Raw genomic sequence first — 57,671 nt, forward strand, 5'->3', positions numbered from 1 at the left:
GTCGCTGGTGGTGCTCAAGGCGCTGCCGGTGCTGGTGCTCGGCGGCTTCGATTCCATCCTCGGCGCCATCGTCGGCGGCCTCTTGATCGGGGCCAGCGAGAAGCTCGCCGAGGTCTATATCGGCGACTATTTCGGCGGCGGCATCGAGAGTGGTTCGCCTATGTCGTCGCGCTGGTCTTCTGCTGATCCCCCCCGCCTGTGGCCAGAGCTCGTCGGAGGATCTGGCGATGACCGCGATCCGCCCCCCCGCGACTCGAGCTTCTGGCGCTCGTGCCGGCGTGGGCTGACATCGCCGGCTATGCGCAGGTGTCGCTGGCAGTGCCGCTTCATGCGCCGGCGCTTCGCGCCTATAATTTCACCTGAGGATCGAAGGCCTGCCGCTGATCGGCAGCATCTTCCTGGCCGGCATCGTCGCCGCCGCGATCGGCATGTCTTCGGCCTGCGAGCCTGCGGCTAAGGTTCTACCTCGCGGTCTCGAGCTTGCCGCGCAGTTCTTCGTGCAATGGCGCTGACAATCGCTGTTCTCCCCTCGGCGCCGGCGTCATCGCCGCCGAGGCTGTCGATTTCAGGCTCGCGCTCGACGGCGGGCGCCATCGGCGCGCTGGATCTCTTCGCGCTGATCCGATCGTCGCACAGGTACTGACCTGCTGATCCCTTGCCCCATCGGCCTGGTCGGCCAGGCGTCGTCGCAGCGTCGGCCAGCCTGCTGCCGTTCCTGGCGCTCAGCCTCGCCGGGCTGCCGAAATCCTGCCGGCTATGCCGGCCAGGTGTCGCTTGGCAGTTGCCGCCTTCATGGCGGCCGGCGCCTTCGCCGCCTTAATCAACCTGACCGGCTATCGGCCATGTCGCTGGCAGTGCCGCCTTCATGGCGGCCGGCGCCTCGCCGCCATATTTCAACCTGGATCGAGGCCTGCCGCTGATCGGCAGCTCTTCCTCCGGCTCTCGCGCCGCGTCTGCGAGCTGTCGATTTCAGGCGCGCTCGACGGCGCCATCGCCGCTATCCCGCGCGACCATCGCACAGTACGACCTCCGCCCTCGGCGGTCACGTCGCGACCGGGCGCAACTTCATCGCCATCCGCGACAATGAAACCGCCGCCCGCATCATCGGCATCCCGGTGCTGAAGACCAAGCTGCTGGCCTTCGCCATCTCCTCCTTCATCATCGGCGTTGCCGGCGTCATCTGGGCCTTCGCCTATCTCAGAACCGTCGAGCCGGACGGCTTCGATCTCGATCGCTCGTTCCAGATCCTGTTCATCATCATCATCGGCGGCCTGGCTTCGATCCGCGGTGCCTTCTTCGGCGCCGCCCTCATCGTGGTCTTTCCGCTTGGCTTGTCTCGCCTCGGCGGCTTTCTGCTCGGCGATCTCTTCGACTCGGGCGTGCTCGACATGAGCCAGCGCATCGTGCTGGGCGCGCTCATCATCCTCTTTCTGATCCTCGAACCCGACGGGCTGGTGGCCCTGTGGGACAGGGTCCGAAGACGGCTCCTGTTCGCCTGGCAGTCGACCTGAGCCCGATGCATCCACTCCGACCTGACATTTGAAAATGAACCAGAGGCCGAACCCAAGACGGCCCATACCGGGAGTACCCTAACCATGACTTTCCTGAGCACAATCAAGGCGGCGGCGCTATCCGCGGCGATGATCGTGTCGGTGGCCTTGCCCGCCGCGCATGCCGACGAACAATATTTCCCGCTGCAGAGCTATCGCGTCGGACCGTACGCGGCCGGCGGCACCGGCTTCTTCGGCGGTTTCATCGACTATCTCAACCTCATCAACATCCGCGACGGCGGCGTCAACGGCGTCAAGCTGACCTGGGACGAATGCGAGACCCAGTACGAGGTCGAGCGCGGCGTCGAATGCTACGAGCGGCAGAAGAGCCATGCCGGCGCCGCCGCCTGGAACCCGCTCTCGGTCGGCATCGCCTATGCCATGATCGACCGCATCACCGCCGACAAGGTGCCGCTGATCACGGTCAACCACGGCCGCACCGATTCCACCGACGGGCGCGTTTTCCCTTATGTCTTCCCGCTGCTGCTCAATCCCTACAGCGAGACGTCGGGCATCGTGAACTACATCGCCTCCAAGGAAGGCGGCATCGACAAGCTGAAGGGCAAGAAGATCGTCGTGCTCTATCACGGTTCGCCCTACGGCAAGGAGACCATCCCGATCTATGAGCTGCTGGCGCAGAAATACGGCTTCACCGTGCAGCAGATCGAGGTGCCGCATCCCGGCAACGAGCAGCAGTCGCAATGGCTGACCATCCGCCGCGCCAAGCCGGACTTCGTCGTTCTGCGCGGCTGGGGCGTGATGAACCCGGTAGCGCTGAAGACGGCGGTGAAAGTCGGCTTCCCCGTCGACCATATCGTCGGCAATGTCTGGTCGAATTCCGAAGAGGACGTGATCCCCGCCGGCGACGCCGCCAAGGGCTACACCGCCATCACCACGCAGGCTTCCGGCAACTCCTACCCGGTGGTGCAGGAGATCGTGAAGACGGTCTACGGCGCCGGCAAGGGCAATCTGGAAGACAAGGCTCGCATCGGCTCGGTCTACCACAACCTCGGCATCGTCAACGGCATCCTCAATGTCGAGGCGATCCGCGTCGCGCAGGAGAAGTTCGGCCATCGTACGCTGACCGGCGACGAGGTCCGCTGGGGCTTCGAGCATCTCAAGCTTGATCCGGCCAAGGTCGAGGCGCTCGGCGCCAAGGACCTGTTCCACTCGATCAATGTCAGCTGGGACAACCATGAAGGCGAAGGCTACGTGACCTTCCAGCAGTGGGACGGCAAGAAGTGGAACGTCGTCTCCGACTGGATCGCGCCGGACTGGGCGCTGCTGCGGCCGATCATCGAGAAGTCCGCCGAAGCCTATGCGGCCGAAAAAGGCATCAAGCTGCGCACCGCTGACGACGCCGACGCCGTGACCACCAACTGATCAGCCAAGGCCTGGCGCTGCGGATCGGTTTCCGCGGCGCCCGGCCCGTTTCGGTTCATCGAACCACGGAAATGAGAGCCCATGCCGGACAATGACGTCATTCTTGCCGTGGATACGGTCCATGCCACCTACAACCACGCCATCACGGCGCTGCACGGCGTCAGCTTCGAGCTTCGGCGCGGCCAGATCCTGGCGCTGCTCGGCGCCAATGGCGCCGGCAAGACCACGACGCTGAAGGCTGTCTCCAACCTGCTGCCGGCCGAACGCGGCCAGGTCAATTCCGGCACCATCCGCTATGAAGGCTCGGATGTCTCGCGCCGCAAGCCGGGCGATCTCGTGCGTGCCGGGCTGGTGCAGGTGCTCGAAGGCCGTCACTGCTTCAAGAGCCTCACCGTCGAGGAAAATCTGGTCGCCGGCGGTATCGGCCGCAGCGGCAGCCGCGCCGAGATCAATCAAGACCTCGAGCGGATCTACGGCTATTTCCCGCGCCTCCGGGAAAAGCGCCGGACATTGTCCGGCCTGACTTCGGGCGGCGAACAGCAGATGACGGCGATTGGTCGGGCGCTGATGTCGCGGCCGCGTCTGCTGGTCCTCGACGAGCCGTCGATGGGGCTCGCGCCGCTCATCGTCCAGGACATCTTCCAGAGCTTGAGAAAACTCAACCGCGAGACCGGCCTGTCGATCCTGGTCGCCGAGCAGAACTCGGCGGTCGCGCTCAGATATGCCGACCACGCCACGGTGCTCGAAAATGGCGTCTCAGTCCTCTCTGGCGCGGCTGCCGAGCTTCGCCAGCGCGAGGACGTCAGGGCCTTTTATCTCGGTCAATCGACCACCGGGCAGCAGGCGCAGCAGGCATCGCCTGCCGCCAAGCCAGCCCATCTCCATGCCGTGGCCTGAACCGAAATCCGAAGGAGCATTGAAATGACCGTTTCGACCGTCAAGACCGACCACGCTTCCGCCGCCGTGCCGCCAGTCGCAAGGCCGACGAAACCAGCGCACATCATCAAGGACGACGCCGAGGCGATTGCCATCGCCCACGCGCTCGCCGCCGAATTCGTCAAGGACTCCTCCAAACGAGACCGCGAGCGGATCTGGCCGGTTGCCGAACTCGATGCGTTCTCGCAAAGCGGCCTGTGGTCGATCAATGTGCCCAAGGCATTCGGCGGGCCGGAGGTCTCCTATGCGACGCTGGCGAAGGTGATCGAAATCATCTCGGCGGCGGATTCCTCGATCGGCCAGGTTGCCCAGAACCATCTCGGCGTCGTCGCTGCCATCCGCACCGTGTCCGATGCGGATCAGCAGAAGCTGCTGTTCGCCGAAGCGCTGAAGGGCACGCGGTTCGGCAACGCCTTCTCCGAGTTCGGTTCCAAGCGCGCCGCCGATTTCGAGACCCGCTTCACCGATGCCGGCGATCACGTCGTCGTCAATGGCCGCAAATTCTATTCGTCTGGCGCGCTGCTTGCCCATCTGGTGCCGATCGTCGCGCTCGATGACGAGGGCCGCGCCTGGTATGCGATCGCCGACCGTGCCGCACCCGGCCTGACGGTCATCGACGATTGGTCGAGCTTCGGCCAGCGCACGACACTGTCCGGCACCGTCATCATCGACAATGTCAAAGTGCCGAAGACGCATCTGGTGCCAGGCTACAAGGGCTACGACAAGCCGACCGCCGACGGCGCCATCTTCCAGATCATCCAGGTGGCCGTCGACACCGGCATCGCCCAGGCGGCGATCGACGAGACAGTTCATTTCGTCAGGACCAGGAGCCGTGCGTGGATCGACAGCGGCGTCGACAATGCCTGGGACGATCCTTACACCATCCAGGCCATCGGCGACCTGACATTGCGCCTGCACGCGGCCCAGGCGTTGCTCGAAAAGGCCGGCCTGGCAATCGACCGCGCGGTGGCCGAGCCGACCGCCGAGACGGTGGCGCATGCACAGATCGTCACCGCCGAGGCAAAAATCCTGTCTACCGAGATCGCCATTGCCGCAACCAACAAGCTTTTCGAACTGGCCGGCACGCGCTCGACGCTGGCCGAACACAATCTCGACCGGCATTGGCGCAACGCCCGCACGCACACGCTGCACGACCCGGTACGCTGGAAATATTCGATCCTCGGCAAATATTTCCTCAACGGCGAAAATCCGCCGCTGCACGCCTGGAGCTGATTTCCCACCGGCGGGCGGACGGCCCGCCACGTCAAACCTTCGACCATCCAAGAGGCCCACTGCCATGTCAAACCCAACAGTCGTCGGCTTTTCCGGCAACATCACCCGGCCGTCAAAGACGCGCGCCTTCGTCGATCTGGTCACCAGGGACATCGCCGCCAGCCACGGCCTGTCTGCGAGCACCTATGATATCGAGGATCTCGGTCCGTCGCTGGGAACGGCGAGATGGGCCCGCGATCTCGACGGCCAGGCGCGCGCGATCCTGGAACAAATCCTCGCCGCCGACGTGCTCGTCGTGGGGTCGCCGACCTACAAGGGCAGCTATACCGGCCTGTTCAAGCACTTCTTCGACCTGATCGATCCGGCGGCATTGCGGGGAAAGCCCGTCGTGCTGACGGCGACCGGCGGTGGCGAGCGTCATGCCCTGATCGTCGAACATCAGCTGCGGCCGCTGTTCGGCTTCTTCGAGGCTTTTGCGTTGCCGACCGCCGTCTACGCCACCGACAAGGATTTCACCGACGGCGTGCTGCGCTCCGAGGCGATCCTGAAGCGTGCGGCGCAGGCGGTCGACGAGGTCGGCTTCGTGCTGGCCAATCGCTCGGCAGGCAGGATCGCCGCCGAATAGCTTGCCGTCGCCAGATCGTGCCGTGTTCGAAATAGGCGAGGGCAGCGCCCTCGCTTACGCGCAATTTACGACCGCCCGCTAAAAACGTTCCTGTCTGATTCGTCTGGGACAGGAACGTCATGAGCAAAGCCCTCACCTCCTTCGCACTGGTCGCCGTGCTGACCGCCTTGCTCATGGCGTTGAGCCTGGCTGTGGCCAGGCACGGCTATCCCTATGGCGCGATCGGCGTCAGGCGCCTTGACGGCATTGCCGACGCCGGCGTGTTCATCCCGATTGCCGCCGTCTATTTCTTCAGCGCGATGCTGATGATGATCCTGCCGATCAGGGCGGCAGGCATCGTCCTGACCCATGCCGCCGACGCGATCTTCTGGACGGTGATTGCGCTGTTCGCGGCAATCGTCGGCTGTCTCGCCGCCAGATGGGCTTTTGGCCAGGGCAGCGCCGTGTGGGCATTGCTGAACTGGCGGTTCCTGTTTGCGGCGGCGATCGTCGGTTGCCACTTCGTCATGAACGAACTACGCCGCAACGTGCTGCTGCGCAGCCTGTTCTTCGTGGTGTTCGCCGCCGCGACACTGGCCTGCTTGTTCTGGTCGTTCACGCTCTGACGGGTCGCCAGCTAATCGGCTGATCCGGCGGCGATGTTGCCGGCTGCCGTTTCCATCCATGTCCAGAGATAGGCTGCAAGACCGCGATCGACATGGATGCGCAGCCTGTCTTCATGGCGATAGACGATGGCGCTGATGCCGGCGAAAGACAGAGCTGCACTGGCGCTTGGCTTCGCGGGATCGAGTGTCGTCCCCCGTGCGATGAAGGCGTCGAGTGCTGTGCCCTCGACCTCGAACACTTGCAGCCCGGCACTGATCGCCGTCACCGCGAACCCTTCTGCGTGCCAGCCTGTGGCGATGGCGAGCGGGTTGTTGGAGACGACAAGCAGCCGATCGCGCGCCAGCCGCGCCGCATAGCGGTCGCCCTGTGCCGCACCAAAGGCACCCACGCCAGTCCCGTCGACCCCGGAAGCCCGCGCCCACGCGTCGAGATCGCCGCTGACCAGCAACTGGTCGAGGCCGGAGATTGCCCGCACCGCGAGGCCAGGCGTGCTGATGACCGCACCCTGCCAGTCCGGTGCAACGGACCATTTTTCCGCGAGATCACGCATGCAGCCGGTCTCCTGCCGGGTCGAAGGCGCAAGGGGTGGCAATCGTCGCCTTGCTGATCTTACCGAGATGCTGGATGTCGATCGTCTCGCCATGGCGCGTCGCGCCACGCTCGATCATGCCAAGCGCAACCGGGCGGCCAAGCGTGGGGCTCTGGTAGCTCGAGGTGACAAAGCCCTGGCTGCGCAACCTGCCGTCGCTCCGTTTGATGCCGTGCGCGCCGGTCGGCAGCGGCGCTTCGCCTTGCGGCACCGTAAGCCCGACAAACTGCATGCGGTTTCCGCGCGAGGCCTCTTCGGTGAACAGCGAGCGGCGGCCGACGAACTCGGTCTGGCGTTTGGCGCGCGGGCCGTTGACGCCCAGATCGTGCGGCAGCGTGGTGCCGTCAGTGTCCTTGCCGATGACGATAAAGCCTTTCTCGGCGCGCAGGATCATCAGCGCTTCGAGGCCGATGACGACGGCGTCGAACGCCTGGCCGGCCTGGCGCAGTCGCGCCCACAACGGCTCGGCGCGATCGGCCCGGATCGAAATTTCGTAGCTCCGGTCGCCGGTGAAGCTGACGCGGGCGATGCGGACTTCGTCGCCGGCATAGGTTCCATGACCGACCGCCATATGCGGCAGGTCGGCATCGTCGAGCGAGAGGCTGAGGTCCAGCGCTTCGAGCAGTTTTCGGGCGTTTGGCCCCGAGACGGTCAGCGTCGCCATGTCCGATGTGGCGTTGTGGATGTAGACGGCGCCGCGGCCAAAACGGTCCTGGCGCCATTCCTCCAGCCGCGCATGCACGGCAGCGACATGCGAGGAAGAGCACGACACGATGAAGCGATGCTCGTCCAGCCGCACCAGCACGCCGTCGTCGAAGACCACGCCGTTCTCCGACAGCATGAAGCCGTAGCGGCAGCGGCCCGGTTTCAGCGTCGACATGGTGTTGTAGTAGAGGAAATCGACAAACGCCGCCGCCTGCGGTCCGATCACCTCGATCTTGCCGAGCGTCGAACCATCGAACAGCGCCACGGATTGACGGGCGCGCCGCGCCTCGTCCGCGATCGAACGCTCCGCGTCCGCGCTGCCGCCATAGTGGGCCGGGCGCAGCCAGCCGCCATATTCCTGGAAGACGGCGCCGCTGGCGCGGTGGACGTTTTCGAGCGGCAACCGCCGCACAGGCGCCATCAATTCGCCGACGCGCGCGCCGGCAAAGCTTGCCAGCGGCACCGGCGTGAACGGCGGCCGATACGTGGTGGTGCCGACCTCCGGCACCGTGCGGCCGGTGATCCCGGCCATCAGCGCCAGGCCGGGCAGGTTGGAGGTCTTGCCCTGGTCGGTCGCCATGCCGAGCGTGGTGTAGCGCTTCAGATGTTCGACCGAGACGAAGTTTTCGCGCGCCGCAAGCTCGACGTCCTTCACCGTCACGTCGTTCTGGTAGTCGATCCAGATGCGTCCTTTCGAGCCCGGCATCGGCCATGCCGCCAGAATGCCGCCCGTCGCCTCCGGCCCGGTGCTGCGTGGTGTTGCCGCGTTCCCCTGGCCGGCGAATGCCTTTCCCACGCCAGCAAACACATCCGACAAGGAGACCGCACCGGCTGCCGCACCTGCCACGGCGATGCCGTCGACCGGATCGCCCGGCAGGAAGGCCGCGCGCGCCTCGCTCCAGGCGAGCTTGCCTTTGGCCTGGCCAAAGAGATGAATGGTCGGCGTCCAGCCGCCCGAGATCAGCACGCAATCGGCATCGAACCTGGTGCCGTCGTCGAGCGTCACACCGTCGACGCGCTGTCTGCCGCTGGCGGAGGCGAGGGCCCGGCTTTTGACCAGCCGCACATTGGCCGGTGCGGCGGGCGTGCCGTCGTGCCTGATGTCGACAAGCGTGACTTCGGCGCCAGCCTCGGCAAGCGCCTCCGCCACCTCATAGGCACTGTCATTGTTGGTGGCGACGACGATGCGGCGACCGACAAGCACAGCGTGGCGCCGGAGATAGGCGAGCGCCGCATCCGCCGATAGGATGCCCGGCAGGTCGTTGTTGGCGAAGGGCAACGGCCGCTCGATGGCGCCGGTCGCCAGCACGATCCGGCGCGGCCTGACCCGCCACAGCGTATCCGGCCGGCCGTCGAAATGGCGCTGGTTCAGACCGACCAGATTGTGGTCGTAGATGCCGAAGGCGGTGGTCGAAGGCAGGATCATCTGGCCGGCCGAGCCAAGTGCTGCAACCGTCTCCGCAATCCAGGCGGCCGCCGGTTTGTCGTCGATCTCACCGGCACGATGGCCAAGCGATCCGCCGGGGCTCTGCTGGTCGTCGACCAGTGTGACGGTCAGACCAGCACCAGACGCCAGTCTTGCCGCCGCCAGCCCTGCCGGCCCCGCGCCCACCACCAGCACGTCGCAATGATGGTTGATCTGGTCGGCCGTGCCCGGCGAGGTCCAGTCCGCATCGACCTTGCCCAGCCCCGCCATGGCGCGGATGCGCGGTTCGAACCTGTGCCAGTCCGGCCACATGAAGGTCTTGTAGTAGAAGGCCGCCGGGATGAAGCGCGAAAAGCGGTCGAGAAAGGCGTTGCGGTCGGTCAGCGCATTGGGCGTGGCGTTGACGCTTTTCGCCACCAGCCCGTCGCGCGCCGGCTCGGTCGTGGCGCGCGTGTTGGGCGTCGCCCGCGGGCCGCCAATATCGACCAGCGCGTTCGGTTCTTCCACGCCTGCGCCCCAGATGCCGCGCGGCCGATGGTACTTGAAGCTGCGGCCGACGACCGCGACGTCACCCGCCAGCAGTGCCGAGGCGATGGTGTCACCGGCAAAGCCGTGCACGGTGGCGCCGTCGAAGCTGAAACGGATCGGGCGCGACCGGTCGATGGCGCTGCCGCCGGTGGCAAGACGCGAGGCGGTCACGCCGCGTGCTCCCCGTCGAGAGCGGCCGAGGACAGCACCTTGTGGCTGACAGTGTCACGCTCCATGACGAAGAACTCGCCGCAGTTCATGTGGACCCAGATTTCGCGCGCCGTGCCTTTCGGGTTGCCGCGCAGATAGAGATAGTTTGCCCAGCGCTCGATCGGCACGTCGGCACCGTCCGGCCGCGCATTACCGGCATCGCCGCCATAGTGGAATTCGGTTTCGTCGCGCGGGCCGCAGAATGGGCAAGGAAAGAGCTGCATGGCAAACCTCAATCTTCGTCTTTATGCATGTCGTTCTCCCAAAACCGCTGCGCACTTTTGGGCGACATGCATCAGTGCGCGATGCCGGAGCCGGCCGCTTCGTCGATCAGCCGCCCGCTGGCGAAGCGATCGAGATCGAAGGGGCGGCTGATGTCGTTGTGCTTGCCTGACGCCAGCAATTGCGCCAGCAGCGTGCCGCCGGCGGGAATGGCCTTGAAGCCGCCCGTGCCCCAGCCGCAATTGAGGAACAGGCCGGGCAGCGGCGATTCGCCGATGATCGGCGAGGAATCCGGCACGACATCGACAATGCCGGCCCACTGCCGCATCAGCTTCAACTGGCCAAAGATCGGGAACATCTCCAGCAGGCCGGCAATCACCGCCTCCAGTGTCGGCAGGTTGCCGCGCTGCGCATAGGAGGGAATGCGGTCGAGGCCGCCGCCGATGACGATCTCGCCCTTGTCCGACTGGCTGACATAGACGCCGCAGCCGGGCGACAGCACCACCGTGTCGAGGATCGGCTTGACCGGCTCGGAAACGCAGGCTTGCAGCGCGTAGGAATTGATAGGCAGCCGAAAACCGGCCTTGGCCGCCAGCACCGAGGAATGCCCGGCCACCGCCATGCCGATGCGGTCGGCACGGATCGCGCCACGCGTCGTCTGGACGCCGCGGCAGCGGCCGCCCTCGATGATGAAATCGGTGATCTCGCAGTTCTGGATGATGTCGACGCCGAGCCGGCTTGCGGCCCGCGCATAGCCCCAGGCGACCGCGTCATGGCGCGCCGTTCCGGCCCTGCCTTGCCAGATACCGCCGAACACCGGGAAGCGTGCGTCCGGCGAAAAATTGTAGATCGGCGCCACCCGGCGCACATCGTCAGGTGAAAACAGCTCGGCATCGATGCCGTTGATCTGCATGGCGTTGACGGTGCGCGCGCCTATCTCCATCTCGGCGGTCGAGTGGCACAGATTGACCATGCCGCGCTGCGACAGCATGACATTGTAGTTCAAATCCTTGCCCAGCCCCTCATAGAGCCGGTGTGCCAGCCCGTAGAGTTCGACGCTTTCGGGATAATAATAGTTGGAGCGCACCACGGTGGTGTTGCGGCCGGTGTTGCCGCCGCCGATCCAGCCCTTTTCCAGCACGGCTACCCTGGCGATGTTGTGATTCTTGGCCAGGTAATAGGCGGTCGCCAGTCCATGGCCGCCGCCGCCAATGACGATCGCGTCATAGGACGGCTTCGGTTCTGGCGAGCGCCAGGCCGGCTGCCAGCCGGTCTGGCCGGCCAGGCCCTCCTTGAACAGCGACAGAGCGGAATAGCGTCTGGTCATGGCGTGCCGGACAGGCCTGATTTCGAGGGAGAAGCGTGGATCATCGCATGGTCTTTTACAGGGATGGCGCCGGTTCGATCGGTCATGCCCGCATCGCCTTGCCCAATGGATCGTATGGCGACGAAGCGATGACGCGCGCACCTCTTTCGACGCCGACGATGTGGGTTGTCAACTCAGTATCGATACCGGCCGCATCGCGATCGACCAGCGCCATGGCGAGGCTCTTGCCGACCGTGTGGCCGTAGCCGCCCGAGGTGACGAAGCCGGCAAGTCTGCCCTTGTTCCAGATAGGCTCGTAGCCGCTAGCATCGGCATCAGCCGCGTCGATTTCGAGTGTCACCAGCGTGCGCCTCGATGAAGCCGTCTGCTCGTTCAGGGCCGCCTCGCGTCCGATGAAATCGCCCTTGTCGAAGGCGACCCAGCGGTCCATGCCGGTCTCATCAGGCGTATAGTCCTGCGTGAACTCGCGCGACCAGATGCCAAAACTCTTTTCGAGCCGCAACGAATTGACGGCGCCGAAGCCATATTCGGTGACGCCCAGATCCTTGCCTGCCGCCAGCAGCGCGCGGCGCAGGCCCGCATGCTCATTGGCCTGGCAATGGATCTCGTAGCCGAGTTCGCCGATGACCGACAGCCGCCCGACCTTGGCCCGCACCAGCCCGACATCCAGCGTCTTGCAGGCGAGGAAGCCGAAGGCCTCGTGCGAGACATCCTGGTGTGTCAGCCGCTCGAGCAGCCGCCGCGCGTTGGGGCCGGCGAGCGAGAAGCCGACGACCGTGTCCGAGATGTCGCGGACGGTGACGCCGTCGCCCATATGCTGTTCGAACCAGCGCATATGCCACTGGCGCAGATAGTAGGACCCCATGATCCACCAGGAGCCATCGCCCCAGTTGAAGACGGTGAGGTCGCCCTTGAGCTTGCCGTTTTCGCCCAGCATTGGCGCGAGTTTGGCGCGGCCCGGCTTGGGCAGCGAACAGGCGAGCAGCCGGTCGAGCCAGGCTTGCGCCTGCGGCCCGGCGATCTCGTAGCGCGAGAAGGCTGATATATCGAGCAGGCCGACGCCTTCGCGCACCTTGCGGCACTCCTGCGCGACGATGTCGAAGGCGTTGGAGCGCTTCAGCGTCGGTGTCTCGACGAAGCCTTGCGGCGCGAAATAGAGAGGCACTTCCATGCCCCAGGAATTGCCCCAGCGCGCGCCGGCGGCGTCCATGGCGTCATGCGCGCCGGCCGTATTCAAGGGCCGTCCCGCCGGCAATTGCTCATTGGGATAGCTCATGACGAAGCGGCGCGAATAGAATTGCCCGGTGGTCTGCCTGATGTATTCGCGGTTGGAGGCGAAGTCGCCGTAGCGGGCGATGTCCATGCCGTAGACATCGGCTTCCGGCTCGCCATGGATCATCCATTCGGCCAGCGACTTGCCGACGCCGCCGCCTTGCAGGAAGCCGGCCATGACGCCGCACGCCACCCAGTAATTGGGCACGCCGCGCACCGGACCAACCAGCGGATTGCCGTCCGGCGAGAAGGTGAAGGCGCCGTTCACCCAGCGCTTGATGCCGGCATTCTCCAGGCAAGGGTAACGGCTGAAGCCGAGCGCCAGCTCGTCGGCGATGCGGTCGGTGTCTTCCTGGATCAGTTCGATGCCGTAGTCCCACGGCGCGCCATCCATGTTCCAGTGCTTGTGGTTGATCTCGTAGATGCCGAGCAACAGGCCCTTCTGCTCCTGGCGCATATAGGTGAAGCCTTCGAGATCGACGATCAGCGGCAATTCCTTGTCCAGCGCCTGGATTTCGGGCAGCGCCTCGGTGACGAGGTAATGGTGCTCCATCGGCGACACCGGCAGGTCGATGCCGGCCATCCGGCCGACCTGCTTGGCCCACAGCCCGCCGGCATTGACGACGTGCTCGGCAATCACCGTGCCCTTCTCGGTGACCACGTCCCAGCAGCCGTCGGCGCGGCGGTTGAGTGCCAGCACGCGGTTGTGCTCGATGATTTCGGCGCCGCGCAGCCTGGCTGCTTTGGCATACGCATGCACGACGCCCGAGGGATCGATATGGCCTTCGCGCGCGGCATAGAGGCCGCCCAGCATGCCGTCGGTGTTCAGGATCGGACAGCGCTGCTTGATCTCGTCGACGCCGACCAGGTGGACATCGTCGATGCCCATGGTCTGGAAGATGCGGTAGGAGGCCTTGAGCCATTCCCAGCGCTCCGGCGCCGAGGCGACCGAGATGCCGCCGGTCATGTGCATGCCGATGCTCTGGCCCGATTCCTTCTCGACCTCGGAGAGCAGGTCGATCGTATAGGCTTGCAGCGCGGCGATGTTGGGATCGGCATTCAGCGCATGGAAGCCGCCGGCCGCATGCCAGCTGGATCCTGCGGTCAGCACCTCGCGTTCGATGAGCGCGACGTCGTTCCAGCCGAACTTCGCCAGGTGATAGAGCACCGAGGCTCCAACCACGCCGCCGCCGATGACGATCGCCCTATATTGGGATTTCATCCTGTCGCACTCCACCCAGTCAGTGCGGGGCAACCTAGTGGCGTTGTACATCAGTGTCTAGTGCTTTGCGTGACTCCGCACAGCGGTTGCGTTGTCGCTGTGGTCACGGTTGACAACGATGCGAGCGAGGACGCCTCTTGCGCATGCCGGTCGAGAGGCGGACATGCTGCTATCGGGATGGCTAGCGGCTGCGGGGAACGGTTTTCTCGACGTAGCGCGAGAAATCCTCGACGTCCTGGGGTGACGGCTCCTGGCCGGTAAAACTGCGCAGATACGAGGCAACTTGAGCCAGGCGGCTGCTCATCGGCTCGTTGAGTTCGAGCGAGTAATAGCCGATCTGCATGAAATAGAGCACGCGGGCCCGTACGAACGCATCCACCTCGTCATAGCCATGACGCATGAACATGTCGCGAATGGCGTTGACCCGCTCCTCGTCGGCCTCGTCGAGCGCGCGCCGGATGGCAGGCGACCTGCGAGCCCAGGCCCTGATTGCGAAATCCAGCTGCGGATCGAACAGCCTTTCGTCCACCCAGCATTCGAAAATGCTCATCACCCCGCGGATGACGGTAGCGGAAGGCCGCCTGGCGCGTTCGACGATGAATTTGGTGTTGGTCTGCCGCCAGTAGTCGAGCAACTGGTCGAGCAGATCCTGCCGGCTCTTGAAATACCAGTAGAAGCTGGAACGCGACACATCGAGCTTCTGGCCAAGCGTCAGCACGCGGACACGTTCGACGCCATCCGAGATCAACGTTTCAAGCGCAAGCTTCAGCCAGTCTTCGCGAGTGGCCTTGATGTTGCCGGTGGCGCCGGCGCGCTGGATCGTCGTTTCGAGAGCTGCCATCAAAACGACGCATGACACGCTGCCTCAGGCAAATCAAGGCCGTGTACACTAATGTACAGCGCAATTCGATCAACTCCAAATGGCGCGTCACGGATGTTAGCCGGATTGAGTCGACAGGGCGCTACGGCCATCGCGTCATCGGCGTGGCGCAGAGCCAGGGGATTTTTGTCGCGGGCCATTGGCTCAGTGTTTGCTTTCCCGCAAGGCAATTGTCTGGCAAATACCAGTTCAGACAGATGCCCGCGCGGCCAACCAGCAGGAACACACAACATGACGCTGTTTCGACAGAACCTCATCGATGGCGAATGGGTCGGCGAGGCCGGTTCGCGCAACATCAACCCCTCGGATACCGGTGACGTCGTCGGCGACTATGCCTCGGCGGGAGCCGAGCAGGCCAAACAGGCGATCGCGGCGGCCAAGGCGGCGTTCCCGGCATGGTCCCGTTCAGGTCCGCTGGCGCGTCACGCGGTGCTGAAAAAGGCCTCGGACGAGATCATGGCGCGCAAGGACGAGATCGGCCGCAATCTGGCGCGTGAGGAAGGCAAGACGCTGGCCGAGGGCATCGGCGAGACCATTCGCGCCGCCCAGATATTCGATTTCTTTGCCGGCGAAACATTGCGTTTGACCGGAGAGGTCGTACCGAGCGTGCGACCGGGCGTCGGCGTCGAGATGACGCGCGAGGCGGTCGGCGTGGTCGGCATCATCACGCCGTGGAATTTTCCGATCGCCATTCCGGCCTGGAAGATCGCCCCGGCGCTGACCCACGGCAACACCGTCGTCTTCAAGCCGGCCGAACTTGTTCCCGAGAGTGCCTGGACCATCGTCGACATCCTGCATCGCGCCGGCCTGCCGAAGGGCGTGCTCAATCTCGTCATGGGCAAGGGGTCGGTTGTCGGCCAGGCAATGCTCGACAGTCCCGATGTCAACGCCATCAGCTTCACCGGCTCGGTCGGCACCGGCAAGCGCGTCGCCGCGGCCAGCATCGAGCACATGCGCAAGTTCCAGCTTGAAATGGGCGGCAAGAACCCGCTGGTCGTGCTCGACGATGCCGACCTCGCGATCGCCGTCGATTGCGCGCTCAATGGCGCCTTCTTCTCGACCGGCCAGCGCTGCACCGCCTCGTCCAGGCTAATTGTGACGGAGGGCATTCACGACCGTTTCGTCGACGTCCTCAAGGACCGCATGGGCAAGCTGGTGATCGGTGATGCGCTCGACGCGCAGACCCAGATCGGCCCGGTCGTCGACGCGACGCAGCTGAAGCAGGACGAGGACTACATCGCCATCGGCGTCAGGGAAGGCGCTACGCTCGCCTTCGGCGGTGAGCGGCTCGATCGCAAGACGCCGGGCTTTTACTTGCAGCCGGCATTGCTGACTGAGGCCACCAACGCCATGCGCAGTTCGCGCGAGGAGATTTTCGGACCTGTGGCCAGCGTCATTCGCGTCAAGGACTATGACGAGGCGCTTTCCGTCGCCAACGACACGCCCTTCGGCTTGACCTCGGGCATCTGCACTTCGAGCCTCAAGCACGCCACCCACTTCAAGCGCAATTCGGAGGCCGGCATGGTGATGGTCAACCTGCCGACGGCGGGTGTCGATTTCCATGTCCCCTTCGGCGGCCGCAAGGGCTCGAGCTATGGCCCGCGCGAGCAGGGCCGCTACGCTGCGGAATTCTACACCACGGTGAAGACCGCCTATACGTTCGCTGGCTGATCGGCCGATCGGGCCGGCCACCCGCCACACACATCAAGATTGGAGCGGCGAAGGGATGACAGTGCAGAACCTGACCTGGCTCAACCCGCCGCCGCACCACGCCATCAACGGCGACAGCGTTCGTGTGCGCACCGGCAAGGAGACCGATTTCTGGCGCGAGACCTTTTACGGTTTCTGGCGCGACAACGGTCACTTCCTGCACCAGCCGGTCGAGGGCGATTTCACCGCCGAAGTCACCATCAAAGGCAACTACGAGGTGCTCTATGATCAGGCCGGGCTGATGGTCCGGCTCAGCGAAACGCATTGGATCAAGGCCGGTATCGAATACACCGACGGTCTCTCCTATTTCTCCGTCGTCGTCACCAACGACACGTCCGACTGGTCGCTGGTCGCCATCCCTCCCGACCCGAACGGCATCAGCATCCGCCTGACCCGTCATGCCGAGACAATCCGCGTCCAGTACCTCGATGCTTCCGACGGCCACTGGAAGCCTGTACGGCTAGCCTACTTTCCGATCTCCAAGACGGTCGATGTCGGCATGATGTGCTGTTCGCCGCAGCGCGAGGGTTTCGAGGTCACATTCTCCGGCTTCTCGGTGGGGCCGCCGATATCGCGGGAATTGCACGATTGAGGCGTGCGGTCTTGCGCCGAACCGCGAGCACTTCGACCTTTACGACAGTCACTGTTTGAAGACTTGCCACGCGCGCCGTCGGGTTGTCCGACCGCGCCGTGAATGGGGCGTGGCAATTGCCTTGGACCTTGCTCTTTGACATATTGTATGATTGGATCCAATCATACAATATCGACTTGAAGAGGAAGACCGAACGATGACGCATTGGCGAGGGGTGTTCCCGGCGGTTACGACCAAGCTGAACCAGGATGGTTCGATCGACATCGAGGCGACGCAAGCGAGCATTGATCGTCTGATCGCCAATGGCGTGTCGGGCATCATCGTCCTGCCGATGCTTGGCGAGAACGCATCACTGCAGCCGCAGGAGCGGGAAGCGGTCATCCGGGCCGCGAAGGACGTGGTGGCCAGACATGTCCCGCTTCTGTCCGGCCTTGCCGAGATTTCGACGGCCAACGCAACCGCAGCCGCGCGCAAGTATCAGGATTTCGGCGCCGAAGGCCTGATGGTGTTTCCGAGCCTTGGCTACAAGACCGACCCGCGCGAGACGGCTGAGTGGTACAAGGCGATCGCCAACGCCAGCGACCTGCCGATCATGATCTACAACAACCCGATCGCCTATGGCGTTGACGTCACCCCCGCCATCCTGAAGGTGCTGGCGGACTGCCCGACCATCGTTGCCGTGAAGGAAGAGACCGGCGATGTGCGCCGGGTCACCGACATGATCATCGAGCTCGGCGATCGCTTCGATATCTTCTGCGGCGTCGACGACCAGATCGTCGAGAGCATGGCGCTCGGCGCCACCGGCTGGGTGTCCGGCATGACCAATGCATGGCCGAAGCAATGCGTCCGCATCTTCAATTTGTGCGCGGCCGGCGATTTCGCCGGCGCGCGCGATCTCTACCGCATCATGACGCCGTCCTTTCACCTCGACACGCATGTCAAGCTGGTCCAGTACATCAAGATGGCCGAGCATCTCGTCTATGGCGCGCCGGAGTGGACCCGCGCGCCACGTCTGCCCCTGGTCGGCGAAGAGCGCGCGCGCGTCACCGCCGTCATCGAGGCGGCGATCGAAAAGCTCAGGCAGCAGGACTGAACACGGGACGCCCATGGCCACCACCGACAAGCCGCTGCTGCAGCGCCAGACCGTGACGGCAATGGTCGCCGAGTACATCGCCGCCAGGATCATCGGCGGCGATTACCCGGGCGGACATCAGATCCGCCAGGAAGCCATCGCCGCCGAGCTTGGCGTGAGCCGGATCCCGGTGCGCGAGGCGCTTCTGCAACTGGAGGCGGACGGCCTTGTCGTCATCAGGACGCATCGCGGCGCGGTCGTGTCGGAGTTGTCCGCTGACGATGCGATCGACCTTTTCGATGCGCGTCTGCTGCTTGAGCCTTTCCTGGTCGAAAAGGCGATCGGGCACGTGACGGATCAGGACATTGCGACCATCGAAAAATCGATGCGCGCCTATGAGGCTGCCATCGCCCGAGGTGATGATCCCAAGGACCTCAGCCGTCTCAACTGGGCATTCCACACCGCATTGCTCGAACCCTCGATGCGGCCGCGCTCGATGGCCGTCGTCCAGGCGCTCTACAACTCCGCCGACCGCTATTTGCGTCTGCAGATCGAGCCCGCCAAGGCACAAGCCAAGGCCCTGCAGGAGCACCGCGAGCTCTTCGAGGCCTATCGTCGGAAGGATATCGCCGAGACCGCGCGCTTGTTGAGGAAACACATCGCCGACGCGGCCGGCGAGATCGTCAGCCAGTTGCGGCGCAGCGAGACCGCCGCCTGACGATTATCCGCTAATATCGCGGCAACCCTGTTGCGGCAGGGCACATCGATGCGGAACGATACCGCTCTTCCATGTCTGGTGAAGGATCGTTGGAATCATGCGTCAGCCTCGTCCAGTCCCAGCCCACCGCGGACGGCCTTGCGGATGGCTTGCGGGCCGAACCTTGCCCATACCGCTTGATGCGCGTTGATGCGCTGCCGTGCCCTGCGGTCGGTGTCCAGGCAAAGTCCGACAGCCATGTCGGCCAGCCCTTCATCGGTGTCCGTCAGCAGCAGCTCCTCCCGGTCGACCAGATCCAGACCCTCGGCCGCCAGTGGTGTCGCAATCACGGGCACGCCCCAGGCCATCGCTTCCAGGATCTTGATGCGCGTGCCGCCGCCTGCCGCAAGCGGTATGACGCTGAGATGCGCCCTGGACAGGAGCGGCGCGACGCTCTTGGGGTTTTCGACGAGCTCCACACCTGGCAATCCGGCCAGCGCCCGCACGGCAGGTTTTGGGTTGCGTCCGGCGAGAACCAGTTTCGCACCCGGCAAGGCCTGTCGGATGCGCGGCAGTATGGAGCCGGCTAACCTCTCGACGGCATCGAGGTTTGGCGGATAGCCGAGATGGCCGATAAACAGGATCACCGGAAAGCTGTTGCCGGCCCCCGGCTCGGCGGGCAGCGTTTCGGGACTGTGCGCGGCGTGGGGAATTCCGTTTGGAACGACATCGATCGGCACCGTGTGCCGGGAAAGCACCATCAGCCTGTCACGATCCTGACCCGAGCAGACCCAGATCCTGTCGACAAGGGCGAGCGCCTTTCGCTCGAGGCGCCGGATGCCAAGGCCGGCGGTGATCGTCGCCACGGCAGGTCGCTTGGCATCGACGCGCCGCAACTGTCCCGCCAGGTCGGACTCGACATTGTGCATGTCGAGGATGAGCTGTTTCGTCAGCCCTCGCAAAGGTCGCAGCAGCTTGAACAGGCCGATACCCTCGACCAGCACGGTGTCGGGGCGGAAGTCCCGAACCAGTGTCTCCAGCCGCGTCAAGGCGGAGCGCGAAATGCGGTGCTCCGCCCTTATGCGCCACCACCCGATCGAGCCGGAGCGGGCTTCTCCTTCGATCGACAAGGCCTCGGTGCGGATCGACGGATCGGCTGCTTCCACGGCTTGCGGCCGCACCGACACCAGGCAGACCGGACCGAATTCCGCTGCCAATGCTGCGTTGCGATGATTTCTCAGGTCCGCGCCGGAGGTCGGCGGAAAGGCCGGATCGAAGGTCACGACAAGCGTGCGCCTTTCGGCATTCCGTGCCGGCAGGGCCACGTGCGAGCTCATGGTGTTCGAAGCGTGCACTCCGGGCTGTACGCCCGGAGCTGCACCAAAGACTGTATTCCAGACGGCATTCAAAACGGCCCCGCAGCCATAAAACCAGCTTCGACTTGTTTAGCTGAATGGCGCTTTCGTCAAGCGCCGTATCCTCTCTGAATGTCTGGCGCACTGGCCTGGCGACGGGCATGCTGGAATGCCTGCCGGTATGGCGCGGTCACCGCCTGGACCACGCCAGCCAGCGGCCCGCCAGATGCTTCCAAAATGCGGTGAGTCTTGTCTGCCGATAAGCGTCGCCGGCTTTCTTGATGCCTTGCGCCTGCGTCGGGAAGGGATGGATGACGTCGGCCAGCGCGTGCAATCCCATACCGCATTTGATGGCCAGCGACACCGCATTGATCATCTCGCCGGCATGGCTGGCAACGACCGTAGCACCCAGGATACGGTCGGATCCTTCCTTGACGTGGATTTTGACAAAACCCTCTTCCTCGCCGTCCATCACCGCACGGGCGACGTCGTGCATCAGCACCGTATAGGTCTTGACCGGGATGCCGTTCTGGCGCGCCTCCGCTGGATAGAGGCCGACATGGGCGATCTCCGGATCGGTGTAGGTGCACCACGGAATGACCAGTTCGCTCAGTTTGCTGCGTCCGAGAAACAGGGCATTGCGCACGACCATGCGGGCTGTTGCCTCCGCGGTATGGGTGAATTTGTAGTCGAGGCAGACATCGCCCGCCGCATAGATGCGCGGATTTGTGGTGCGGAGATAGTCGTCCACCTTGATGCCGTCGGCGTCATATGCCACCCCGGCGCTCTGCAGGTCGAGACCGTCGACATTGGGCGAACGGCCAATGCCGGTGATGATCTCGTCGACGGAAATCGTCATCATGTCGTCGTCGCGCACCAGGTCGGCGAGCTTCTTGCCGCCTCCTGTGCGCACCGCCACGACCTCGGTGTTGAGGCGAACCTCGACCCCTTCGCGCGCTAGCGCGTCCGAAAGGATCTGGGCGGCGTCGCGTTCCTCGCCGGGCAGGAACATCGGTTCTCGCTGCGCCAGAATGACTTTCGCACCCAGCAGGCAGAAGGCCTGCGCTGCCTCGCAACCGAGCGGTCCGCCGCCGATGACCAGAAGCCGCTTCGGGCACTCTGTGAGATCGAACATGGTTTCGTTGCTGAGATAGCCGGCTTCGGCAAGCCCCGGGATGGTCGGCAGCCTCGGGCGTGCGCCTGTCGCGATCAGCGCCTTCCTGAAATGCAGCGCCTTGCCCGCCACCGCGACCGTGTCCGGTCCGGAAAATCGCGCGTCGCCGAAAAAGACATCGATGCCTTTCGACGCGATGGTCGCGGCGGCATCGGCGCGGCTGATGCGCTGCCGGATCTGCCGCATCCGTCTCATTGCCCGCTGAAAATCGACGTGAAGACGGTCCGGCGTGTCACCGCCGAGATTCTCGGCATCGCGCATATCTGCATAGAGCCTGGCCGTGCGGATGATCGATTTCGACGGGATGCAGCCAACATTGATACAGGTCCCACCGATCAGGTTGCGTTCGATGAGCGCGACCTTTGCGCCGAGGCCGGCCGCTTCGTGGGCGGCAGTCAGCCCGGCCGGCCCGGCACCGATGACGACCAGATTGTAAGGACCGTCGGGCTGCGGGTTCTTCCAGTGCGGCGGATGGGCGCTCTTGATCAGGTTGATGTCGTTGCTGTCGACAGGAAAGGCGGTAGCCCTGGTATGGTCACGCGCCATCGCCGTCGTTCCTCGATAGCCATCCACCCGTGAAACCCGCTTTGCCCAGGCCGCGCCGGATGTGCTGGTTGGACCGCATCAGCTTCCAGATCAGCCCTGACCGATGGTTCTCGATCATCATCACCACGATGCCCTGATCCAGCCCGTAATGGCCTTCCGACACCCAGCCGTGCCGGCCGAACTTTCGCCGGTTCGCCAATGTCGGGTTGAAGCCGCTCGGCAGCCGGAAATTATCGATCACCTCGGGATAGCGATCCCCAAGATGGCGCAAGGCCGCCAGGCAGATGTCCGGCGCGAAAGGCAGCGACGCCGGATAGGACCATGGGGCGATTGTCCCGTCATCGGGCCCGAACGGCGCGCCGCGCGCGGCATAGCCGGAAAACCGGCGGCGCTGTCGCTCCACGCTGGTGCGAAAGCCGCCCGGCCCGTCGCCCGCCGAAAGTCCCCACAGATTCTCGTCGTAGCCGCCGTAGCCGTAAGGGTTGTGGCGCGCATAGTCGCGGTGCAGGTAGGTCGAGCGGCGGCTGTTTTCGAAATAGTCCGAGTTCTTCTCGCGCATGAAAGCGTCGCGGATGCCGGCAAAGTCGATCCACGCATGCGAGAACTGGTGCATGAACAGCGGACCGCCATACAGCACGTCGTAGCCGTAGATGTTTTCCCACTGGTAGGTCGCCGTCCAGCCCTCGTAGCTGTCGTCCGAGGTCGGACTGTCGGGCGAGGCCATCGACAGGACGTAGAGGATCGTCGCTTCGTTGTAGCCCTCCCAGCCATAGCGGAGAAAACCGCTCTTCGGCTTCCAGCCCTGCCGCAAGGTGGGCGTGCTTCCCTGCGCCCATCGCCAGTCGACGCGCCGGTAGAGCGCCTCGGCCAGTTCCCGGATTCTCGCTTCCTCCTCATCCTCGCCGGAGAAATAGGATGCCGCTACCAGCATGCCTGATATTAGCAATGCGGTATCCACCATGGACAGCTCACAACGCCAGACGCGCAGGCCGGTCCGCATGTCGAGGAAATGATAGTAAAAACCCTTGTGGCCGGTGACGTCGTCGCCATTGCCTTGCTGGCTGGTCGAGAAGAAACGCAGAGCTGCAAGCGTCAGCCTCACGGCCGCATCGCGCGTCATCCAGCCGCGCTCGACGCCGATCGGATAGCAGGACAGCGCAAAGCCGATTACAGCGATGCTGGCCGGCGAATTCGGCCGCGACGTATCGGCGACCAGTCCGTTTTCCGGGTTCACGTTCTCGAGGAAATAGTCGAAGGCGGCGCGCTGATAGCGGTCCAGAAGCTCGTCATCGGACAGTGCGGCAGGCTCGGCTCTAAGCAAAAGAAGCAAGCTCCCGCCTGACGGCTGCGTCCCGTGTCATGGTTTCCCGCTACCTTGTTGCGACTTGTCGATTCGAAGCCTGCAACTATACGCCCGTACGCGCCCGTTCGTTGCACCGTCACGCGGAATTGAGATTCGCTCTGCCTCAGTAGGTGGCGCGGCCGCCGGAAACGTCGAACACGGCGGCGGTCGTGAACGAACATTCCTCCGAGGCGATCCAGCAGATCAGCGCCGCCACCTCTTCGACCTCGCCAAAGCGCGCCATCGGTATCTTGGACAGCATGAAGTCGATGTGCTCCTGGCTCATCTGCTTGAAGATCGCGGTGCGCACTGCCGCCGGTGTGACGCAATTGACCGTCACCTTGGTCTTGGCCAGTTCCTTGCCGAGCGACTTGGTCAGGCCGATCACCGCGGCCTTCGAGGTGCTGTAGGCGGAGGCGTTGGGATTGCCCTCCTTGCCGGCGATCGAGGCGATGTTGACGATGCGGCCATAGTTGCGCTCGAGCATGTGCGGCACGAGCGCCTTGTTGCAGTAGAAGACGCCATTGATGTTGATGTCGATGACCTTCTGCCAATCCTCGACCCTATAATTCCAGGTCGTCATGTTGGGGCCGGTGATCGCCGCACTGGTGACCAGGATATCGACACCGCCAAGCGCTTCGATCGCCCGAGCGGCGGCATTTTCAACCCCTGCCGCATCGGCAACGTCCACCGCCACGCCGTGCAGTCCCGGAACGACGACTTTCGCCTGTTCGATCTGGGCGGGATCGCGATCCCAGACCGAAACCCGTCCGCCCTCTTCGACGATTCTCTGCGCCACTGCCAACCCGATGCCCGATGCGCCGCCGGTGATGACCGCCGCCCGATCGCTGAATCGTCCTGCAAAATTCATCGGCATCTAATTTCCCCCCGTCACCTGAACCCGATGGACGCTAACGACGCGCGACCGCTGTACCATCGGCGGCGACTGTGCGGGCACCACCAGGCAAGTTCAAGCCTGCATGCAGGCCGATCGTCTGGGCCAATTCCGTGCCGGGATCACACGGGATTTCCCTCGAGCTGGTCGTCCAGTGCTTTCACCATAGCCACCAGCGCCGGTCCGATCTCGGCATGCGCGCGGTCCTCGGTGATGATCTCGCCGATGCCGCCGCAGGTGATGGCAACCAGCGGCGAGCCGTCACGCGGGCGGAACGGCACGCCGACCGCATGGATGTAGCTGTGCCAGGCGCCGAACGAGGTCACGTAGCCCTGGCGTGCATACTGGGCGATCGCATCGTCGATCGCCGCCGCGATCATAGCTGCCTTGTCCGGCTCCGCCGCCTGCAAAGCCCGCACAAGGCTGGCGCGCTCCTCGGGTGAAAGGGCCGCCGCATAGGCCAGCCCCATCGATGTCTTCCAGATCGGCAGGTAGGAGCCTGGATTGAGCCGCAGCGTGACAAGGCTCTCCGACCGGCAATTGGCGAGATAGACCATGTTGAGGCTGTCGCGCGTGCCGAGCGCCACCGCCGCCCCCGTGAGGTCTGCCAGCGGCTGCATCAGCGGCCGGGCGATGTGAACGACGGCGCTCGAACTGAGCGCCGAATAGCCCAGCGCCACGGTGGCCGGTCCCAGGCTGTAGCGGCCGAGATCCTTGTCGTAGAGGAGGTAGCCGAGCGCGCTCAGCGTATAGGTGATGCGCGAAACCGTGGCCTTGGGCAGGCCGGTGCGGGCAATGATGTCCTGGTTGCCGAGCGAGGCGTCGCCCGGTCGGAAGGCGCGCAATATGCCGAGCCCGCGCACCAGCGACGACGAAAGCTGCGCGCCTTCGCCTTCAAGCTCCGTCTCGTCCCTGGTCGCTCGCTTGCGCACGCTGGGTCTTTCTGGCGTCGTCATCCGCCTGTCGGCCGGTGCCGCCGGCACGGTCTGTTGTATCTGGTCGAAAAATGAAATTAAATTCCATTTATATTGACAGGGGCTTTCGCGGGCTGTCAATATGCTTCCATCGATGGCATGTCCCAGCGCCTTGTGCCATCTTACGAAGCCCCTCCTTGTGAAGGTAGCCACGTGTCTCGCTATATTTTGCGCCGGCTTATCGCAATGCCGTTTCTGGTGCTCGGCATCGTCACCATCGCGTTCCTGATCACCACGGTGACCAAGGGCGATCCGCTGACCGCCATTGTTGCCGAACAGCAGATGAGCAACCCGGAAGTGGTGGCCGCCGCCAAAGCCCGTTGGGGTCTCGATCGCCCTTTGCCGGAACGCTATATGATATATCTTGGAAATTTGCTGAGCGGCGATCTTGGCACCTCATTCATCACCAAGCGCAATGTCGGCACCGACATTCTCTACCGTTTGCCGGCAACGCTCGAACTGGTTTTCGCCGCGATGATCTTCGGCACCACGCTCGGCATCGTGCTTGGCGTGCTGGCCGCATATTTCCGCAACAGCCTGATCGACCACGGCGCCCGGCTGTTCGCTTTGTTCGGCTCGTCGCTGCCGGTATTTTGGTCGGGGCTCGGCCTGTTGTTCATCTTCTCCGTCATGCTGAACTGGCTGCCGGGGCCGGGCAGGGTTGATGCCCGCCTGGCATTGCCGCCCGGCATCACCGGCTTCCTCACCATCGATTCCCTGCTGGCTGGCAATCTCACCGTGTTCAAGGACGCACTCTGGCACCTGCTTCTGCCGGCCTTCGTGCTCGGTTGGACGGTGTCGGGAACCATATCGCGGCTGGTGCGCGCCAACATGCTGGACGTGATGAGCCGCGAGTTCGTGCTCACCGCGCGCGCCAAGGGGGCGAGCGAATTCCGCGTCGTCATCGTGCATGCGCTGCGCAACACCATGGTGCCGACCTTGACCGTTATCGGCTATTCCTTCGCCTATCTGATCACCGGCGCGGTGCTGACCGAAACCATCTTTTCCTGGCCGGGCATGGGCTCTTATGCCGTCGAGGCGGCACGCGCGCTCGACTTTCCGGCAATCATCGGTGTCACCATCGTCGGCGGCCTCGCCTTCCTGGTCACCAACCTCATCACCGACATACTTTATGTCGTGGCCAATCCGCGCGTGAGATTGAGCTGATGTCGGCGGTCGCAACCAAATCCCGTTCCGCCGCTGTTCCCGAATGGCTGACCGCGCCTTTGGTCATCGGCACGGTCGTCATCCTGTTCTGGCTGTTCATGACCGCGTTCGCCAATCTGGTCGTTCAATTCGATCCGCTCGAAATGGTGGCGCGCCGGCTGCAGCCGCCGAGCTGGGCGCACTGGCTGGGCACCGACGCACTCGGCCGCGATGTCTTGAGCCGCACCTTGCACGGGGCGGCGCATTCGCTGCCGATCGCGGTTCTGGTCGTCGTCTCGGCCGTCGTCATCGGCTCGCTGCTCGGCGCCATCTCCGGCTTCGTCGGCGGCTTGACCGGTGCGGCGATCATGCGGCTTGTCGACGTGACCTTGTCGTTCCCGCCGATGCTTCTGGCCATGGCCGTCGCGGCGTCGCTTGGGCCGGGCCTCGGCAATGCGGCCATCGCCATGGTTCTGGTCTGGTGGCCGGTCTATGCCCGGCTGATGCGGGCGCAGGTGCTGGAGGTGAAGGAGCGCGAGCATGTCGAGGCGGCAATCGCCGCCGGCGCCAGGCCGCGGCGCGTGCTGTTCACGCACATATTGCCGCTTTGCTGGACCCCCGTGCTGATCAGCGCGACCATGGATCTCGGCCAGGTCGTGCTGCTTGCCGCGTCGCTCAGCTTCATCGGCCTCGGCGCCACGCCGCCGACGCCCGAATGGGGGTCGATGATCTCCGATGGCGCCGTCCATTTCTATCAATGGTGGATCGCCTTCGGTCCCGGCGTTGCCATCCTCACCATCGTGCTCGGCTTCAACTTCATCGGCGACGGCTTGCGCGACATTCTCGATCCAAGGTCGGACTAGGCGATGAGCGCACAGATATCTTCAGCGCCACCAGGCGCAGTCGACAAGACAGGCGAGCGCGAGCCGCTGCTGTCCATACGCGGCCTGCGGGTCGGCTTTCGGCGGGCGGGCAATCAGTTCGAGGCGGTGCGCGGCATCGACCTCAATGTCGCCAAGGGCGAAGTGGTCGGCATTGTCGGCGAATCCGGCTCGGGAAAGTCCGTCGGCATGCTCGCCGCGCTCGGTCTCACGTCAAAGAACGCGGTGGTCACCGGCTCGGTCCGCTTCAACGGCGACGAACTGGTTGGCAAACCGGCGCGCGAGATGCGCAAGATCAGGGGCGCGCGCATCGCCATGATTTTCCAGGACCCGCTGTCCTCGTTGAACCCGGTGATGACTGTCGGCGCCCAGATCGCCGAGGCGGTCAGGCTGCATCAGCGCGTGACGCGCAAGCAGGCCATGGCGCGTGCGGTGGAGCTGCTCCATCTGGTGGCGATCCCGCAGCCGGAGCGCCGGGTCAACCAGTATCCGCACGAATTCTCCGGCGGCATGCGCCAGCGCGCGGTCATCGCCATGGCCGTCGCCAACGATCCAGACCTGTTGATCGCCGACGAGCCGACCACGGCGCTCGATGTCACGGTGCAGGCGCAGATACTGTCGGTGCTGCGCTCGCTGCAGGAACGGCTCGGCCTCGGCCTGGTGCTGATCACCCATGATCTCGGCGTCGTCGCCGGTCATGCCGACCGCGTCGCGGTCGTCTATTCCGGCCGTGTCGTCGAACAGGCTAGCGTGTCCGAGCTGTTCGCCGACCCGCGCCACCCTTACACGCGGGGCCTCATCGCCTCGATCCCCAATCTCGAGGAAAGCCGCGAGCGGCTGTTCTCGATTGACGGCTCGCCGCCCGCACTTGGGCGCTTGCCGGGCGGCTGCGCCTTCCATCCGCGCTGCATCCATGCCGAGGCACGCTGTAGGATCGAGGATCCGCCGCTGCACGATATCGGCGGCCGGTTCTCGGCCTGCCATTTCGCGACGACCTTGCCGCCCTTCCACAGCGCCACGCTGGCGGCGGCAAGCCTGGACAAAGGAAGCGTGGCCCCATGAGCGCTGCAGAGCAACTCCAGGCAGAAACCAAACCGGCGCCCGCACTGTCGGTTCGCCATCTCGTCAAGGACTTTCCGGTTCGCGGCGGCCTCGTCTTCGACCGTGCCGTTGCCCATGTCCGTGCGGTCGCCGATGTTTCCTTTGACGTAGCACCCGGCGAAACGCTGGGCCTCGTCGGAGAATCCGGTTGCGGCAAGTCGACCCTAGGGCGCTGCCTGATGCGGCTGATCGAGCCGACCAGTGGCGAAAGCTGGTTCCGTGGCCAGAACCTGCTCGCGCTCAACCACGAAGACATGCGCCTGATGCGGCGCTACATCCAGCTGGTCTTCCAGGACCCCTATGGGTCGCTGCATCCGCGCATGCGCATTGCCGACAACATCGCCGAGCCGCTGCGCATGAGCGACATGTCGGCGGTCGACCGCCGCGCGCGCGTCGCCGAGCTGCTCGAACTGGTGCGGCTCAATCCCGATCACGGCAAGCGCTATCCGCACGAACTGTCCGGCGGTCAGCGTCAGCGCGTCGTCATCGCTCGCGCGCTTGCGCTGAACCCGCAAGTGGTGATCCTCGACGAGCCGGTTTCGGCCCTCGACGTTTCGGTACAGGCCGGCGTGCTCAACCTGCTCAAGGATATCCAGCAATCCTTCGGCACCTCCTATCTGTTCATCGCCCATGACCTCTCGGTCGTGCGCCACATCTCTCATCAGGTGGCGGTGATGTATCTCGGCAAGATCGTCGAGATCGCGCCCGCGGCTGAACTCTATTCAAGGGCGCTGCATCCCTATACCCAGGCGCTCTTGTCAGCCGTGCCGCTCGCCAATCCCGAGAAGGAGCGCAAGCGCGAGCGGATCGTGCTGACTGGCGATGTGCCGAGCCCGCTCAACCCGCCATCTGGCTGCCGCTTCCGCACGCGCTGCTTCAAGGCGCAGGCGATCTGCGCCGCCGTCGAACCGCCGCTCGATCCGGCTGGCGGTGCGCATCGCGTCGCCTGTCATTTTCCGGAGCCGGTCAACACTTTCAAGGCTGTCTGATTGGCCTGCCGAATTCACCCGAAGGAATTTTGATCGTGACTGAGGACCATTCCGAGAATGCCGGTACGGCAGGCCGCGCGCGCCTGCCGCTCGAAGGCATCAAGGTTCTCGATCTCTCGCGTGTGCTGGCCGGACCATGGGCGACGATGAGCCTGGCCGATCTCGGCGCCGAAGTCTGGAAGATCGAGAACATCGATGGCGGCGACGACACCAGGGCGTGGTCGGTGCCGAGCTACAAGGGTGTCTCCACCTATTATCTCTGCGCCAATCGCGGCAAGCAGAGCATTGCGCTCGACATGAAGAGCCCGGAAGGGCTGGCCATCGTGCGCGAACTGGCGGCGAAGGCCGACATCGTCGTCGAGAATTTTCGCTCCGGCACCGCCGATCGCCTCGGCGTCGGTTTCAAGGAACTCAGCGCCTCAAATCCGCGCCTGATCTACTGCTCGATCTCCGGCTACGGCCAGACCGGGCCCGATGCCGGACGGCCGGGCTACGATTTCGTCATGCAGGCCGAAAGCGGCCTGATGGCCATCACCGGTGAGAGCAATGGCGAGCCGATGCGCGTCGGCGTCGCCATCATCGATATCGTCTGTGGCATGGTCGCCACGCAGTCGATCCTGGCAGCGCTTTTCGAGCGGTCGACGACCGGCAAGGGCCAGTTCCTCGACCTGTCGCTGATCGACTGCGCGCTCAGCCTGCTGATCAATGTCGGCAGCGGTTACCTCAACACCGGCCGAGAGGTCGCCCGCTACGGCAATGCCCATCCGACGGTTGTTCCCTATCAGATATTCGAGGCCTCCGACGGTGGCTTCGCGCTGGCCGTCGGCAACGATCGGCAGTTCGCGGCGCTGTGCGAGCAGGTCGTGGACTTGCCACATCTGGCCGGGGATTCGCGCTTCATCAAGGCAGGCGCGCGTGCCACCAACCGCGAGGCGCTGATCCCGCAGCTGGCGGCCGCCTTCAGGACCAAAACGCGAGACCACTGGATGGCGGCTTGTGCCGCCGCCAGCGTGCCGGCCGGAACGGTAAAATCGATACCGGAAGTCTTTGACAGTCCCAATGTCCGCGAGCGCGGTCTCGTCCAGACTTTGCCGCATCCGCATCTTGGTTCCGTCGCCATGGTGCGACCGGCGCAGGGACTTGCCGCGCAACTGAACGCCGATTTCACCGCGCCGCCGATGCTGGGCCAGGACACGCAAGCCGTGCTGGCCGAAATCCTCGGCTACAGCGCCGAGACCATTGACCAGCTGATCGGCACCGGGGCCATCGGCGTCTATACGCCCTCGGCCGAGCCCGTTCCCGCCTGATCTTCACGGAGCCTGACATGTATAAGAACGTGCTGCTGCACATCGACGGCGCATGGCGCCCGGCCCGAGATGGCCGCACGATGGCGATCGTCAATCCGTCGACGGAAGCCGAACTCGGCTCGCTCGCTCATGCCGGTATCGACGATCTCGACGAGGCGCTGGCCGCTGCCGCAAAAGGGTTCGAGACCTGGCGGCGCGTCTCGCCCTTCGATCGCTCCAAGCTGATGCGCAAGGCCGCCAACATCTTGCGCGAGCGCAACGAGCACATCGCCACGCTGATGACGCTGGAACAGGGCAAGCCGATCGCCGAATCGCGCATGGAGGCCTTCGCCGCCGCCGACATCATCGACTGGTTCGCCGAGGAGGCGCGCCGTTCCTATGGCCGCATCGTGCCGGCGCGCCTTGAGGGCGTGAGCCAGTCGGTGGTCAAGGAACCCGTCGGCCCGGTCGCCGCCTTCACGCCATGGAATTTTCCACTCAACCAGGCGGTGCGCAAATTGTCTGCTGCACTCGCCGCCGGCTGCTCGATCATCATCAAGGGACCGGAAGAAACGCCGGCCTCGCCCGCTGAACTGGTGCGCACTTTCATCGATGCCGGCCTGCCCGATGGCGTCTTGAACCTCGTCTATGGCACGCCATCGGAAATCTCCGCCTATCTCATTCCGCATCCGGTGATCCGCAAGATTTCGTTTACGGGCTCGACGCCTGTCGGCAAGCAATTGGCGTCGCTTGCCGGCTTGCACATGAAGCGGGCGACGATGGAACTCGGCGGCCATGCGCCGGTCATCGTCCTGCCCGATGCCGATCTCGACCGCGCCGCGCGCTCGATGGTCGCATCCAAATTCCGCAACGCCGGCCAGATCTGCGTCGCGCCGACGCGCTTCCTCGTCGACCATGCGGTTTATGACGATTTCGTCGGCCGCTTCGCGGAGGCGACACGCCGGATCAAGGTCGGTGACGGTCTTGCCGAGGGAACCACGATGGGTCCGCTCGCCAACCCGCGCCGCGTCCAGGCGATGGAAGAGCTGGTCCACGACGCCATGCAGAAAGGCGCCGAACTCGTCACCGGCGGCAAGCGCATCGGCAATTCAGGCTATTTCTTCGAACCGACCATCCTGTCAAATGTCGGCACCGATGCCCGCGCCATGAACGAGGAGCCGTTCGGTCCGTTGGCACTGATGACCCCGGTCAGTGGCCTCGACGAAGCCCTGGCCGAGGCCAACCGGCTGAACTACGGCCTTGCCGCCTATGGCTTCACCCGCTCGGCCGCGAGCGCGGCAAAGATGTCGTCCGGCATCGCCAGCGGCATGGTGTCGATCAACCATTATGGCCTGGCGCTGCCGGAGGTGCCGTTCGGCGGCATCAACGATTCCGGCAACGGCACCGAAGGTGGCGCCGATGCGCTGGAGAGCTATCTCAACAGCAAGTTCGTCTCGCACCTGCAGGTCGACTGAGTAGGCCGCTGTCGGGCGACATGCACTATTTCTGCTGGCCGTAATTCTTGTAGCGCCCGCGAATGGCGGCAAGCTCGCTGCCCTCGATCAGCACCGGCGTACCGGCGCTGCGCGCCAAAAGATACTGCCGCGCCAGAGTCTCCAGCTTGATGGTGCGGATGAGCGCCGTGTCGAGATCGCCGCCGAAGGCGATCATGCCATGATTGGCGAGCAGGCAGGCTGATCTGTCCTTGAGCGCAACGACGGCGACCTTCGCCAGTTCGCTTGATGCGAACAGCGCATAGTCCGAGCACCGAACATCGTCGCCGCCGAAGCCCGCCACCATGTAGTGGAACAGCGGCAGCCCTTCGCGCAGGCAGGACAGCGCCACGCAATGGTCGGGATGGGCGTGCACCACGGCGCCGGCCTCGGGAAACGCCTTGTAAATCTCGGCGTGCATTTCCCATTCACTCGACGGCCGGAATGCGCCGTCCCAGGATCCATCGAGCTGCATCGCCACCATCTGCTCTGGCCGCAAGGCGCTTGTGGCTATGCCCGTCGGCGTGATCAGCATGCCGCCTGCCATGCGCACGCTGATGTTGCCGGTGGTGCCGACATTCATCCCGCTGGCGTCCAGCGTCTGCGTCGCGGTGATCAGGCTCGTGCGCTCGATTTCGAGATTCATCACGATGCTCTCCTTGCCGGGGGCCATGTGTCGATTGCCGGTGCGATGGCGCTCGGCCGTGTCATGTCTTGCAGAACGTCGGTGAAGATATCGGGGCCACCGAGCTTTCCCGATTTCAGCATCAGCGCCAGGGGATCAGCGGGCAGGCCGGGGAGGTGGGCGATGGCGCGCGACAGTCCCGGCCCCTCATAGGCGCCCATGGCGATCCGGTCGATGCCGAGCGCCTTGACCACCGAACCGGCGGTCTCGCCGCCGGCGACGACGAGTCGGCGTACGCCGAGTTGGCGCACCAGAATCTCTGCAATCCTGGCCAGTATCTCTTCCGCCTTTGCCGCCACCGCCTCGCGACCGTGCGCCTGCTGCAGCGTTTCGACCGTCGCTTGCGGCGCGGTCGTGGCAATCGCGATCATCGCGCCGGGCAAATGCCGCTGGGCGAAGGCACGCGCTTCGGCCATGACATCGGCGCCGGCAAAGGCTCTGGCAAGGTCGATCGTCAGCAACGGGTTATTCTCAGCGAGGCGTTCGAGCTGTTCGATGGTGCGATCGGCGACGCTGCCGGCCAGCACCGCCGCTGGCCCTTCGACGGCCGGCAGGCTGGCGACAACGAGGTCGTCTGAGTTCACCAGGTTATGCGCCACCCAGGCGGTCGGCAGATGCGCGGCGACCGAGGAATTACCCGTCATCAGCGGCAGATCGAAGGTCGCTTCCGCGATCGCCGCCAGGTCACGCTCGCGGATCGTGTCGGTGACCAGCAGCGTCTCGCCGCGCGCGCTTTGCTCTTGGATAGCGCTGCGAATGGCCCCGGCGCCGGCATCGACGACGAGATAGGGCACCAGCCCGACCTTGCCCTTGCTCTGCGCCTGCAGCACGCGAACCAGATTGGAATCGGTCATCGGCGTCAGCGGATCGAACCGCTTGGGCGATTCACCCAGCAACTGGGCGCCGCCGAACATGTGCCCCTGATAGACGGTGCGGCCGGTCTCACACAGCGCCGGGGTGAACAGCGTGACGCCGCCGCCAAGCCGCTCGAGCAGCGCCTCGGCGCAAGGGCCGATATTGCCTGTGGGCGTCGAATCGAACGTGGCGCAGTATTTGAAGAAGATCTGCCGCGCGCCCGCTTCCACCAGCCGGTCCGCGGCCTCCCGCACCTGGTGCACCGCGTCGCTGGCCGCGATGACGCGGGTCTTTAGCAGGATCACATGGGCAAGATTGCCTGACGGGATCGGCGCGTCCAGCCCGACCGTGCATCCCGTGGGAATGCCGCGCGCCACCAGCATCGACGCCAGTTCGGTGCCGCCGGTCAGATCGTCGGCGATGGCGCCGAACAGCAGGGAAGGCATCGCGGTCATGCGGCCCGTCCCATGTCTGGCCGTTTCATGTCGGCCGGTCTCATGGCTGCTTGTCTCATGTCGGTGGTCAGGCCATTCGTGGTATCATATACACAGCCGACGCGACGCCTGCGCGACTGCAAGAACGGAGAGCGGATATGACTGCTTCTATCGCGCCGATCGCGCGCGACAATCTGACGACGCGTGTCTACGAGGAGCTTCGCCGCGCCATGATGGAAGGCCGTTTCTGGCCGGGCCATCGCTTCAAGATCCGCGACCTCGCCGCCAGCCTTCAGGTGTCTGAGACGCCGGTGCGCGAGGCGCTGATGCAGCTGGTGCGCGAGAAAGGCCTGGAGATGGAGGCAGGCCGTTCGATCACCGTCGCCCAGCTGTCGCTGGCCCAGTATCTGGAATTGCGCAGCATCAGGCTGCATCTCGAAGGCATGGCCGGTGCGGCGGCGACGACGCGCATCGAGCCGCGCGAGATCGACCGTCTGGCTGCTGTGCATGAAAAGCTGATTGAAGATGAGGACAATGGGCGCTGGTTCGAAGCCGTCCGCGACAATTGGGAATTCCATCACTCGATCTACCAGGCGGCGCAAATGCCGGAGCTGCTGGCGATTATCGAGGGCATCTGGCTGCGCAACGGACCGCTGGTGAACTATCAATACCCGCACGCCAGGCCGACCTATGACGGCCGCCACCGGCATCTCGACATCCTCGACGCGCTGCGGGCGCGCGACGAAAACGGCGTGCGCAAGGGCATCCAGCAGGACATGATCGAAGGCGGACGCCTGCTGGTCAAGGTTCTCGAACGGCTGAACGACGGTGCGGTCACGCCCGAGGAACTGCGCCGCGCCGCGCAGAACGGCCGGTTGGTGTCCGCCGCCGGCTGAACAGCTTGTTCTTTCCCACCGCATCGGCGCCGGTCACGCCACCTGCGCGGCGGCGGCCATGCCGGCATCGGCAGCCTGCAGGGCGAGATCTATGTCTTTTGCGGTGTGCGCGGCGCTCAGGAACATGTTGTGCCGGGGATGGAAATAGGCGCCTTCGCGCAACGCCGCAGAGCAGAAGGCGTTGGCCAGCTTGAATTCGGTATCGCCGTCGAACAGCACCATCGGCATCGACACCGGGCCGGTCTGGCGAAGCAAAAGGCCATGCTTCTTCGCTGCCGCATCGAGGCCTGAGCGCAGCCTGTCGCCGGCTTCGGTCATGCGGGCAATCGCATCGGTCTCGCGCAGCGTGTTGATGGTGGCGATCGCGGCAGCCATGGCGACGGCGCCGTACCAGAACGACCCCGTCACATAGACCTTGGTCGCGGCCTCGCGGAACCGGTCGGTGCCGGTGATCGCGGCAAGCGGATAGCCATTGGCGATCGCCTTCGAGAAGGCGGAGAGATCCGGCCGAACACCGAGCGGCTCCCAGCTGCCGGCGAGATCGATGCGGAAGCCGGCGCGCACATCATCGACGATCAATGCTGCGTCGGCGGCGGTGGTCAGTTCGCGCGCCCGTCTGGCGAAGGCGGCGGTAGGCAATTCCTGGTCGCGGGCGATGTCGTGCCGGAAGGCGGTGACGACGACAGCAGCGAGATCGTCGCCGGCCTGCTCGACGGCGGCCTCGAGGCTGGCAACGTCATTGTAGTCGAAATGGATGAGATGGGCGCGGTCCTCGGCGGTGACGCCGGCCAGCGAAGGCGTGCACCACGGCACAGCGCCGTGATAGGAGCCACGCGCGACCAGCACCTTGCGTCGGCCGGTGCCGGCGCGCGCGATCGTCACGCATGCCGTGGTGGCGTCGGTGCCGTTCTTCTGCAGCATCGCCCAGTCGGCATGGGCGACGGTCTTGACCAGCAATTCCGCCAGCTCGACCAGCACCTCGCCCGGGCCGTTCATCGCATCGCCCAGGCGACGTTGCCGCTCGGCTGCTGCCTCGACGGCCTGATGATGGTGGCCGAGGATGTTGGGACCCCAGCTGCACATCAGGTCGATGTATTCGCGCCCATCGACGTCCCAGACCCGGCAGCCGTCGGCGCGCTCGAAGAACTGCGGATAGGCGGGGCCGAGATAGCGCGTTGCCATGTGTCCCCACATGCCGCCCGGAATGACCGAGGCCGCACGCTCGCGCAGCAACTGGTCCTTGGAGTTGATCAGGGAAGGCATAGCGAGGTCTCCGCACTTTGATATATCATATATTGATTTTGATGCTGGAAGAACAGGATTTGCCGGTCTTCCAGGATGAGTGGCGGGAGGCGGCTGGCCGCCTCCCGCTTCTTTCGCTCAGTGGCTGAGTTCCGCCAGCGGCAGGTTGCAGCAGGCGCTGTAGCGTACGCCCTTGACGTCCGACTTGTAGGCCAGGATCAGGTTAGGGCTGACCAGCGGCAGGATGATCCTGTCCTTGATCATCTCTTCGCCGATCTGGTGCCAGAGCTTGGCCGCCTCGTCGCCGCTCGCTGCCAAGGCCGCCTTGTAGAGGTCCGCTTCCTTCGGGTTGATCACCGACGGGTCGCGCTCCGCGCCGGCGCGCCGCGACCACGGGCTGCCCTTGGTCATGGCGAAATAATCGATGTATTGCGAGGTGCCGTAATAGTCCGGCGCGTAGAACACCGCCGTCATCGGGATGCCGTCGCCATTGACGCGTTCGCGCCAGTTGGCGAAGGGGATAGGCTGCAGGTCGAGCTTGATGTTGATCTTGGCCAGATCCTGCTGGACCTTCTGCATCAACAGCGAGAGATCAACGCCGTAGACATTCATGCCGGGGAACGCCGCTTCCATCTCGAAGCCGTCGGCATGGCCGGCCTTGGCCAGAAGTTCCTTTGCCTTGGCGACGTCATAGGGCTGTGCCTCGAAGCCCGAACCGCCGGGGAAGCCGAGCGGGATCGGCGCGCTGATCAGCTGGCCCTCGGAGCCGATAGTGAAGTCAAGGATGCTCGGACGGTCGAGGCCGAGCGAGATGGCCTCGCGCACCTCGGGCGTCAGCGGAACCTTGTTGGCCTTGGCGCCGGGCGACAGCGCCACATAGATGAAGTTGTAGGACGGCACGGTCTCGATCTTAACGTCGCTGCCCGTCATCGTCTTGGCCGTATCCGGGTCGATCTGCATGGCGATGTCGGCGGTGCCGCTCTGCAGCATCTGCGCCTGCGCCACCGCGTCCTTGGTCTGGCGGATGACGACTTCGCTCAGCGCCGGTGCCGTGCGCCAGTACTTGTCGTTGCGTGCCAGCCGCAGTTCCGAATTAGGCTCATAGGATTTCAGCACGAACGGCGCGCTGCCGGCCGAATGCGCCAGGAACCAGGCCTCGGCATTGTCTGTCGTCGAGGCGTCCGCATCGGCCTTGGCGCCGGCTTCGGAGGCGACCTTGCTGTTGACGACCGCTGCGTAGGGCGCCGCCGCGATGTTGAGGAATTCGGAGCTCGGCGCGACCATCTTGACGACGACCGTATGCTCGTCCGGGGTCTCGATCGACGCCACATTGTCCATCAGGAACGAGGCGCTGCCCTTGAGGTTCTTCAGCCGCTCCCAGGACCATTTGACGTCCTTGGCCTCGACCGGCGAACCGTCCGAGAACTTGGCGGCCGGGTCGAGCGTGAAGGTGAAGCTGCTCTGGTCGGCATTGCCTTCCCACTTCGAGGCGAGCAGCGGGATCAGCTTGTTGTCCTTGTCTAGCGTCAGCAGCGATTCATAGACACTGGAATTGTAGATCTGGCAGGTGTCGCAGAAGGCCCGGTGCGGATCGAGCGAGTTGAGATCGATGTTGCGCGCGATAACCAGCGGCTTGCTGTCTTGCGCGAAGGTGGCCGGTGCCCAGAAGGCGCTGGTGGCCAGCAGCACGGCAGCCAGCATCGTCGCTCTGGTCTTGGCTCTTGGTAGGGTCGTCATGTTCATTTCATTCTCCCATTTTCTTGTCGGATATTCGTGGCAATGCGTTCGCTCTATCCACCCACTTCAGTGAGGGATTGAAGCGCGGCCCTGAGCTTTTCAGCACCGCCCAGTGCGGCGCGGTTAAGCGGGGCCGATACGACGGGAGCCGAGAGGCTTCCCGTCACATGCAGGATCTCGTGATCGAGATAGTCGAACACGCGATCCTGAATCTCTTGGGTCAGTCGTCCGCCAAGCGACAGCCCACGCTGCACCTGTTCGACGACGGCCACCCGGTTGGTCTTGCGGATAGAGGCTTCCACCAGCGGCCAGTCGAGCCCGGTCGGGTCGAGGCTGCGCAGGTCGATGATCTCGGCATCGATGCCGGTCTCCTCGACCACCTGGCTGGCGACGGCAACCATGCTGGCGCTGGTGAGCAAGGTGCAGGCGCTGCCCGGCCTGACGATCTTCGCCTTGCCGAGCCGCACGCAATAGTCGCGGTCATCCGCAGGCACAGGGCCTTCGCTGGGGAACAGTTCGACATGCTCGATGACGACGACCGGATCGTCGCATTTCAAGGCGGAATTCATCAGGCCGATATAGTCGAAGGGTGTCGTCGGGGCGACGACGCGCCAGCCGGGATAGAGCGCGAACAGGCCGGACGGATCGCCCGAATGCTGCGAGCCATAGCCGGTGTGCGGCGAGACGCGGACCCTGACCACGATCGGCACCGGGAAACCACCGCCGAACATATGGCGCACCTTGCTGACCGCGTTGAACAGCTGGTCGGCGGCAACCAGGCAGAAGTCGCCGAACATGATCTCGACGATCGGCCGCAGGCCGCAAAGCGCTGCACCCAGTGCCACGCCGACAAAACCGTTCTCGGCGATAGGCATCGCCAGCACGCGCTCCGGCCAGCGTTCAAGCGCGCCCTTTGTGGCGCCCGAAACGCCGCCGCGCAGACGGTGCACATCCTCGCCCATGATGATGATGCGCGGGTCCTGCTCCATGGCGCGCGCGATGACCTCGGACGCGGCAACCATGAACTTCACCGGCTTGGTATCGGCCGGCGGCACGTCCTCGACCTCAAGGAAGCGCTCGCCCTTCAGTTCCGAAAGATCGCCGCGGATCTGGTTGTCGACATCGCTTGGGTTCGGCCACAGATGGTCGGGAATGCGCAGTGCATTGCCGCTCATTTCGGTGAGCGAATCGGCAGCATTGTTGACCACCTCCATGACACGCTGGTCGAGCGTCCCAAGGTCGGAAGCGTTTAGAATGCCCATCGTCTTCAGGCGAGCCGCCATCGTCGCAAGCGGGTCGCGCGCTTTCCAGGCGTCTTCCTCGGCGCGCGTGCGGTAGCCGAATTCGCTGCCCGGGCGGGCGCCACTCTGGTGCAGGAAGCGGTAGCAGAGCGCCTCGACCAGCACCGGTCCGCCGTCTTCCTCGATCGCCCGGCGCGCCTCACGCATGGCGTGATGGACCGCCACCACATCCATGCCGTCGCATTCGATGCCGCGAAAGCCGAGCATCGGTCCGCGCGAGGCCAGCCGCGTCTCGCGCGTCTGCTCATTGATGTGCGTCGAGACGGCATAGAGATTGTTTTCGGCGAAAAAGATCACCGGCAAACGGTAGAGCGCGGCGATGTTCATCGCCTCATAGGCCGGCCCCGCCATCATCGTGCCGTCGCCGAAGAAGGCGACCGAGATGTTGCCAGTGCCGAGCAGCTTGTCGGCCAGCGCGTAGCCCGCCGCGTGCGGCAGGTTGCCACCGATAATGGCGCTGGTGCCCGGTATGCCTGATGCATTGTCACGCATATGCATCGAGCCGCCACGGCCGCCGCAATAGCCTGACTTGAGGCCCATGATCTCGGCCATCAGGCCGCGCACCGAGCCCTGCATGTCCGGATTGAAAGCGTCGGCCAGCGGGTCGAATCCCCTGGGCGTCTGTGCGTTGACCAGCTTGGCCAGCACCTGGTGATGAGCGCGGTGGGTGCCGTTGATGCGGTCACCGGTGCCGAGCACGGACATCGCCCCGACCGCCGTCGCCTCTTGCCCGATGCTGGCATGCGCCGGACCATGCACCAGCCCGGCATTGGCGAGATCGAGCACTTTTTCCTCGAAACGGCGGATGAGCAGCATCTGGTGATACCAGCGCACCAGGCTCGAAACCTCGGCGTCGTTCCAGTCCGAATCGTCGACGTCTAGCCGCAACCAGGGCGCCGATGGCTGGATCGATGTCTGCTGGACCATGTCAGCTATTTCCGTTCTGGTAGATGATATATCAAATATTTTCTCAGTCGATTGCGGCGAGCCATTTTTCCTGGGCACTGCACTGGCTCGCGGGCACTGCACAAATGGAATTAAATTTCATTTTTTGCGCGAAGCCGAGACTAAGCCGGGACGGCGGCGTTCCGCAAGAGGAATTTTGAGGCGCGCTTTTGGTCATTCCAGCGATAAGCTGGAGCACCGATTTGCGGCGGGAGCTCGCTGGCGGATCGGCAGGGGAGACGCTCGGCTACCGCTCCGCCCGGTGTTGAAAAAACTGCAAGAACAATTCCCGCTCCGTGGTGATGTCGAGCTTCTCGTAGATACGCCGGCGATGGTTCTTGACCGTGCCGACGGTGATGCCGAGGCGCTCGGCGATGTTCGCCGTCGGGTGGCCGGCGAGGATCAGCTGGACCAGCTCCCGTTCGCGCAGCGACAGCTCCGGCCACAGGCCGGCCGGAATGATGGGCTCCTGCCGGGGCGAGGCGCCGGGGCCGGTCGGCGCCGACGTGCGGGAGAATTTTGCTCCCCGCGCCTTGATGTCGAGCGCGTGCAACGCCTCGAACACCGGCAGCCGCTCATCCAGCAGGGATATCTCGCTGTCCTTGAATGATGTGGTCGAGCGGTCGAGGAAGATGCCGAGGCACCAGTCGCCGCCATCAGCAAGCATGATGCCGACCTCGTCGCAGATCTCCGACTGCGCCAGGAAGCCGGCAATGTACTGGCCGCGCTTGGCCTCGTCGTCGGCGAGCCGCTTCAGCGGCATTATGCCCAGCCTTCGATCGCGCCGCCACGAGGCATAGAACGGGTCGAAGACGTAGTAGTTGTCGAGATAGCGCCGGATCATCTCGTCCGAGAAGCGCCGATGCTTGATGAATTCCGGCGTCTGCGTCGCCGAATAACGTGTCACCGTGACGAGATCGTGCTCGATGTCCGCGCCGATCAGGTCGATCAGGCAGTCGACATGCCTGTCCGTGCCGGTGGCGGCGATCGCTTTGGCGAGCGGCGCCCAGATGGTCCCCATGCGCATGCCCTTTTCTCGGCGATCCCTGCCCAACCGTCATTGTGTCTTTAGGCATATGGCGCGAAGCCGCCCATCGAATCTAGCCTGGCGTCAACCTAGACCAGATCCCGAGGCGACCGTGACCCAGCCAAACCTGACCAGTCCAATCATTGGCAATCCAATCGTCATCGGCATCGACGCCGGCGGCACCATGACCGACACGATCCTTGTCGATCAGGACGGCCACTTCAAGATCGGCAAGTCTGCGACCACGCCGAAGAACGAAGCCGAGGGCTTTCTGGCTTCGGCCGAGGACGCGGCCGATGCCTGGGGCATCTCGCTGGAATCTCTGTTTTCCGGCGTCAACGTCGTGCTCTATTCCGGCACCGGCATGCTCAACACGTTGCTGTCGCGCACCGGCCGCCGGCTCGGCCTGATCACCACCAAGGGCCTCGAGGACATGATCCTGATGGGCCGCGGCCTGCAGGCCTGGGCCGACTATTCCTATGCCGACCGGCTGCATGCGGTCACCCACCATCATCCCGATCCGCTGGTGCCGCGCCGTCGCACCCATGGCGTCACCGAGCGCATCGACCAGTTCGGCGACATCGTGCTGCCGCTCTACGAACACGAGGTCTCCGCCGCAGCGAAAAAGCTGATCGCTGACAAGGTCGAGGCGATCTGCATCATGACCATCTTCTCGCACGTCAATCCGGTGCATGAGAAGCGCATCGCCGAGATCTGCCGCGCGGAGGTCGACAAGGCCGGAGCCGACATCATCGTCTACACCAGCCATGAGGTCCGCCCGGTCATCCGCGAACAGTCGCGGCTGAACTCGGTGCTGATCGAAGCCTACGCCACCTCGCGTGGCCGCAAGCAGCTCAAGGGCATTGAGGACGTCTCGAAGAAATACGGCTTCAAATATGGCGTGCAGACGCTGCTCTCCTTCGGCGGTCTGACCTCGATCAACCACCCGCGCCTGCATGAAACCATGATCTCAGGCCCGATCGGCGGCATCCTCGGTGCTGCCTATGTCGGCAAACTGATCGGCAACGACTCGCTGATCTGCTCGGACATGGGCGGTACCTCCTTCGACATGGGCGTCATCACGCGCGGTCAGACGCGAATCGAGAACGAGCCGCTGATGGACCGCTTCAAGCTCAACGTACCGACGCTGCATCTCGACACGATCGGCGCCGGCGCCGGCATGATCCTCAAGGTCGATCCGCTGACCAAGAAGGTCAGCCTCGGGCCGGAAAGCGCCGGCTCCGACCCCGGCCCGATCTGCTTCGATCGCGGCGGCACCGAACCCACGATCGCCGATTGCGACGCCATTCTCGGCCGGCTGAACCCGTACTATTTCCTGGGCGGCAAGGTCGTGCTGCAGGTCGAAAAGGCGCGCCGCGCCTTCCAGGAGAAATGCTCCGACATATTGGGCGTCGGGGTGGAGGAAGCCGCCGAAGGCATGATCGACATGTTGGAGTCCGATGCCAACAACGCGTTGCGCCGGGTCATTTCGGGTCAGGGCATCCACCCTTCCGAATTCACCCTGCTCTCCTATGGCGGCTCCGGTCCGCTGCATCTGGCCGGCTGCTCCAGGGGCATCGGCTTCAAGGACATCATCACCTTCCAGTTCGCGGCCGCCTTCTCCGCCTTCGGCTGCACCACGGCCGATTTCATGCGCCGGCATTCGGTGTCGACGCAGCACGACATTCCGTCACGCGTCGATGAGGCGACGCTGACCGCTTTTGGCGCAAAGGTCACCACGGTCTGGAATGATCTGACCAAGGCCGCGGTCGACGAAATGATCGCCGACGGTCATGCCAGAGAGAAGATCAGGACCGTGCCGTTCCTGATGATGCGCTACACCGGCCAGCTCGAGGATGTCGAAGTCATGGCGCCGCTGGCCGAGGTCAATTCCGCCGACGACATGCGCAAGGTTATCGACGAGTTCGAGGCGGTCTATGCCAAGGTCAACCATCGCGTGTCGCGCTATGGCGAAGCTGGCTTCACCATCACCGAACTTGGGCTGATCGCCACCGCGGACAAGGTCAAGCCGGTGCTGCTCAAGCGTCCGCTCGGCGCCTCCAATCCGGCAGCCGCGCACAAGGGCGTCCGCGAAGCCTATATCGGCGGGCGCTGGCACAAGGCCAATCTCTACGAGATGGACCTTCTGCAGCCCGGCCATGAAGTGATCGGCCCGGCCATCATCGAACATCCCGCCACCACGCTCGTCGTTCATCCGCAGGACCGCGTCCATGTCGATGAATGGACGCTGCTGCACTACACCCACGCTTGAGAGGGCGACCGCCATGTTGGACAAACCTGCCTCGGCCCTGCGCCTTCGCGAAAGACTGCTCGATTCCGAGCGGCTGATGGAAGAAACCGGCTGCTACGACGGCATCACGGAACTCACGCTGCGCAACCAGGACCCACTGAAATTCGAGACGCTGCACACCAAGCTGCGCGCCTATTGCGTCTCGGCGCGCGAAATGGCCCGCCGCATCTCGGCCTCGCCCGGTGTGCGCGAGGTCGGCGAAATGGTGGTCGCCATCTACACCCCCGAGGGTGACGCCATCGCGCTCTCCAACGGCATCATGGTGCATGTCCATACGATGAGCCGCTTCATCAAATGGATGATCAAAAACGGCTACGAGGACAACCCGCGCATCCGCGAAGGCGATATCTTCGCCAACAACGACGCCTTCATCGGCACCGTGCAGGTGCCTGACGTCATGGACGTGGTGCCGATCTTCCATGAAGGCACGCTGGTCGGCTGGGCCGGTGCCGTCTGCCATGAGCTGGAAGCCGGCGGCATCACGCCTGGCGGCGACGTCTGCCTGGCGCAGGAGCGCTTCACCGAAGGCCTGTTCGTCTGCGCCGAGAAGATCGGCGAGAACGATGAGATCCGCCGCGACTATGTCATCCGCTGCGAGCGCAATTTGCGCATGCCGATCTACTGGGTGCTCGACGAGAAGGCCAAGGTCGCCTCCTGCATCGACATGCGCGAAAGCGTCAAGCAGCTGATCTCGGAGATCGGCCTCGACTACTGGATGAAGGTGTCGAAGGAGTTCATCGAGGAAGGTCGTCGCGCCCAGCTCGCCCGCACCCGCCAGCTCACGGTGCCCGGCATCTATCGCGGCCACACCTTCTATGGTCACGTCACCGCGGGCAAGCCCGGCTTCCAGCTTCTCGGCGATCCCGACTGGCTCTACAACATCCCGATCGAGATGGAGATCACCACCGACGGCAAGATCACTATGGACTTCGAGGGCACCCAGCCCTGGGGCTACCATTCGATGAACTGCACGCCGGCCGGCATGGATGGCGGCATGTTCGTCACGCTGACCCAGCACATGAATTTCGAAGGGCTGGTCAATGACGGCGCCTGGATGGCGACCGAGCTGAAATTGCCGCATGGCACCTGGACCAATCCCGACAACGAGATGGTGGCGACGGCCACCTCATGGGCGCTGCTGCTGCCGGCCTATGGCGTCTTCCAACGGCTTTTGTCGCGCAGCTTCGTGGCGCGGGGCTTTGTCGAGGAGGCCTTTGTCGGCCAGGTCAACAGCCCGATGATCGAGATGGGCGGCGAAAGCCAGTACGGCACGCCGTTCGGCATGGCGCATTTCGAATGCGCCGCCGCCGGCTCCGGCGCGCTCGCCATCAAGGACGGTCTCGACACCGCCTATGTCGGCTGGAACCCGGAATCCGACATGGGCAACATCGAGGTCTGGGAACAGTCGATGCCGATGGTCTATATCGGCCGCTCGATCGTGCCGAATTCGGGCGGCGCCGGCAAATATCGCGGCGGCTGTTCCTTCGTCTCGACCTGGCTGATCAACAAGACCTCGCATCTGCGGCTCCACACCTCGGAGCACTCCTCCAGAGTGTTCGACAATGGCGGCATGTGTGGCGGTTATCCGGCGCCGACCTGCCAGAAGCATCGCGCCGTGCGCAATTCCAACATCCATGAGCTGGCCGCCAAGGGCGCGCCGCTGGCGCATGCGCCCGGCATCGACCCGCATGTTTCGGACTACGAGAAGAACATCGGCGGCGACCATGTCGTGGTCGAGGGCCCATACATCACCTCGCCGCATAAATCCGGCGACATCTTCAGCCATTCCTACAATGGCGGTGGGGGCTATGGCGACGTGCTGGAGCGCGATCCGATCAAGACGGCCTGGGATGTCGAGAACGGGTTCCTCACCCGCGAGGCGGCGGGTCAGGTTTTCGGCATCGTGCTGAAGGACGATGCAGACGGCTATCCCGTTGCTGATATCGACGCAACGGTCGAGCGCCGTGCTGAAATGCGCAAGCAGCGTCTGGCCAAGGCGATCCCGGTTTCGGACTGGATCGCCCAGGAGCGCGGCCGCGTCGAAAAGGCGGACTTCGCCCCGGAGGTGAAGAAAATGTATGCCAGCGCGATCAAGCTGTCGTCGCGCTTCACCAAGGAATTCAGCGAGTTCTGGAACGTCGACGCCAGATCGATCTTCATGCCGGGAGCAAAGCCATGACCTCATACAGCAAGGAAGTCCTCGGCGATCTGGCTGCCGGCAAGCTGCCCTGGCCGCAGACGCGACGTATCATGAGCGCCTACAAGGATGATGACCGCTTCTTCAAGATGGTTGCCGTCTATCAGGACCGTGTCGCCTGGAAGGACCCGATCCTGCTGCCGGTCTCCGACCATCTGTTCATCTGCCAGAGCGGCGATGAGCGGATCACCCGCTGCGAATGCGGCCACTCCTTTGGCGACTATCGCAAGAACTGGAAGCTCAACGCCGCGATCAACGTGCGCAACACCGAGGAGGCTTTGCGCGAGATCTATCCGAACAGCGATCTCCCTGATCCCGAATGGATGGAAATCCGTGAATTCATCTGTCCGCAGTGCGGTACGCTGCATGAGGTGGAGGCGGCGGCACCCGGTTATCCCATAGTTCACGATTTCGAGCCCGACCTTGAAGGCTTCTATCGCGAATGGCTGGGCAAACCGCTCCAGGAAACATGAATCGCTGTCGATGGAGGTTGGCCGGTGTGATTGCCAAATCCGGCCGGGCCTGATTGCCTGCCCGGAACGAAGCGGAGACCGTGCGCCATGAACAACCTTTCCGGCCGCAGCGCCATCGTCACCGGCGGTTTCTCGGGCATGGGCTTCGCCATTGCGACGGCCCTGGCTGAAGCCGGCGCCAATGTCGCCGTCGGCTCCTACATCGCGCCCGCCGGCTCCGACAGATCAGACGCCGCCTACTATCCAGGCGCGGACGAGATCGAGCGTGTGCGTTCGGCTCTTGCCGCGCATGGAACGAAAGTTCACGCCGCCCATCTCGACGTGCGCGACAGCGACGTCACCAATCGTTTCGCGGCGGACGTCGAAGCGGCCATCGGCCCCGCCGACATTCTGGTCAACGCCGCGGGCACCACCGCCGAGCAGCCGGTCTGCGGCCATTCCGACGCGCTGTGGGACAAGATCGTCGACACCAACCTGACCGGCGCCTTCCGCGCCACCCGCGCGGTTCTGCCCGGCATGATCGAGCGCGGCTGGGGCCGCATCGTCAATATCGGCTCGACCGCTGCCTCGGTTGGCTGGAAGGACAACCCGGCCTACTGCGCCTCCAAGGCCGGCCTTCTCGGCCTGACCCGCTGCGTGGCGCTGGAAGGGGCGGCGCATGGCGTCACCTGCGTCATGATCAGCCCGACCTGGGTCGAGACTGAACTGATGCGCCGCAACGTGGCGCAGGTCGTCGAGCGCGAGGGCAAGGGGCGCACCGCTGAGGAAGCGATGGCCGAGATCGCCAAAGGCAACCCGCAGCAGCGCATGCTGCAGCCGCAGGAGATCGCCGCTTTGGCCGTTTTCCTGTGCTCGGACCTGGCCAAGGGCATCACCATGGAAAACATACAGATCACCGGCGGAGCCCTGTGGTAGCGTTTGCGCCGACAGGAAACAGAGCCTGATCCAGGCCACCTGGCCGGACGGACCTCTCCGCAGATGCCGCGCTGTAAGACAAGGTGACCGGATTTGCCATTGAGCGCCGGGCGCGATAGGTTATATTGCACTGCACAATGGAGAGGCCGTTTATTGCACGCCCATGTTTGCGCAGATTCCGGCCGGCTCATGGCTTGCCGGCCCTGGGTCGTGTCGGCGGGACTCTAAGATGAAGATTCCAAAGTCCCTGCTGGTCGATCCCGAGAGAAACTCGGTCTATGGCGCCTTTGCCGTAGCCGTCTCGATCTGGGCGTTTTCCTATTCGGTCATTTTCGGCCAGGTGCTGATCCTGGCCTACTATGCAGTCTGGCTTCCGCTCATCCTGGTCGACTACCGGCGGTTCCTGCGACATCTGTCCAGCGCCTGGCTGCCGCTGCTGTTTGCGGCCTATGTCTGCTTCTCGGTTTTCTGGTCGCAGGCGCCCGGCGTCACCGCAAGGACGTCGATCCAGTATTTTTCCCATATCGCCTGCGCATATGTCGCTGCGCGCACCGTCAGCGTGCGCACGCTGACCATAGGGGCGCTGGTCGGGATATTCGTCGTCCTTCTTTATTCGCTGAAGGTCGCGAACTATTCCGAGGACGTTCTCGACGGCACCGTCAACTTTGTCGGCGCCTTCGCCTCCAAGAACCAGATCGGCTTTGTCGGCTCGCTCGGCATCTATTTCTGCGCCGTCTTCCTTGCCTTCTACAGGCGCGGCCGGCTGAGCTTCATCCTGGCGGTGCCTGTCGTGCTGCTGTCGGCCTATGTGCTGGTCGTCTCGCATTCCGCCACCTCGATGGCCTCGATACCGGCGGTTCTGGCGCTGGTGGCGCTTCTTGCGATGAGCAAACTTCTGTCACGACGCTATCGCCGGGTGATCTTCCTGGTCGGCGCCGGCCTGCTGGTGGTGACTGCCTTCGTCGCCTTGAATCTCGGGCTGATGGACTTCGTCCTCGGCCTCTTCGGCAAGGATTCGACGCTCACCGGGCGGACCTATCTGTGGGAGCAGGGCTGGAACGCCGTGCAAAAAGCGCCGATTCTCGGCGTCGGCTATGCAGCCTATTGGGTGCAGGGCTTCGCCGAAGCCGAGCGGCTGTGGAACGAGTTCTACATCACCACCCGCACCGGCTTCCACTTCCACAACACCTATATCGAGGCCCTCGTCGAGCTCGGCTTCGTCGGGGCGACGCTGGTCTCGCTGATCATGCTGCGCACGCTCTACGGCCACGTTTCGGCGGTCATCTTCAGGACCTGGCAGGCGGATTCGGTGATCCTCTTCGGCGTGATGGTGCTGCTGCTGATCCGCTCCTTCGTCGAGGTCGAGATTCTCAACCCCTACATCATGGGCTCTTTCCTGATGTATTTCAGCTTCTTCAAGCTGGTGCGGCTGCCCGTTTCCAGCCGCACGCGGCGGTCGCAAGCCCTGGCGCAGGCGGAGGCGGCCAGGGGCGAGGCTGACTGGCCCCGGCATGCCGGCCGTCCGGCGGCGGCCGGTCCGTCATGAGCAATCAACTCGCGGGCTGAAGTCGGCGCTCGCAAAAAAACGGCAATGACGCCGCGCTAGTCGCGATCTGGGCCGAACTCCGATATGCTTACCGCAAAGCATGGGAGGTTTTCATGCCATACGCTGTTGAGACATGCCCAGACGACGTTGATCGGTTAAAAACGCTTCTCCACAGCCTAGGCGAAGAGGGCAGTCGGATCGTCAACGTAATCTGGCAGCCCACCCGCGATATTCTGACGGAGAACGGTCCATTCACGCAGCCGTCCGGCTACATCATCATTTTGGAGTACCCACGTTAAATGCCGGCCAGAAGCACCCCGCCGACGTGATCACCAATGCCGTCTGCGTCATGCGCAGTGCCACGGGCGATGAAGCCGACGGGACAACATCAAGCCGCCGGCCAACGCTGTTTTCTGATTTTCAAATTTCAAACCGAGACACTACCCAAACCCCTCCTTGCCGGATGGATTGAAACACTGGGTAGTGCCCGGGACCTGCGGACTACTGGCTGGCCAGCGGTGCCAGCTTGACCTTGATCACATCGCCAGGCAGCACCAGTGTGTCTTCCTTGGCGGCGATTTCGCTGGTCTTGCCGTCGACATTGCGCACCAGTGAATAGAGCAGGGTGGGCTGCTGATCATTTGTCATAGCGGCCGTCGTAGCGGGATCGGTGGCCTGGGCTATCAGGCCCTTCTGCATATTCGCCTTCAGCGCGGCCTCGTTCAGGTCGGCTTCGGTCTGCTGCCGGTCGGTGGCGAGACTTGAGCTCAAGGTGTTCTGGGCATCGATAGCGTCCTGCTTCGCCTTGCTGATCGCCTGCTTGGCGGTGAGGATCGCTGTTTCGTAGTCCAGGATCTTGCCCTGCAGGTCGGCGACCGACTGCCGAGAATCCAGCAGTCGAGCGTTGGCGATCAGGCCTTTCTGCGCCAGCGGGCCGATGCTGGCGAGTTGCTGCTGTGCCAGGTCGACCTGCTGCTGCTGGTTGACGATCTTCTTCTGCAGCGATTCGATCTCGGATTCCAAAACCCCTTTCAGATCGTCGAGCGCCTCGAGTTTCAGCTTCAGCGCCTTTTGGTCAGCCGTCAGGATCGTCATCTCGTCCGCGACGATGGCTGGCAGTCTCGGATCGCCCTCGGCCTCCTTCGGCACGTCGAAACTCGCCTTGCCGGCCATGTCCGCGTCGATGCGGGCGCGCCTGACGATCAGCCGAATGCGCTGGTCGTCAGAGATATCGAAATTGCCCTTGGCGGTGACTAGGTCCTTGCCGAGCTGGGGACCGTAGTCGGCGTTGCGCCGGATGCCTCCGGCGACGCTGATGGCCTTCAACACTGTCAGATCGGGTACAAAAGGAAACTGGCCGGGGTTCTGGACTTCGCCCGAAATGTAGAATGGCCGGAACTGCGCCATCTCGACCGAGGCTTCCGGTCTGTCTGACAAAGCGAGCTTTTTCTGCAAAGCCTCGCCGATCGCCGTTGCGATTTCGGACGTGGTCTTGCCGGATGCCGGCAGCTCGCCGGCGAACGGCACCGACAGCGTGCCGGATGGACCGACCGTGTACTCGCCGTTCACCGCCGACCAGTCACGAAATGTGCCTTCCACGGTCTGCCATTCGGCAACGCGGATGGTGAGCTTGTCCTGCGATCCGAGGCGATAGTCGCCGGCAGCCGCGATGTGGGGCACGACGAGCGACACGGCAAGGCATGTGGCCAGCAAACGCGCCCGCCGCAGGCGGCCGGAAACCGGGCCGCTGCGAAAGGCTTCGAGCATATCTGTTTTCAACTGAACGTTCCGATCCGCTTTAGCCCCATCGCCCGATGAGCTTGCGTCGAATGGCCGGCGCCAATGTCTGGCATTGGCCACCAGCTGGTCAGTAAGAGCCGCGCGACATCCACACGGCCGGGACGGTCTTGATGATGATGCGAACGTCCTCGAACAGCGACCAGTTCTCGACATAGTGGCGGTCGAAGGCGACGCGGCTGTCATAGGATACATCGTTGCGGCCGCTGACCTGCCACAGGCCGGTCAGGCCGGGGCGGGATTTCAGGTAGTAGACGGCGGATGTGCCATAGATCTCCAGTTCGTCGCGCACGACCGGACGAGGGCCGACAAGGCTCATGTCACCCTGCAGGATGTTGATGATCTGCGGCAGCTCATCGAGGCTGAGCTTCCGCAGCACCGCACCGACGCGGGTGACGCGCGGGTCGTTCTTCAGCTTGCGGGTCGCTACCCATTCCGCGTTGGCGTCCGGATTGGTGGCGAGATAGGTTGCCAGCACCTTGTCGCCGTCCGGAACCATGGTGCGGAACTTCAGGCACGGAAAAATCCGCCCGCCGCGCCCGATTCGCCGGTGGCCGTAGAAAATCGAGCCGCCGTCGGAAAACTTGACGAGCAGCGCTATCATGACAAACAGCGGGCTGAGGGCGATCAAGCCAATCAGTGAACCGGTGATATCGAAGCTGCGTTTGAGCAGGCCGCCGATCGGCGGCGGAAAATCGATGTCAGCCTGCGAAAAGCTCGCGGTGGCTGACTTGGCAGCGTCCCTCATGCCGTAAACTCCATGCGTTGAACGAATGGTTCACCACACGATATCAAAAAAATGTTGCAGCGCAACACACAATTTCCCACCCCGTTGAAATAGTCACGTCATGAATTGACTAAATAATAAGCTAGACATGCACAAATTTCGGGATGTTTAGCACATTTGTGACAATAAACGGGCAGCGTTGAAAAAATAAGGACCTTTTTGGGGCGGTTTTTAGGCAGGCCTACCTATCTGTCGAGATGTGGCACACGTTAGTGCTTTAGCATGCCATGATACTTGGGAAAAACCATATAAAATACTACTTAATATTGCCCATTCTACTGAAAACCGCGGATGGCAGGAGGTCGGCTTGAATCCGGTCGCGTGCATTGCACCATGGCAGAGTCGATCGCAAACGCTCAATCAAAAATATCCGCGGTTGCCCTTGCCGCCTACTGCTCGCCTTAATAGAATTGCAAATTATACCTGTCAGAGTAGCGACAGGTATCAAAGGCCGGAAGCAACCGGTCGAGAGTGGGCGACCTTGACAAGCCCACATGACAAGGGACGGCGCTCGGGTGGGGCAATCGTTAAATGTACCCGAGCCGGTTTATGGGCTGTTGGGTATGGCGCTTCCAAAATTCATCCTCGGGATGATTTTCGCTTTGGCGATCGTTGTCGGCTGGTCGTGGCTGGGCGGCGCGTCGATAGGCACAATACTACTGCGCGTCATCATTTGCGCCGTGGTTATCCAGGCGGGCTATTTCGTGCTCATCTACGCCATGATCGCCAGGAGCGCACCGACGCCGGCCGACATGGCTCGTGACGCCGAACGAAAACTGAATGCGCCCGAGGTCGCCGAAGGCGAGAAACTAGGCAGCGCCAGGCGCAGCCTGCACTAACCAGCGCCCGACCGGCCTCAGGCGACGTTGGCGGGTTCGGTCTCCGACTGTTCCCCCGACAGCATCCTCGACAACCGGCTGCCGGCTTTTTCCTTCAGCCGCTGATATTGGCCGACTTCGACGATACGGCCGTTTTCCATCGCCACCACCCAGTCGGCGAAGGCGATCATCGACGGCCGATGCGCAATGGTCAGGATCGTCATCGTGCCGCGCAATCCATCGATCGACCTGGCGATCAGCGACTGGTTCTGCCAGTCGAGCGCGCTGGTGGCCTCGTCCAGGATGAGCAGCGACGGCTTGCGCAGCAGCGCGCGCGCAAGCGCGATGCGCTGGCGTTCGCCGCCCGACAGCCGCACGCCGCGGTCGCCGACCACCGTCTCGAGCCCGAGGCCGAGCCGTTCGACGAACTCGCCTGCATGCGCCTGATGCAGCGCGGTCCACAGATCGTCATCGCTGGCCTGCGGCGCGGCAAGGCGCAGGTTCGCCGCGATCGTGTCATGCAGCAGGAACACGTCCTGCGGCACATAGGCCACCTGGCCGCGCCAGCGGCGGCGATTGCCGGCATCGATCTCGACGCCGTCGACGAGCATTTTGCCGGCGGTCGGCTCGAGCAAGCCGAGCAGCATGTCGGCGATCGTGCTCTTGCCCGATCCGGACGGGCCGATCAGCGCCGTGACCTTGCCCGCCGGCAGGCCGAAGGTGATGCCGGTGACCACCGTCCTGGCGGGGTCGTCGCCATAGAAGAAGGAAACGTCCCTCACGTTGAGCCCGGTGACGAGCGACAGCTTGTCGCGTTCCCCGGCCCCCGCCTCGTCCGGTTCGCGCTCGGCGTCGAAACGCGCCTGCAGGCCGCGCATCGCCGTATAGGCGGGCAGGTTGATCAGCACTTGCTGGGCCTGCGTCTGCATGTCCATGAAGCGCGGCGCGATGCGCATGAAGACCAGGAGCAGGACGACGATCTCAGCCAGCGACAGGTTGAAGCGGACCAGCGCCACATAGATGAACAGGCTCAAGCCCACGACGCTCGCCACCTGGAACACCGCGGTGCCGATGGTGCTGTTGCGCACATAGTCGACATTGTCGGCCTTCATCTTTTCCAGCGTCGACTGCAACTGCGCGAAATAGCTGGCTTCGACGTTCAGGCTCTTGGCCACCTTGATGCCACCGAGAAATTCCGAAACCGTCCGGTACTGATCCTGGCGATTGGCGGTCAGCACCCGGCCAAAGGCCGTGGCCCGCGCCCGGAAGGGCTGTAGCGCCACGAACATCACGATGCCGATGACGACGGCAAACAGCGTCATGACCGGCGAGATGAACATGGAAATCAGGAGATAGCCGGCCAGAAGCACGGCGATCTGCACCAGCATCAGCAGCGAGAACGCGGCGCCTTGGACGCGGTCGATGTCGCCGGTCAGGGCATGATCGAGGTCGGAGCTCCGCATGCGCGTAAAAACGCCCCAGCGCGCCTTGCCGATGCTCTCGAACAGATTCATGCGCACGCGGTTGATGAAATCGAACAGCAGTCTGGCCATGTAGACCGACTTGAAGCGGTTGAACGCCGCCTGCACCGCAACAAGCCCGACGAGCGCACAGAGCACCGTGGTCAGTTGCAGCGTGCCGTCCGGCACCAGCCAGCGCACGAAATCATTGTTCGGCAGCTTGACCGCGAAATCCTGGTCGGAGCGTCCGACCAGATGCAGCAGCGGGATGAGCAGCAGGATGGAGATACCTTCGGTCAGGCTGCCCAGGATCAGGAAGATCAGTGCTGTCCAGGCTCGCCGACCGCCGATCTGGGCAATGGCGGCGCCAAATGCGGCGACCTCTCGAAACAGCGACAGGCGAAGGATTGAGGACTTCGACATGATTGCGCTCACGACCGCCGGCTGCCAGCCGCCAGATCCCTTTCGATCAGGTCCACGGCTTCGCCGATCCTGTCCAGGCCCGTCGGGACTTCCAGTCGGCACACGCCGACATGGTTAGCAATTCCTGAACAGTGCCGAAGATGCGCCGCCGCGAAATGGTCGGGCAGGGCCGCGCGGCCGAAACGCGTCACATAGGAGAATTTGATGATGGCCGGCAGGGCGGCGATGGCGGGCAAGGGCGTGATGTCAGCCTTTTCGCCGCGCTGGAGAATATAGATCCTGGTCGCCAGCACCTTGTCGCCGGAAAAGCCACCGTTCAGGCGATGCTGCATCTTGTCGATCGCCGGATGCACTTGCGGCCGCACCTCCGCTTGCCCCAGCGAGATCGCCGCCGCGGCGTCGGCCGCCAGTTTGATCTGCGGAAAACCCGGAACGATCATCGGCTCGCCCGGATGGGCGAGGTCCAGCGCCACCACGTCATCGGTAAGCAGTTGATGTCCGGCCCGGATCATCGCGCTTGCCGTCGTCGACTTGCCGGCGCCCTTGTCGCCCATGAAGATGGCGCTCCTGCCGGCAACGGCAATGGCGCTGGCGTGCAGGACGAGCAGGCCGCGCCGATGCAGGAGCAGCGCCATGACCGGACCCAACAGCGGAAACGCGATCAGCGTGTCGTCGACGCCGGGCGCCGGCTCGATGTCGATACGGCTGAAATCGCTGATCAGGAACGCGCCGACGGCATGCCAGGCCAGATATTGTCGGTTCGGCTCGAAGCGGAAGTCGGTCGCGGCTTCGGGCGAGGGCTTTGGCAGGTCGATCGCGCCGACGGCGATCACGACATCCGCCGTCCCCGGCGCCGCCGGCTCCAGTTCGGGCAACGTCACCTCGGACGCTATGGTCAGGCCATAGGCCCGGTAGAAGCGGCGTTCCCGCACGACCCGGCCATGCGGACGGGGATCATCACTGTATGCGGCGAGCGGCTCGTTGCGAGGCATCATGCGGGGCTCCCGCTGTGCTGGAGCTGCCGCAGCCAGAGCGACAGCGAGGCCGAACGCCAGACATACTGGACGTCCAGGGGGGCTGCCTGATCGGGTTGGCGCAAAAGCCGCGCATAGGCAGCACTCACCTGAGGCAGATTGACGTAGGGCGCGATGCGGTTCGCATCCGAAACCAGCAGCTGTTCCAGCAGGTCGCGATGGTTGCGGAGCATGCCGTTGACGAGATTGGCGGTGAAATCGATCTTGTCGCGCCGCCATTGCACCGCCGCCGGCAGGACGCCTTGCATGGCGCGGCGCAGCACATAGCGGCCAAAGCCGTGGCTCAGCTTCTCCTCGCCCGGCAGTGCCAGGCAGAACTCGACCAGCGGCTTGTCCCAGAAAGGGTAGCGCGGCTCGACGCCGAAATTGGCCGCGGCCTTGTCGAGAACCTCGAAAGCATGCGGGACATAGCCGTTTGACAGGATCCAGCGATGGCTGAGCGCGTCGCTGGCCTGGATGCCGGGCGGCATATAGCCGGCCCGGTGAAACCGGTCGACAAGCTCGGTGCGCCTGGCCAGGTCCGGATTGATCAGGTCGCGCCAGCCGCGCGGCGCCCCAGTCGGCTTGCGGATCCTGTTCAGCACACGGTTCGCCATGTGCCTCAGCCTGGCGATGCGCCAAGCCGGCCCGTAGAGGGTCAGGAACTGGAAATACAGGCCAAGCGTGCTGTCGCCATAGGTGTTGGAGGCGCTGCGGATCTCGCGCCACAGATCCATCCATCGGCCGGCATTGGCAAGCTCATGCAGATGGCCGTGGCCTTGTGAAACGACCTCGTCTCCGCCATGGCCATCCAGCAACACCCTGATGCCCTTGGCGCCGGCCGTCCGGTAGATACCGCGGGTGAGCGTCAGGCCCGGCGCCAGGAACGTTCCTTGCTGCTCTTCCAGCACGCGTTCGAATTCGGCGAATGGCGCATAGTTGCCTACTGGTATCAGCGTTGGGTCAAACTGCTGCTGATCGAGGACGGCATCGATGAACGGCCGCTCGTCCATAGGCGAGCCCTTCTCGAAAATCAGCGAGAAGGTCGCCAGCTTCGGCTTGCGCGCGGCGGCGTTCTGCAGGCCGGCGACACAGGCGATCGACGAGGAATCGAGGCCGCCGCTCAGCATTGCGCCGACCGCCTGACTTCCCCGCATGCGGTTGCGAACCGATTGAGAGAACAGGTGGGCGAATTCCTCCTGTGCATCGGACCGCAAGGGCCGCGCCGACGGCTCGATCTGCCAGTAGCGGCGCAGCACCACCTGTTGCGCGGTGACGGTGAGGCTGTGGCGGGCCGGCAGGCTGAATACATCGCTGTAGGGAGTAGACTGCGGGTCGTCGGGAAGCCCGGCCAGGAACCCGGATATCTGGTGCTCGCTGATGCGTGCGCCGACCCCCTCGACGTCCAGGATCGGCCCAATCTCCGAGGCAAAGGAGAAGCGCTGGTCCGCCGCGTGGTAGTAGAACGGCTTGACGCCGAAATGATCGCGCGCGCAAAACAGTGATTGCCGTTCGCCATCCCAGATGGCGAAGGCGAAATCGCCTTGCAGGTGCACCGGGCAGGCTTCGCCCCAGCGCAGATAGGCGCGCATCAGCAAGATCGCGTCGGCGACCGACTGGTCGCGGATGCCGAGCCTGGCCAGCAGCTCGTCACGGTTGTCCAGCCGGCAATCGGCGGTGATGGCGAGCCTGCCGCCAGCCATCGTCAGTGGACCCGGACCGGCTTCATCCGTGGTGTTGAGCCAGGCGTGGCCAAGCGCGATGTTGGCGTCCAGCCACCATGAACTGCCGTCAGGGCCGCGATGGCGCATGCGGGCCAGCATCTGCTGGATGTCGGCCGCCGCGACCGCCGGCGCGGATTCTTGTCGGAGCAGGATGCCGGCGACGCCGCTCATCGGCTGCCGTGATCGACGAGATGAGCGAAACCGTCGATCGATCCGCCAAGCACGATATGATTGTCGCTGACCAGCCAGGCATGTGCTTTCAGTTGCTCGCCCGTGCCGCGTTCGATGCCGATGCGTATCGTCGATACATTGCCCTGGCGGGCAAGAATGTATTGACCCGAAAGCGCCTGGGTCAGGCACGTGGCGTAAGGCACGAAACGGGCCGCGGCGGCAACGCCCCAGGCGACACGCCGCAACTCGCCCATCGAGGCGCACTGACGCGCGTCGAGCCGCGTCACCAGGCTGCGAACACGATTGTAGGAGAGCAACGTCAGCCCCAGCCGAACCGCCGCGACCACCAGCAGGCAGCGACCAAGAAAGATCATTTCCGAGCTGCTCAGGGAGAAGACCCTGAACAGACTGCGCCGGCTTCCCCGACGTTTCGTCTGCCTAAGGCTTCTTTCCGTCGCGGGTTCCTGCCGCAAAATCAGGGCCTTGCGCGGAACCGACCTAGACAAGTGCCTCATGATGCAGCCTCGCAAGCCCGTTGTCGGCCAGCCCCTTCAGCAATGCGTCGATATCGGCCTGGCAGCGCTCCGGGTCGACATTGTAGCGCGCAAGCACGGCGCCGCGGATGTCGGCGATCGACCTGGGCTCCTGGATCAGCTCCCAGATGAAGGCACCGACGCCGTTCAGGCTGTAATAGATGTTGGATTTGAGGTTGAGCAGCGCCAGGCCATTGCCGAATTCGCAAGCCACGGCATCCTTGGTCGCACTCACCAAATCGTTGTCGGCCAAATCGTGGTCGGCCAAATCATGGTTGGATAGTTTCCAGTTCATCCCAAAACCTCGCTTACGATACGCACGGGCAGTTCCAGGCAATGAAAGTGGAGTCGGAGGTTTGGCCCCCGACTCTCTTAATTTTTTGGATCCAGAGTCGTCACCCCGGAAAACTGCGA

The 57,671-nt window shown here is 64.0% G+C and carries 46 protein-coding genes and 2 pseudogenes (1 of these 48 only partly in view); 24 read left to right on the top strand and 24 right to left on the bottom strand.

All coding sequences use genetic code 11. The features are described from left to right. The 7 genes and pseudogenes from EJ076_RS07145 to EJ076_RS07175 all read left to right on the top strand — a co-directional run. Positions 1-186: pseudogene (locus EJ076_RS07145) on the top strand (branched-chain amino acid ABC transporter permease) (it extends 665 nt beyond the left edge of the window). An 866-nt stretch (positions 187-1,052) separates the two neighbouring features. After that, positions 1,053-1,511 (top strand): annotated as a pseudogene (locus tag EJ076_RS07150) (branched-chain amino acid ABC transporter permease); the annotation flags it as partial. Positions 1,512-1,595: 84 nt separating this feature from the next. Continuing rightward, a complete protein-coding gene (locus EJ076_RS07155) occupies positions 1,596-2,933 on the top strand; it encodes an ABC transporter substrate-binding protein (protein WP_126067409.1) in 1,338 nt (445 codons plus the stop codon). 81 nt (positions 2,934-3,014) lie between these two features. Then, entirely contained in the window at positions 3,015-3,830 is an 816-nt protein-coding gene (locus EJ076_RS07160) for an ABC transporter ATP-binding protein (RefSeq protein WP_126067410.1), read from the top strand. A gap of 24 nt (positions 3,831-3,854) precedes the next feature. After that, positions 3,855-5,102 carry an SfnB family sulfur acquisition oxidoreductase gene (locus EJ076_RS07165; protein ID WP_126067411.1) on the top strand — a complete coding sequence of 416 codons (1,248 nt, stop codon included), beginning with the start codon at positions 3,855-3,857 and terminating at the stop codon, positions 5,100-5,102. Positions 5,103-5,166: 64 nt separating this feature from the next. Next, complete coding sequence (msuE, locus tag EJ076_RS07170) at positions 5,167-5,727, top strand: FMN reductase (protein ID WP_126067412.1); 561 nt, start codon at positions 5,167-5,169, stop codon at positions 5,725-5,727. A gap of 119 nt (positions 5,728-5,846) precedes the next feature. After that, a complete protein-coding gene (locus tag EJ076_RS07175) occupies positions 5,847-6,332 on the top strand; it encodes a hypothetical protein (RefSeq protein ID WP_126067413.1) in 486 nt (161 codons plus the stop codon). 11 nt (positions 6,333-6,343) lie between these two features. Here the strand turns inward: EJ076_RS07175 and EJ076_RS07180 are convergent, their stop codons facing one another. The 6 genes from EJ076_RS07180 to EJ076_RS07205 all read right to left on the bottom strand — a co-directional run bounded on the left by EJ076_RS07180 (position 6,344) and on the right by EJ076_RS07205 (position 14,675). Next, complete coding sequence (locus EJ076_RS07180; RefSeq protein WP_126067414.1) at positions 6,344-6,883, bottom strand: hypothetical protein; 540 nt, start codon at positions 6,881-6,883, stop codon at positions 6,344-6,346. Beyond that, positions 6,876-9,752: a sarcosine oxidase subunit alpha family protein gene (locus EJ076_RS07185; protein ID WP_126067415.1), complete on the bottom strand. Its 2,877-nt coding sequence runs from the start codon at positions 9,750-9,752 to the stop codon at positions 6,876-6,878. Before EJ076_RS07185 ends, EJ076_RS07180 begins: the two co-directional genes overlap by 8 nt. Beyond that, on the bottom strand, positions 9,749-10,015 hold the full coding sequence (locus tag EJ076_RS07190) for a sarcosine oxidase subunit delta (RefSeq protein WP_126067416.1): 267 nt from the start codon (positions 10,013-10,015) through the stop codon (positions 9,749-9,751). Before EJ076_RS07190 ends, EJ076_RS07185 begins: the two co-directional genes overlap by 4 nt. 71 nt (positions 10,016-10,086) lie before the next feature. Further along, entirely contained in the window at positions 10,087-11,340 is a 1,254-nt protein-coding gene (locus EJ076_RS07195) for a sarcosine oxidase subunit beta (protein ID WP_126067417.1), read from the bottom strand. Positions 11,341-11,422: 82 nt separating this feature from the next. Next, complete coding sequence (locus EJ076_RS07200) at positions 11,423-13,834, bottom strand: FAD-dependent oxidoreductase (protein WP_126067418.1); 2,412 nt, start codon at positions 13,832-13,834, stop codon at positions 11,423-11,425. A gap of 181 nt (positions 13,835-14,015) precedes the next feature. Then, entirely contained in the window at positions 14,016-14,675 is a 660-nt protein-coding gene (locus tag EJ076_RS07205) for a TetR/AcrR family transcriptional regulator (RefSeq protein WP_164548563.1), read from the bottom strand. Positions 14,676-14,945: 270 nt separating this feature from the next. Here EJ076_RS07205 and EJ076_RS07210 point away from each other — a divergent pair, with 270 nt between their 5' ends. From EJ076_RS07210 to EJ076_RS07225, 4 genes are all read left to right on the top strand, one after another. Beyond that, positions 14,946-16,385 carry an aldehyde dehydrogenase family protein gene (locus EJ076_RS07210; protein WP_126067420.1) on the top strand — a complete coding sequence of 480 codons (1,440 nt, stop codon included), beginning with the start codon at positions 14,946-14,948 and terminating at the stop codon, positions 16,383-16,385. 55 nt (positions 16,386-16,440) lie between these two features. Continuing rightward, complete coding sequence (locus EJ076_RS07215; protein ID WP_126067421.1) at positions 16,441-17,016, top strand: DUF1349 domain-containing protein; 576 nt, start codon at positions 16,441-16,443, stop codon at positions 17,014-17,016. 196 nt (positions 17,017-17,212) lie between these two features. Beyond that, entirely contained in the window at positions 17,213-18,109 is an 897-nt protein-coding gene (locus EJ076_RS07220; protein ID WP_126067422.1) for a dihydrodipicolinate synthase family protein, read from the top strand. Between the two features lie 13 nt (positions 18,110-18,122). Further along, the gene (locus EJ076_RS07225) at positions 18,123-18,806 is read left to right on the top strand and encodes a GntR family transcriptional regulator (RefSeq protein ID WP_126067423.1); all 684 of its coding nucleotides are present in this window, start codon (positions 18,123-18,125) and stop codon (positions 18,804-18,806) included. Between the two features lie 95 nt (positions 18,807-18,901). Here the strand turns inward: EJ076_RS07225 and EJ076_RS07230 are convergent, their stop codons facing one another. The 5 genes from EJ076_RS07230 to EJ076_RS07250 form a co-directional block, all read right to left on the bottom strand. Then, positions 18,902-20,122: a glycosyltransferase family 4 protein gene (locus EJ076_RS07230; protein ID WP_126067424.1), complete on the bottom strand. Its 1,221-nt coding sequence runs from the start codon at positions 20,120-20,122 to the stop codon at positions 18,902-18,904. A gap of 208 nt (positions 20,123-20,330) precedes the next feature. Beyond that, on the bottom strand, positions 20,331-21,860 hold the full coding sequence (locus EJ076_RS07235; protein WP_126067425.1) for a mercuric reductase: 1,530 nt from the start codon (positions 21,858-21,860) through the stop codon (positions 20,331-20,333). Next, positions 21,850-23,181: a glucoamylase family protein gene (locus EJ076_RS07240; protein WP_126070981.1), complete on the bottom strand. Its 1,332-nt coding sequence runs from the start codon at positions 23,179-23,181 to the stop codon at positions 21,850-21,852. Before EJ076_RS07240 ends, EJ076_RS07235 begins: the two co-directional genes overlap by 11 nt. Positions 23,182-23,326: 145 nt before the next feature. Continuing rightward, positions 23,327-24,079 carry an SDR family NAD(P)-dependent oxidoreductase gene (locus EJ076_RS07245; RefSeq protein WP_126067426.1) on the bottom strand — a complete coding sequence of 251 codons (753 nt, stop codon included), beginning with the start codon at positions 24,077-24,079 and terminating at the stop codon, positions 23,327-23,329. Between the two features lie 140 nt (positions 24,080-24,219). After that, positions 24,220-25,029, bottom strand: a complete 810-nt coding sequence (locus EJ076_RS07250; protein WP_109666713.1) for an IclR family transcriptional regulator — start codon at positions 25,027-25,029, stop codon at positions 24,220-24,222. 195 nt (positions 25,030-25,224) lie between these two features. Between EJ076_RS07250 and EJ076_RS07255 the strand changes: the two genes are divergently transcribed. Genes EJ076_RS07255 through EJ076_RS07280 form a run of 6 tightly spaced genes read left to right on the top strand, consistent with a single transcriptional unit; the run spans position 25,225 to position 31,949 of the window. Then, positions 25,225-26,238, top strand: coding sequence for an ABC transporter permease (locus tag EJ076_RS07255; RefSeq protein ID WP_109665892.1), 1,014 nt, complete (start codon positions 25,225-25,227; stop codon positions 26,236-26,238). Beyond that, on the top strand, positions 26,238-27,080 hold the full coding sequence (locus EJ076_RS07260) for an ABC transporter permease (protein ID WP_109665894.1): 843 nt from the start codon (positions 26,238-26,240) through the stop codon (positions 27,078-27,080). The genes EJ076_RS07255 and EJ076_RS07260 overlap by 1 nt, the downstream gene beginning before the upstream one ends. A gap of 3 nt (positions 27,081-27,083) precedes the next feature. Further along, positions 27,084-28,160, top strand: coding sequence for an ABC transporter ATP-binding protein (locus tag EJ076_RS07265; RefSeq protein WP_126067427.1), 1,077 nt, complete (start codon positions 27,084-27,086; stop codon positions 28,158-28,160). Further along, positions 28,157-29,188, top strand: a complete 1,032-nt coding sequence (locus EJ076_RS07270; RefSeq protein ID WP_109665898.1) for an oligopeptide/dipeptide ABC transporter ATP-binding protein — start codon at positions 28,157-28,159, stop codon at positions 29,186-29,188. The genes EJ076_RS07265 and EJ076_RS07270 overlap by 4 nt, the downstream gene beginning before the upstream one ends. A 35-nt stretch (positions 29,189-29,223) precedes the next feature. After that, complete coding sequence (locus EJ076_RS07275) at positions 29,224-30,495, top strand: CaiB/BaiF CoA-transferase family protein (RefSeq protein WP_126067428.1); 1,272 nt, start codon at positions 29,224-29,226, stop codon at positions 30,493-30,495. A 17-nt stretch (positions 30,496-30,512) separates the two neighbouring features. Beyond that, on the top strand, positions 30,513-31,949 hold the full coding sequence (locus tag EJ076_RS07280) for an NAD-dependent succinate-semialdehyde dehydrogenase (RefSeq protein WP_126067429.1): 1,437 nt from the start codon (positions 30,513-30,515) through the stop codon (positions 31,947-31,949). Between the two features lie 25 nt (positions 31,950-31,974). On the opposite strand, the gene EJ076_RS07285 is transcribed toward EJ076_RS07280, so the two are convergent. Continuing rightward, positions 31,975-32,613: a class II aldolase/adducin family protein gene (locus EJ076_RS07285; protein WP_126070982.1), complete on the bottom strand. Its 639-nt coding sequence runs from the start codon at positions 32,611-32,613 to the stop codon at positions 31,975-31,977. After that, on the bottom strand, positions 32,613-33,962 hold the full coding sequence (gene otnK, locus EJ076_RS07290; protein WP_126067430.1) for a 3-oxo-tetronate kinase: 1,350 nt from the start codon (positions 33,960-33,962) through the stop codon (positions 32,613-32,615). Before otnK ends, EJ076_RS07285 begins: the two co-directional genes overlap by 1 nt. A 137-nt stretch (positions 33,963-34,099) precedes the next feature. Between otnK and EJ076_RS07295 the strand changes: the two genes are divergently transcribed. Then, positions 34,100-34,837 (top strand): GntR family transcriptional regulator, encoded by a 738-nt coding sequence (locus EJ076_RS07295; RefSeq protein ID WP_126067431.1) that lies wholly within the window; start codon positions 34,100-34,102, stop codon positions 34,835-34,837. A 33-nt stretch (positions 34,838-34,870) separates the two neighbouring features. On the opposite strand, the gene EJ076_RS07300 is transcribed toward EJ076_RS07295, so the two are convergent. The 4 genes from EJ076_RS07300 to EJ076_RS07315 all read right to left on the bottom strand — a co-directional run bounded on the left by EJ076_RS07300 (position 34,871) and on the right by EJ076_RS07315 (position 41,089). Further along, positions 34,871-36,100, bottom strand: coding sequence for an aminotransferase class III-fold pyridoxal phosphate-dependent enzyme (locus EJ076_RS07300; RefSeq protein WP_126067432.1), 1,230 nt, complete (start codon positions 36,098-36,100; stop codon positions 34,871-34,873). 117 nt (positions 36,101-36,217) lie between these two features. Further along, positions 36,218-37,780: an ABC transporter substrate-binding protein gene (locus EJ076_RS07305; RefSeq protein ID WP_164548829.1), complete on the bottom strand. Its 1,563-nt coding sequence runs from the start codon at positions 37,778-37,780 to the stop codon at positions 36,218-36,220. Positions 37,781-37,869: 89 nt separating this feature from the next. Next, the gene (locus EJ076_RS07310; RefSeq protein ID WP_126067434.1) at positions 37,870-40,044 is read right to left on the bottom strand and encodes an alpha-ketoacid dehydrogenase subunit alpha/beta; all 2,175 of its coding nucleotides are present in this window, start codon (positions 40,042-40,044) and stop codon (positions 37,870-37,872) included. 265 nt (positions 40,045-40,309) lie between these two features. Further along, on the bottom strand, positions 40,310-41,089 hold the full coding sequence (locus tag EJ076_RS07315; RefSeq protein WP_109665914.1) for a LuxR C-terminal-related transcriptional regulator: 780 nt from the start codon (positions 41,087-41,089) through the stop codon (positions 40,310-40,312). A gap of 142 nt (positions 41,090-41,231) precedes the next feature. Here EJ076_RS07315 and EJ076_RS07320 point away from each other — a divergent pair, with 142 nt between their 5' ends. From EJ076_RS07320 to EJ076_RS07340, 5 genes are all read left to right on the top strand, one after another. Further along, positions 41,232-43,361 (top strand): hydantoinase/oxoprolinase family protein, encoded by a 2,130-nt coding sequence (locus EJ076_RS07320; protein ID WP_126070983.1) that lies wholly within the window; start codon positions 41,232-41,234, stop codon positions 43,359-43,361. A gap of 13 nt (positions 43,362-43,374) precedes the next feature. Then, complete coding sequence (locus EJ076_RS07325; RefSeq protein ID WP_126067435.1) at positions 43,375-45,579, top strand: hydantoinase B/oxoprolinase family protein; 2,205 nt, start codon at positions 43,375-43,377, stop codon at positions 45,577-45,579. Then, positions 45,576-46,070, top strand: a complete 495-nt coding sequence (locus EJ076_RS07330; RefSeq protein ID WP_126067436.1) for an acetone carboxylase subunit gamma — start codon at positions 45,576-45,578, stop codon at positions 46,068-46,070. The genes EJ076_RS07325 and EJ076_RS07330 overlap by 4 nt, the downstream gene beginning before the upstream one ends. An 87-nt stretch (positions 46,071-46,157) precedes the next feature. After that, on the top strand, positions 46,158-46,985 hold the full coding sequence (locus EJ076_RS07335) for an SDR family NAD(P)-dependent oxidoreductase (RefSeq protein ID WP_126067437.1): 828 nt from the start codon (positions 46,158-46,160) through the stop codon (positions 46,983-46,985). A gap of 229 nt (positions 46,986-47,214) precedes the next feature. Continuing rightward, positions 47,215-48,531, top strand: coding sequence for an O-antigen ligase (locus EJ076_RS07340; RefSeq protein WP_126067438.1), 1,317 nt, complete (start codon positions 47,215-47,217; stop codon positions 48,529-48,531). Between the two features lie 501 nt (positions 48,532-49,032). Here the strand turns inward: EJ076_RS07340 and EJ076_RS07345 are convergent. Continuing rightward, positions 49,033-50,298, bottom strand: a complete 1,266-nt coding sequence (locus EJ076_RS07345) for a polysaccharide biosynthesis/export family protein (protein ID WP_164548830.1) — start codon at positions 50,296-50,298, stop codon at positions 49,033-49,035. 100 nt (positions 50,299-50,398) lie between these two features. Beyond that, positions 50,399-51,076, bottom strand: coding sequence for a sugar transferase (locus EJ076_RS07350; RefSeq protein ID WP_126067440.1), 678 nt, complete (start codon positions 51,074-51,076; stop codon positions 50,399-50,401). 602 nt (positions 51,077-51,678) lie between these two features. On the opposite strand from EJ076_RS07350, the gene EJ076_RS07355 reads away from it, so the two are divergent. Next, entirely contained in the window at positions 51,679-51,954 is a 276-nt protein-coding gene (locus EJ076_RS07355) for an exopolysaccharide production repressor exox (protein ID WP_126067441.1), read from the top strand. Between the two features lie 17 nt (positions 51,955-51,971). Here EJ076_RS07355 and EJ076_RS07360 read toward each other — a convergent pair whose 3' ends face one another. From EJ076_RS07360 to EJ076_RS07380, 5 genes are all read right to left on the bottom strand, one after another. Beyond that, complete coding sequence (locus EJ076_RS07360; protein WP_126067442.1) at positions 51,972-53,816, bottom strand: ABC transporter ATP-binding protein; 1,845 nt, start codon at positions 53,814-53,816, stop codon at positions 51,972-51,974. A gap of 8 nt (positions 53,817-53,824) precedes the next feature. Next, on the bottom strand, positions 53,825-54,811 hold the full coding sequence (locus EJ076_RS07365; protein ID WP_126067443.1) for a serine kinase: 987 nt from the start codon (positions 54,809-54,811) through the stop codon (positions 53,825-53,827). Next, positions 54,808-56,724 (bottom strand): lasso peptide isopeptide bond-forming cyclase, encoded by a 1,917-nt coding sequence (locus EJ076_RS07370; RefSeq protein ID WP_126067444.1) that lies wholly within the window; start codon positions 56,722-56,724, stop codon positions 54,808-54,810. Before EJ076_RS07370 ends, EJ076_RS07365 begins: the two co-directional genes overlap by 4 nt. After that, on the bottom strand, positions 56,721-57,098 hold the full coding sequence (locus EJ076_RS07375) for a lasso peptide biosynthesis B2 protein (protein WP_245462968.1): 378 nt from the start codon (positions 57,096-57,098) through the stop codon (positions 56,721-56,723). The genes EJ076_RS07370 and EJ076_RS07375 overlap by 4 nt, the downstream gene beginning before the upstream one ends. 124 nt (positions 57,099-57,222) lie before the next feature. Beyond that, a complete protein-coding gene (locus EJ076_RS07380; RefSeq protein WP_126067446.1) occupies positions 57,223-57,552 on the bottom strand; it encodes a PqqD family protein in 330 nt (109 codons plus the stop codon). Positions 57,553-57,671: the final 119 nt, after the last annotated feature.

It is taken from the genome of Mesorhizobium sp. M7D.F.Ca.US.005.01.1.1, from assembly GCF_003952545.1.
GTDB classification, from domain to species: Bacteria; Pseudomonadota; Alphaproteobacteria; order Rhizobiales; family Rhizobiaceae; genus Mesorhizobium; species Mesorhizobium loti.

Excerpts from the sequence above, each read along its gene's own strand:
- EJ076_RS07155 (WP_126067409.1), top strand. The coding sequence starts at position 1,596 with ATGACTTTCCTGAGCACAATCAAGGCGGCGGCGCTATCCGCGGCGATG.
- EJ076_RS07160 (WP_126067410.1), top strand. The coding sequence starts at position 3,015 with ATGCCGGACAATGACGTCATTCTTGCCGTGGATACGGTCCATGCCACC.
- EJ076_RS07165 (WP_126067411.1), top strand. The coding sequence starts at position 3,855 with ATGACCGTTTCGACCGTCAAGACCGACCACGCTTCCGCCGCCGTGCCG.
- msuE (WP_126067412.1), top strand. The coding sequence starts at position 5,167 with ATGTCAAACCCAACAGTCGTCGGCTTTTCCGGCAACATCACCCGGCCG.
- EJ076_RS07175 (WP_126067413.1), top strand. The coding sequence starts at position 5,847 with ATGAGCAAAGCCCTCACCTCCTTCGCACTGGTCGCCGTGCTGACCGCC.
- EJ076_RS07180 (WP_126067414.1), bottom strand. The coding sequence starts at position 6,883 with ATGCGTGATCTCGCGGAAAAATGGTCCGTTGCACCGGACTGGCAGGGT.
- EJ076_RS07190 (WP_126067416.1), bottom strand. The coding sequence starts at position 10,015 with ATGCAGCTCTTTCCTTGCCCATTCTGCGGCCCGCGCGACGAAACCGAA.
- EJ076_RS07195 (WP_126067417.1), bottom strand. The coding sequence starts at position 11,340 with ATGACCAGACGCTATTCCGCTCTGTCGCTGTTCAAGGAGGGCCTGGCC.
- EJ076_RS07200 (WP_126067418.1), bottom strand. The coding sequence starts at position 13,834 with ATGAAATCCCAATATAGGGCGATCGTCATCGGCGGCGGCGTGGTTGGA.
- EJ076_RS07205 (WP_164548563.1), bottom strand. The coding sequence starts at position 14,675 with ATGGCAGCTCTCGAAACGACGATCCAGCGCGCCGGCGCCACCGGCAAC.
- EJ076_RS07210 (WP_126067420.1), top strand. The coding sequence starts at position 14,946 with ATGACGCTGTTTCGACAGAACCTCATCGATGGCGAATGGGTCGGCGAG.
- EJ076_RS07215 (WP_126067421.1), top strand. The coding sequence starts at position 16,441 with ATGACAGTGCAGAACCTGACCTGGCTCAACCCGCCGCCGCACCACGCC.
- EJ076_RS07220 (WP_126067422.1), top strand. The coding sequence starts at position 17,213 with ATGACGCATTGGCGAGGGGTGTTCCCGGCGGTTACGACCAAGCTGAAC.
- EJ076_RS07225 (WP_126067423.1), top strand. The coding sequence starts at position 18,123 with ATGGCCACCACCGACAAGCCGCTGCTGCAGCGCCAGACCGTGACGGCA.
- EJ076_RS07230 (WP_126067424.1), bottom strand. The coding sequence starts at position 20,122 with ATGAGCTCGCACGTGGCCCTGCCGGCACGGAATGCCGAAAGGCGCACG.
- EJ076_RS07235 (WP_126067425.1), bottom strand. The coding sequence starts at position 21,860 with ATGGCGCGTGACCATACCAGGGCTACCGCCTTTCCTGTCGACAGCAAC.
- EJ076_RS07245 (WP_126067426.1), bottom strand. The coding sequence starts at position 24,079 with ATGCCGATGAATTTTGCAGGACGATTCAGCGATCGGGCGGCGGTCATC.
- EJ076_RS07260 (WP_109665894.1), top strand. The coding sequence starts at position 26,238 with ATGTCGGCGGTCGCAACCAAATCCCGTTCCGCCGCTGTTCCCGAATGG.
- EJ076_RS07265 (WP_126067427.1), top strand. The coding sequence starts at position 27,084 with ATGAGCGCACAGATATCTTCAGCGCCACCAGGCGCAGTCGACAAGACA.
- EJ076_RS07270 (WP_109665898.1), top strand. The coding sequence starts at position 28,157 with ATGAGCGCTGCAGAGCAACTCCAGGCAGAAACCAAACCGGCGCCCGCA.
- EJ076_RS07280 (WP_126067429.1), top strand. The coding sequence starts at position 30,513 with ATGTATAAGAACGTGCTGCTGCACATCGACGGCGCATGGCGCCCGGCC.
- EJ076_RS07285 (WP_126070982.1), bottom strand. The coding sequence starts at position 32,613 with ATGAATCTCGAAATCGAGCGCACGAGCCTGATCACCGCGACGCAGACG.
- otnK (WP_126067430.1), bottom strand. The coding sequence starts at position 33,962 with ATGACCGCGATGCCTTCCCTGCTGTTCGGCGCCATCGCCGACGATCTG.
- EJ076_RS07295 (WP_126067431.1), top strand. The coding sequence starts at position 34,100 with ATGACTGCTTCTATCGCGCCGATCGCGCGCGACAATCTGACGACGCGT.
- EJ076_RS07300 (WP_126067432.1), bottom strand. The coding sequence starts at position 36,100 with ATGCCTTCCCTGATCAACTCCAAGGACCAGTTGCTGCGCGAGCGTGCG.
- EJ076_RS07305 (WP_164548829.1), bottom strand. The coding sequence starts at position 37,780 with ATGCTGGCTGCCGTGCTGCTGGCCACCAGCGCCTTCTGGGCACCGGCC.
- EJ076_RS07310 (WP_126067434.1), bottom strand. The coding sequence starts at position 40,044 with ATGGTCCAGCAGACATCGATCCAGCCATCGGCGCCCTGGTTGCGGCTA.
- EJ076_RS07315 (WP_109665914.1), bottom strand. The coding sequence starts at position 41,089 with ATGCGCATGGGGACCATCTGGGCGCCGCTCGCCAAAGCGATCGCCGCC.
- EJ076_RS07325 (WP_126067435.1), top strand. The coding sequence starts at position 43,375 with ATGTTGGACAAACCTGCCTCGGCCCTGCGCCTTCGCGAAAGACTGCTC.
- EJ076_RS07330 (WP_126067436.1), top strand. The coding sequence starts at position 45,576 with ATGACCTCATACAGCAAGGAAGTCCTCGGCGATCTGGCTGCCGGCAAG.
- EJ076_RS07335 (WP_126067437.1), top strand. The coding sequence starts at position 46,158 with ATGAACAACCTTTCCGGCCGCAGCGCCATCGTCACCGGCGGTTTCTCG.
- EJ076_RS07340 (WP_126067438.1), top strand. The coding sequence starts at position 47,215 with ATGAAGATTCCAAAGTCCCTGCTGGTCGATCCCGAGAGAAACTCGGTC.
- EJ076_RS07345 (WP_164548830.1), bottom strand. The coding sequence starts at position 50,298 with ATGCTCGAAGCCTTTCGCAGCGGCCCGGTTTCCGGCCGCCTGCGGCGG.
- EJ076_RS07350 (WP_126067440.1), bottom strand. The coding sequence starts at position 51,076 with ATGAGGGACGCTGCCAAGTCAGCCACCGCGAGCTTTTCGCAGGCTGAC.
- EJ076_RS07355 (WP_126067441.1), top strand. The coding sequence starts at position 51,679 with ATGGCGCTTCCAAAATTCATCCTCGGGATGATTTTCGCTTTGGCGATC.
- EJ076_RS07360 (WP_126067442.1), bottom strand. The coding sequence starts at position 53,816 with ATGTCGAAGTCCTCAATCCTTCGCCTGTCGCTGTTTCGAGAGGTCGCC.
- EJ076_RS07365 (WP_126067443.1), bottom strand. The coding sequence starts at position 54,811 with ATGATGCCTCGCAACGAGCCGCTCGCCGCATACAGTGATGATCCCCGT.
- EJ076_RS07370 (WP_126067444.1), bottom strand. The coding sequence starts at position 56,724 with ATGAGCGGCGTCGCCGGCATCCTGCTCCGACAAGAATCCGCGCCGGCG.
- EJ076_RS07375 (WP_245462968.1), bottom strand. The coding sequence starts at position 57,098 with ATGATCTTTCTTGGTCGCTGCCTGCTGGTGGTCGCGGCGGTTCGGCTG.
- EJ076_RS07380 (WP_126067446.1), bottom strand. The coding sequence starts at position 57,552 with ATGAACTGGAAACTATCCAACCATGATTTGGCCGACCACGATTTGGCC.